The 55,632-nt window shown below is 41.9% G+C and carries 54 protein-coding genes; 42 read left to right on the top strand and 12 right to left on the bottom strand.

Annotated features, from left to right (window positions below; genetic code table 11):
* Positions 1-379 precede the first annotated feature (379 nt).
* The 3 genes from DS742_RS20710 to DS742_RS20700 form a co-directional block, all read right to left on the bottom strand.
* Positions 380-1,255: a hypothetical protein gene (locus DS742_RS20710; protein ID WP_117418859.1), complete on the bottom strand. Its 876-nt coding sequence runs from the start codon at positions 1,253-1,255 to the stop codon at positions 380-382.
* Positions 1,252-4,017, bottom strand: a complete 2,766-nt coding sequence (locus tag DS742_RS20705; RefSeq protein ID WP_117418858.1) for an RNA dependent RNA polymerase — start codon at positions 4,015-4,017, stop codon at positions 1,252-1,254. Before DS742_RS20705 ends, DS742_RS20710 begins: the two co-directional genes overlap by 4 nt.
* Before the next feature lie 67 nt (positions 4,018-4,084).
* The gene (locus tag DS742_RS20700) at positions 4,085-4,270 is read right to left on the bottom strand and encodes a hypothetical protein (RefSeq protein WP_117418857.1); all 186 of its coding nucleotides are present in this window, start codon (positions 4,268-4,270) and stop codon (positions 4,085-4,087) included.
* Between the two features lie 452 nt (positions 4,271-4,722).
* Between DS742_RS20700 and DS742_RS20695 the strand changes: the two genes are divergently transcribed.
* The 11 genes from DS742_RS20695 to brnQ all read left to right on the top strand — a co-directional run bounded on the left by DS742_RS20695 (position 4,723) and on the right by brnQ (position 16,641).
* Entirely contained in the window at positions 4,723-5,841 is a 1,119-nt protein-coding gene (locus DS742_RS20695; protein WP_117418856.1) for a C45 family autoproteolytic acyltransferase/hydrolase, read from the top strand.
* Positions 5,842-5,860: 19 nt separating this feature from the next.
* The gene (locus tag DS742_RS20690) at positions 5,861-6,736 is read left to right on the top strand and encodes an AraC family transcriptional regulator (RefSeq protein WP_117418855.1); all 876 of its coding nucleotides are present in this window, start codon (positions 5,861-5,863) and stop codon (positions 6,734-6,736) included.
* Positions 6,737-6,845: 109 nt separating this feature from the next.
* Complete coding sequence (locus DS742_RS20685) at positions 6,846-7,634, top strand: AAC(3) family N-acetyltransferase (RefSeq protein WP_117418854.1); 789 nt, start codon at positions 6,846-6,848, stop codon at positions 7,632-7,634.
* Between the two features lie 133 nt (positions 7,635-7,767).
* Positions 7,768-8,145: a hypothetical protein gene (locus DS742_RS20680; RefSeq protein ID WP_117418853.1), complete on the top strand. Its 378-nt coding sequence runs from the start codon at positions 7,768-7,770 to the stop codon at positions 8,143-8,145.
* A 340-nt stretch (positions 8,146-8,485) separates the two neighbouring features.
* Positions 8,486-8,995 carry a QueT transporter family protein gene (locus DS742_RS20675; RefSeq protein ID WP_117418852.1) on the top strand — a complete coding sequence of 170 codons (510 nt, stop codon included), beginning with the start codon at positions 8,486-8,488 and terminating at the stop codon, positions 8,993-8,995.
* A gap of 182 nt (positions 8,996-9,177) precedes the next feature.
* The gene (locus tag DS742_RS29580; protein WP_242996657.1) at positions 9,178-10,050 is read left to right on the top strand and encodes a hypothetical protein; all 873 of its coding nucleotides are present in this window, start codon (positions 9,178-9,180) and stop codon (positions 10,048-10,050) included.
* Between the two features lie 277 nt (positions 10,051-10,327).
* Positions 10,328-11,707, top strand: coding sequence for a UDP-N-acetylmuramate--L-alanine ligase (gene murC, locus DS742_RS20665; protein ID WP_117418851.1), 1,380 nt, complete (start codon positions 10,328-10,330; stop codon positions 11,705-11,707).
* 263 nt (positions 11,708-11,970) lie between these two features.
* Positions 11,971-13,038, top strand: a complete 1,068-nt coding sequence (locus DS742_RS20660; protein ID WP_117418850.1) for a DnaD domain protein — start codon at positions 11,971-11,973, stop codon at positions 13,036-13,038.
* Between the two features lie 32 nt (positions 13,039-13,070).
* Positions 13,071-14,060, top strand: a complete 990-nt coding sequence (locus tag DS742_RS20655; RefSeq protein WP_117418849.1) for an ATP-binding protein — start codon at positions 13,071-13,073, stop codon at positions 14,058-14,060.
* A 72-nt stretch (positions 14,061-14,132) separates the two neighbouring features.
* Positions 14,133-15,311 (top strand): ribose-phosphate pyrophosphokinase, encoded by a 1,179-nt coding sequence (locus DS742_RS20650; protein WP_117418848.1) that lies wholly within the window; start codon positions 14,133-14,135, stop codon positions 15,309-15,311.
* A 13-nt stretch (positions 15,312-15,324) separates the two neighbouring features.
* Positions 15,325-16,641: a branched-chain amino acid transport system II carrier protein gene (brnQ, locus tag DS742_RS20645; protein WP_117418847.1), complete on the top strand. Its 1,317-nt coding sequence runs from the start codon at positions 15,325-15,327 to the stop codon at positions 16,639-16,641.
* A gap of 44 nt (positions 16,642-16,685) precedes the next feature.
* Here the strand turns inward: brnQ and DS742_RS20640 are convergent, their stop codons facing one another.
* The 3 genes from DS742_RS20640 to asnS all read right to left on the bottom strand — a co-directional run bounded on the left by DS742_RS20640 (position 16,686) and on the right by asnS (position 21,180).
* On the bottom strand, positions 16,686-18,548 hold the full coding sequence (locus DS742_RS20640) for an ATP-binding protein (RefSeq protein ID WP_117418846.1): 1,863 nt from the start codon (positions 18,546-18,548) through the stop codon (positions 16,686-16,688).
* 3 nt (positions 18,549-18,551) lie between these two features.
* Positions 18,552-19,622, bottom strand: coding sequence for a metallophosphoesterase family protein (locus DS742_RS20635; RefSeq protein ID WP_117418864.1), 1,071 nt, complete (start codon positions 19,620-19,622; stop codon positions 18,552-18,554).
* 166 nt (positions 19,623-19,788) lie between these two features.
* Entirely contained in the window at positions 19,789-21,180 is a 1,392-nt protein-coding gene (gene asnS / locus DS742_RS20630) for an asparagine--tRNA ligase (protein ID WP_117418845.1), read from the bottom strand.
* A gap of 244 nt (positions 21,181-21,424) precedes the next feature.
* Here asnS and DS742_RS20625 point away from each other — a divergent pair, with 244 nt between their 5' ends.
* The 7 genes from DS742_RS20625 (at position 21,425) to DS742_RS20595 (ending at position 29,163) form a co-directional block, all read left to right on the top strand.
* Positions 21,425-22,699, top strand: coding sequence for a glucose-1-phosphate adenylyltransferase (locus tag DS742_RS20625; protein ID WP_117418844.1), 1,275 nt, complete (start codon positions 21,425-21,427; stop codon positions 22,697-22,699).
* Positions 22,696-23,817 (top strand): glucose-1-phosphate adenylyltransferase subunit GlgD, encoded by a 1,122-nt coding sequence (glgD, locus tag DS742_RS20620; protein ID WP_117418843.1) that lies wholly within the window; start codon positions 22,696-22,698, stop codon positions 23,815-23,817. The genes DS742_RS20625 and glgD overlap by 4 nt, the downstream gene beginning before the upstream one ends.
* Before the next feature lie 26 nt (positions 23,818-23,843).
* The gene (gene spoVG, locus DS742_RS20615; protein ID WP_104439707.1) at positions 23,844-24,131 is read left to right on the top strand and encodes a septation regulator SpoVG; all 288 of its coding nucleotides are present in this window, start codon (positions 23,844-23,846) and stop codon (positions 24,129-24,131) included.
* A gap of 132 nt (positions 24,132-24,263) precedes the next feature.
* The gene (locus DS742_RS20610) at positions 24,264-25,250 is read left to right on the top strand and encodes a diaminopimelate dehydrogenase (RefSeq protein ID WP_117418842.1); all 987 of its coding nucleotides are present in this window, start codon (positions 24,264-24,266) and stop codon (positions 25,248-25,250) included.
* 18 nt (positions 25,251-25,268) lie between these two features.
* A complete protein-coding gene (locus DS742_RS20605; RefSeq protein ID WP_117418841.1) occupies positions 25,269-25,679 on the top strand; it encodes a DUF3783 domain-containing protein in 411 nt (136 codons plus the stop codon).
* On the top strand, positions 25,676-27,409 hold the full coding sequence (locus DS742_RS20600; RefSeq protein WP_117418840.1) for an ABC transporter ATP-binding protein: 1,734 nt from the start codon (positions 25,676-25,678) through the stop codon (positions 27,407-27,409). Before DS742_RS20605 ends, DS742_RS20600 begins: the two co-directional genes overlap by 4 nt.
* Entirely contained in the window at positions 27,406-29,163 is a 1,758-nt protein-coding gene (locus tag DS742_RS20595; RefSeq protein ID WP_117418839.1) for an ABC transporter ATP-binding protein, read from the top strand. Before DS742_RS20600 ends, DS742_RS20595 begins: the two co-directional genes overlap by 4 nt.
* Positions 29,164-29,207: 44 nt before the next feature.
* Here DS742_RS20595 and DS742_RS20590 read toward each other — a convergent pair whose 3' ends face one another.
* The 4 genes from DS742_RS20590 to DS742_RS20575 form a co-directional block, all read right to left on the bottom strand.
* Positions 29,208-29,957, bottom strand: a complete 750-nt coding sequence (locus DS742_RS20590; RefSeq protein WP_117418838.1) for a phosphotransferase family protein — start codon at positions 29,955-29,957, stop codon at positions 29,208-29,210.
* Positions 29,958-30,086: 129 nt separating this feature from the next.
* Positions 30,087-31,997 (bottom strand): 1,4-alpha-glucan branching protein GlgB, encoded by a 1,911-nt coding sequence (gene glgB, locus DS742_RS20585; RefSeq protein ID WP_117418837.1) that lies wholly within the window; start codon positions 31,995-31,997, stop codon positions 30,087-30,089.
* An 87-nt stretch (positions 31,998-32,084) separates the two neighbouring features.
* Positions 32,085-32,303 (bottom strand): YaaL family protein, encoded by a 219-nt coding sequence (locus tag DS742_RS20580; RefSeq protein WP_117418863.1) that lies wholly within the window; start codon positions 32,301-32,303, stop codon positions 32,085-32,087.
* 71 nt (positions 32,304-32,374) lie between these two features.
* Positions 32,375-32,776 (bottom strand): ArsR/SmtB family transcription factor, encoded by a 402-nt coding sequence (locus DS742_RS20575; RefSeq protein ID WP_437126188.1) that lies wholly within the window; start codon positions 32,774-32,776, stop codon positions 32,375-32,377.
* 369 nt (positions 32,777-33,145) lie between these two features.
* Here DS742_RS20575 and DS742_RS20570 point away from each other — a divergent pair, with 369 nt between their 5' ends.
* From DS742_RS20570 to DS742_RS20505, 14 genes are read left to right on the top strand one after another with little or no spacing between them, the layout of a single operon-like run.
* A complete protein-coding gene (locus DS742_RS20570; protein WP_242996655.1) occupies positions 33,146-33,658 on the top strand; it encodes a prepilin peptidase in 513 nt (170 codons plus the stop codon).
* Positions 33,659-33,669: 11 nt separating this feature from the next.
* The gene (locus DS742_RS20565) at positions 33,670-34,671 is read left to right on the top strand and encodes a P-loop NTPase family protein (protein ID WP_117418835.1); all 1,002 of its coding nucleotides are present in this window, start codon (positions 33,670-33,672) and stop codon (positions 34,669-34,671) included.
* A gap of 37 nt (positions 34,672-34,708) precedes the next feature.
* Positions 34,709-35,905, top strand: coding sequence for a TadA family conjugal transfer-associated ATPase (locus DS742_RS20560; protein WP_117418861.1), 1,197 nt, complete (start codon positions 34,709-34,711; stop codon positions 35,903-35,905).
* On the top strand, positions 35,895-36,632 hold the full coding sequence (locus DS742_RS20555) for a type II secretion system F family protein (protein WP_170313536.1): 738 nt from the start codon (positions 35,895-35,897) through the stop codon (positions 36,630-36,632). The genes DS742_RS20560 and DS742_RS20555 overlap by 11 nt, the downstream gene beginning before the upstream one ends.
* 12 nt (positions 36,633-36,644) lie before the next feature.
* A complete protein-coding gene (locus DS742_RS20550) occupies positions 36,645-37,907 on the top strand; it encodes a type II secretion system F family protein (protein WP_117418833.1) in 1,263 nt (420 codons plus the stop codon).
* A 27-nt stretch (positions 37,908-37,934) separates the two neighbouring features.
* A complete protein-coding gene (locus tag DS742_RS20545; protein ID WP_117418860.1) occupies positions 37,935-38,108 on the top strand; it encodes a Flp1 family type IVb pilin in 174 nt (57 codons plus the stop codon).
* On the top strand, positions 38,108-40,000 hold the full coding sequence (locus tag DS742_RS20540) for a DUF5702 domain-containing protein (protein ID WP_117418832.1): 1,893 nt from the start codon (positions 38,108-38,110) through the stop codon (positions 39,998-40,000). The genes DS742_RS20545 and DS742_RS20540 overlap by 1 nt, the downstream gene beginning before the upstream one ends.
* A gap of 14 nt (positions 40,001-40,014) precedes the next feature.
* Positions 40,015-40,938 (top strand): hypothetical protein, encoded by a 924-nt coding sequence (locus DS742_RS20535; protein ID WP_117418831.1) that lies wholly within the window; start codon positions 40,015-40,017, stop codon positions 40,936-40,938.
* A gap of 10 nt (positions 40,939-40,948) precedes the next feature.
* Positions 40,949-41,383: a pilus assembly protein CpaA gene (locus tag DS742_RS20530; protein WP_117418830.1), complete on the top strand. Its 435-nt coding sequence runs from the start codon at positions 40,949-40,951 to the stop codon at positions 41,381-41,383.
* Positions 41,380-41,769 carry a hypothetical protein gene (locus DS742_RS20525; RefSeq protein ID WP_117418829.1) on the top strand — a complete coding sequence of 130 codons (390 nt, stop codon included), beginning with the start codon at positions 41,380-41,382 and terminating at the stop codon, positions 41,767-41,769. The genes DS742_RS20530 and DS742_RS20525 overlap by 4 nt, the downstream gene beginning before the upstream one ends.
* 1 nt (position 41,770) lies before the next feature.
* Entirely contained in the window at positions 41,771-43,099 is a 1,329-nt protein-coding gene (locus DS742_RS20520; RefSeq protein ID WP_117418828.1) for a DUF6382 domain-containing protein, read from the top strand.
* Between the two features lie 52 nt (positions 43,100-43,151).
* Entirely contained in the window at positions 43,152-43,757 is a 606-nt protein-coding gene (locus DS742_RS20515) for a rhomboid family intramembrane serine protease (protein WP_117418827.1), read from the top strand.
* Between the two features lie 37 nt (positions 43,758-43,794).
* Positions 43,795-44,211, top strand: coding sequence for an HIT family protein (locus DS742_RS20510; protein WP_117418826.1), 417 nt, complete (start codon positions 43,795-43,797; stop codon positions 44,209-44,211).
* Positions 44,212-44,228: 17 nt separating this feature from the next.
* The gene (locus DS742_RS20505; RefSeq protein ID WP_117418825.1) at positions 44,229-44,774 is read left to right on the top strand and encodes an RNA polymerase sigma factor; all 546 of its coding nucleotides are present in this window, start codon (positions 44,229-44,231) and stop codon (positions 44,772-44,774) included.
* On the opposite strand, the gene murG is transcribed toward DS742_RS20505, so the two are convergent.
* Positions 44,771-45,841, bottom strand: coding sequence for an undecaprenyldiphospho-muramoylpentapeptide beta-N-acetylglucosaminyltransferase (murG, locus tag DS742_RS20500; protein WP_117418824.1), 1,071 nt, complete (start codon positions 45,839-45,841; stop codon positions 44,771-44,773). The two genes, DS742_RS20505 and murG, sit on opposite strands and share 4 nt — an antisense overlap.
* A 112-nt stretch (positions 45,842-45,953) precedes the next feature.
* On the opposite strand from murG, the gene DS742_RS29255 reads away from it, so the two are divergent.
* The 4 genes from DS742_RS29255 to DS742_RS20480 all read left to right on the top strand — a co-directional run bounded on the left by DS742_RS29255 (position 45,954) and on the right by DS742_RS20480 (position 47,966).
* Positions 45,954-46,286: a hypothetical protein gene (locus DS742_RS29255; protein ID WP_205692780.1), complete on the top strand. Its 333-nt coding sequence runs from the start codon at positions 45,954-45,956 to the stop codon at positions 46,284-46,286.
* A gap of 32 nt (positions 46,287-46,318) precedes the next feature.
* Positions 46,319-46,846, top strand: a complete 528-nt coding sequence (locus DS742_RS20490) for a nucleoside recognition domain-containing protein (RefSeq protein WP_117418823.1) — start codon at positions 46,319-46,321, stop codon at positions 46,844-46,846.
* Between the two features lie 106 nt (positions 46,847-46,952).
* The gene (locus tag DS742_RS20485; protein WP_117418822.1) at positions 46,953-47,402 is read left to right on the top strand and encodes a MarR family winged helix-turn-helix transcriptional regulator; all 450 of its coding nucleotides are present in this window, start codon (positions 46,953-46,955) and stop codon (positions 47,400-47,402) included.
* 27 nt (positions 47,403-47,429) lie between these two features.
* Positions 47,430-47,966, top strand: a complete 537-nt coding sequence (locus DS742_RS20480) for a GerMN domain-containing protein (protein WP_117418821.1) — start codon at positions 47,430-47,432, stop codon at positions 47,964-47,966.
* Between the two features lie 54 nt (positions 47,967-48,020).
* On the opposite strand, the gene DS742_RS20475 is transcribed toward DS742_RS20480, so the two are convergent.
* Positions 48,021-49,838, bottom strand: coding sequence for a DUF885 domain-containing protein (locus DS742_RS20475; RefSeq protein ID WP_117418820.1), 1,818 nt, complete (start codon positions 49,836-49,838; stop codon positions 48,021-48,023).
* Between the two features lie 518 nt (positions 49,839-50,356).
* On the opposite strand from DS742_RS20475, the gene metG reads away from it, so the two are divergent.
* The 6 genes from metG to DS742_RS20445 all read left to right on the top strand — a co-directional run bounded on the left by metG (position 50,357) and on the right by DS742_RS20445 (position 55,528).
* The gene (metG, locus tag DS742_RS20470; protein WP_117418819.1) at positions 50,357-52,333 is read left to right on the top strand and encodes a methionine--tRNA ligase; all 1,977 of its coding nucleotides are present in this window, start codon (positions 50,357-50,359) and stop codon (positions 52,331-52,333) included.
* Positions 52,334-52,415: 82 nt separating this feature from the next.
* On the top strand, positions 52,416-53,171 hold the full coding sequence (locus DS742_RS20465; protein WP_117418818.1) for a TraX family protein: 756 nt from the start codon (positions 52,416-52,418) through the stop codon (positions 53,169-53,171).
* Positions 53,172-53,193: 22 nt separating this feature from the next.
* Positions 53,194-53,961 carry a TatD family hydrolase gene (locus tag DS742_RS20460; RefSeq protein ID WP_117418817.1) on the top strand — a complete coding sequence of 256 codons (768 nt, stop codon included), beginning with the start codon at positions 53,194-53,196 and terminating at the stop codon, positions 53,959-53,961.
* Positions 53,962-54,026: 65 nt separating this feature from the next.
* Positions 54,027-54,374, top strand: a complete 348-nt coding sequence (locus DS742_RS20455) for a hypothetical protein (RefSeq protein WP_117418816.1) — start codon at positions 54,027-54,029, stop codon at positions 54,372-54,374.
* A gap of 115 nt (positions 54,375-54,489) precedes the next feature.
* A complete protein-coding gene (rsmA, locus tag DS742_RS20450) occupies positions 54,490-55,362 on the top strand; it encodes a 16S rRNA (adenine(1518)-N(6)/adenine(1519)-N(6))-dimethyltransferase RsmA (RefSeq protein ID WP_117418815.1) in 873 nt (290 codons plus the stop codon).
* Between the two features lie 16 nt (positions 55,363-55,378).
* On the top strand, positions 55,379-55,528 hold the full coding sequence (locus DS742_RS20445; protein WP_341457675.1) for a TetR/AcrR family transcriptional regulator: 150 nt from the start codon (positions 55,379-55,381) through the stop codon (positions 55,526-55,528).
* The last annotated feature ends 104 nt before the right edge of the window (positions 55,529-55,632 follow it).

Raw genomic sequence — 55,632 nt, 5'->3', positions numbered from 1 at the left:
CCTCTACTTTCTTTCACACTAGAATTCTCCTTTTTATTGTTAATAAGCATTTATATAAAGACACCATAACTCCTCTTGGGTTTATGGTAAATTTGAATTGTGGAGAAACAATCAATCCTCCACCTGTTAAGATATTTTCTGTACAAAGTACGAAATAAACAGGTTTCATTCGTAGATTTATAACTGTATAAGTGAACGGTAGTCTGACAGCAAGAATGCGATCAGACCACCGGTGACAAGGAGTTTTATGAGAAAGGAATTTTAATCGTTACCTTTCCATATTAGAAAAATTACAATCGAACACATGTTCTTGTTTTGCTCTTATAATACAAGGGATTTTAAGCACTTTCTGACAATTGCGAATTAAAATGAACCGGGTCTACACTGTAGTTTTGTTACGGTAACGCCTCATTTTCATCTTCTGAAGTTCTTTGCGGTGTGAGGTTTTACATGATTCACATCTGCATTCCCTGCTTGCCGCATCTGCGTTAAAAATTTTCCCGCAGTCCATACAGGTAATGGTTTTTATTCCTACCGGAGTGTAGTAGGGATTCTTACCTGCACAATCTTTGCAGTATTTCTTATTAATAGAAGTTCTTCTGACTAAAATACCGCAGCCGGTACATCTTATATAGTCCTCCCCCTTGTAGCGTCTCCACTCATAACCCAGTTTACGGAAATCTGTAATGAAGAGACGTTTCTCAGAATCATCATCAATAAATAATACCTTAATGCTTAGATTATCGATTTTTTTGGCAAAATCAATCAGACCTGACTCCTTTAGCTTATGAAAGCGAATATCTTTATCATAAGAAGTGGTGGTAATACAGGCAAGCCTGTAAATCTCGCTGTCCGGATTATTTACCCAGTTCTGATTATTTTTATTTTTGAAATTGTGATACTTAGCCAGGCATAAGAGGGTAAATGCCAGACGCTCCAAAACCTTGTCCTTCATCTGATTGATAACATCCAGCTCATTTACAGTAATCCAGATGCCGTCGCATTGGCAGAGAGGATATTTTGATGCCCGCTCCGCGCAGGTTTCGATGCTGTTTGTCCAGTCCATAGGATTATATCTGGGGTAATGATGTTCCATAAAGTCCTGAAGCAGTTTTATCAGTTCTTCTCCATTGCAGCCGCAGATATGGCAGTAATAGCGGGCCAGAATGCTGAGAATCTGATACGGTTTTGAAAAATCGATCTGATCTGACATAAGTAATTGTTCCACATAATCTTTTTCATTTAAAATTATCAAAGTAATTCATCCTCTCTTAATCTCTTTTCTTTCATAATGAATGACTCTCCTCCAAATTCAAAATCCCCCTTAGTTTCTGTCAGTTCGGGATAATGGATGATATAATTATTTTTTTTGAGAAGAGTCTGTATTATGGTATCCCCGCAGACATCCCATACAAATTGTTTGGATTTATTGGTGGTATAGCACATATCTAAAAGAATTTCACATAATTCCAATGCATTGGGACAAATGGATTCGCATGCTGAGCGGAATTTCATCAGCATTATAGTCCGGTTTGCAGCCATCTCTTCTTTATCCAGACGCATGGCTTTGGCTGTCTGATGATAGAGCTTCATGGAATCGTCATATTCTTTTTTTATATTCTCGATTTTTCGATAATCACTTTTCTGGTAATTCATTCCGCATTTTAAGACAGAGTAATCAAAGCAGGCTTCATTTTTACGGTCGGTAAGAAATTGACCAAATGTTTCTTCAAACAGGAGGCAGATCCGGTTGATGGTACAGAGATTATTTCCGGTTGGCATAAATTTCTTATGGTATTCCAGAAATTCCCCCTGTTCAGGAGTATAATCCTGAATTTGTTCCAGCTCTTTAAGCGGCATTTGAAAGCGCCGGATGCATTTCTTATTGCTGTCAGTGGTGTATTTCTTATATTCATTCATAAGATCTGGGTATATGTATCTCATGAAATAAGGCTTTTTTTCAGCTGCTATGTTAAAACAAAGATTCTTGAATTCCTTTTCTTCTTCCGTTGTTTCAGGAAGCTGGCGGCAGGCTGATTTATCATACCAGTATCTGGGCATTGGCTTTGATAAAATCCCCTTTGCCTTATCAATGGAATTTTGCTGGTAGTGCTGTCCGCACATGATTCTGTATTCAAGAGCCATGTATTCCGGACTTCCCTTTTTAAAACTGGACTGAAGTTCAATCATAGAGGTGATTTTGTTGGTTGTAGATCCGATTTCATCACCAAAAGCCAGTAGATTGGCTTTGACAAGAGCCGGCTCGTCTGGAATAATCTTTTCTGCCTGCCTCTGAACACATTCAATGGCAGGAACGTCTCTGGTATTTTTTAAAATGATTTTGTTATCAGTAGTAAAAAAGCTGTCACTGTCTTTATCTGCTCCATTTAAAGCATCGCAGGTAGAATCCCATGAATTAAGAATCATTCCGGTCTGATTATACTGATACCAGTAATCCATTTCTTCGCTGTGAACCACGGAACGTTTCCGAATGTTGTTGTGGCAGGTCATGGGAGCGCGAAAGCAGGCAATTTCTTTTACCCCTTTCTGACGCCAGTATCTGTGATAGACTTCTCCCTGTTTTAAAAGGCCGGTAACCGGCAGCCCAAAGATTGACTGAGCCAGGGAATAAAGGTCGCCGGATACGATGGCGTAATTGCCGGAAAGCTGAATGGAGCCTTTGGCGGCCATCTGGATTCTTTTTTTAATCATTCCATAAACCTTATTAAGTATAAAGGGATCATCCATCATTTTGGGATCAATCATGAGGGCTTTAACAAAATCATTGTTTAGGCCCTCCATTTGATCATCCTCCAAATACATTCCCTTTAAGAAAACCAGGGTTTTTCCCCAGTCCATGCAAAGGGCGCCTTTCAGCTCCTCTATGGTAGGTTTACAGAGCAGACTGATTTCTTCATCTGTAAATTCATAGGTCTGAAGAAACTGATAATTAGCATTTCTTACATGTTCCAGCCTGAGAGGTGTTGTTTTTGATACGGAAAACTGATAGTGGTTTTCCATGGAGCAGCGGAGAAAATGTTCCAGACTCTCATAGGAATCCCAGAGTTTCACCATTGAGGTAGTAAGTATTACATCATAGTCCCGGACATCCCGAAGCGTCCCCCAGGCATCAGAAATCATATAGTTTCCATGATTGATCTTCCGGGCAAACTCTACAAAATCAAATGTAAATAGCATCCCTTTGGTCCATGCAAAGCGTGTATTAATACCGGTAATGGTCTTTACTTCTGCATAATCTCCGTTCAGCTCTTTGTTTACGAGCTTAGAATATTCCGGAGACATAAGACCGTAGCCGTCGGAATCACAATAGTTAATTTCGTAATTTTTTTCATATGACATGTGTGGTTCTTCTAAAGCCTCATCCCGTATAAGAATTACGTCTTCTTTCCATGACACATAACAATCCTTTACAACCACCATGCGGGGCATGGATACGGGAATAGAGCCGCTGCAGATCAGAGCCTGGTAGGCTTCCAGTTTGGCAGGAATCAGCTTTTTATTTAAATCTCTCCCATTATCCATCCGTTTTTTTATTTCTTCGTAAATCCGATCACTTACATAGGTTATTGTAGACTTTTTGACACCACCGTTGGTGCCGAGAAGTCTGTGGTAACTGGTTCCATTAATAGAAAATCCTTTGTTTGCTCTATGATAATCCTTACTGGAATTCATGATTAAATAAAGGCAGTCTTTCTGATATTGAAGGTCATATAATTTCTTGTATAAGTCTTTTATCTTTTTTTTAGAATCATCGCTTTTTTTCGCTTTTTTCAGTTCTTTTAAATGCAGCTTAACAGAATTAACCTCGCTGTCTAAATCCTCACTACCGTTCAATTCCAGGATCCAACGCAGCAGCTGGCTGTCTCCTGTAGCTACCACATCACTTTTATTATTAAGTGCGGTAGAAAGAGGCAGTGTCAAATTCCAGCCTGCCTTGGCTAATCGCCTGCTTTGCAGTTTATATATAAATTTGTGACAGGATTGTTCTCTGGCCAATTTATTTTCCCCCTTTAATCATGCTGATTTAAATATTAAAAGTAGTATCTCTTATAGTATTCTTGTTCTAAGTGGTATGTTTGTCCGTCATCTGGGCCCTGTCTGACTGAACTTTGCGTTCTTCTGGTGTATATGGGGGGATCCGGCGCTGATTTGTACGTTCGGTACAGAAATCACGGACATTAATTTCACCCGCATAGAATCTGTGAAATTCTTCTCTTGTTGGTATGGTTGGTTTCTGAAATGATTTCATATTGAATGGTTCTCCTTTTCGTTTTTCATCTGCCGGCAGTTAACAGGTCAGATTATCATGAAACAGGAGAGAAGAATGATAGATAATAAAATGGGGAGTATTTAGAAGATTGTATTTTTATTAAAGTTGTTGGTGGTGTGTGTACAAATAATAACACTGTGTAGGCATAATGTCAACAATGTTTTTGATTATTTTAGATTTTAGATTTACTATTGACTTCATAAGGTGTTGGTGTTATGATTATATTAGAACATATGTTCGAAACAGAGGGAAGATTATAAATTATTAATTACGGGGGAATAGTATAATAAAATCAAAGGTGGTATATTGTATATGTTAAGGTGCGGGAAGCTAATTTGTGTTGTAACTGAGTTATATAAAAAGAGCAGAAAATATCATGTAAAATTCCGCCTGTCTGATTAAACTAAATTCAGAACAGGAGGATTAAGAATATGAATAATGTATCAGCTTATACCATGAATTTAAAAGGCACAAATTACGAAACGGGTTACCAGATGGGCAGGATTATGGGAGAGATTCCCCAACTAAAAGCACTCCATACCCAATCGGTGGAAGGTTTTGGAACAGATGATTTCAAGGAGGCACAGAAACTGTTTGATCAATGGTGCCCCGGACTAACTGAGGAAATTCAAGGATTTGCAGACGCATTGCAGGTGAATGCAGATCAAATTTTCTTCTATGGAATGACTTATCTGCTGCCCCGCTGCAGCCATATGGCACTGCTGCCATCCATAACAGCAGAGCATAAGCCGCTCCTTGCCCGGAACTATGAGTTTCATCATGAAGCCGAAGATTTCTGTCTTGTGAAAACTAAAATAAAAGGAAAGTTTGCACATATTGGCACGAGTGTACTATTCTTTGGCAGAGATGATGGTATTAATGAACATGGGCTGGCGGTGACTATGAGTTCCTGTGGATTTCCCGTTGGTGCAATGGCGTATATGAGGGAACCCAGAATTAAAGGCCTTCAGTTCTGGGCAGTTATTCGTGCCTTATTGGAGAATTGTAAAGATGTAAGTGATGGTCTTCAGTATATCAGGAATATGCCCATCGCCTATAACTTAAATTTAATACTTCTTGATCAGGCTGGTAATACCGCCTTGGTAGAGACGGTGGATGGAAGATTAGCATTTAAAAAGCTGGATGCTGACTCATCTCAACAGTTTTTACACGCTACCAATCACCCGGTATTACCTGAATTAGTACCTTATGAGCCCAAAGCATTTGTCCACTCGGCAAAGCGTTATGATTATATTACAAGAAAACTGACTGGAGCCTCTGAAATAACAAGGGACCAGTTAAAAAATATGCTTTTGTCAAAATATCCTGAGGGATTATGCACCCATTATTATGAAGAATATTTTGGAACCACTAAGAGCATGATCTTGTCTCCGGCAGACAGATCCATCGATATCTGCTGGGGCGGAAGAGAAGAAAATGGCTGGGAACGATTTCTTGTAAGTGATGATATGAAAGAAACGGTCAGGGAAATCGGATTAAATTTTGAAAAAGCAGATCCGGTTATTTATACTTATCAGCCGTTAGATTGAAAAAGGAGAGAAATTTGACATGGACTACCGAAAGTCGCTGGAACGGGCAGTGATTTATATAGAAGCCAATTTAAGAGAAGACATTCGTGTAGAAGATGTGGCCAGGGCTGCCGGTTATTCTTACTATCATCTCAACCGGCAGTTCTTTTCTCTTCTGGGTGAAACAATAGGAAGTTACATTAAAAAACGCCGCCTGGCCGATGGGGCAAAGCGTCTGTTATATACAGATGAGAGAATCATTGATATTGCTGTAGACAGTGGTTTTGAATCATCAGAAGCATTCAGCCGGGCTTTTAAAGCAATATATCGGGTAAGCCCGCAGACATATCGCATTAATCGGCTGGATGCGTATGTGGGAGCAAAAGAACGATTGGATCAGGGACTTTTACAACATCTGATTTCTAACGTAACCGTTCACCCCAAAATTGTAACCATACCTGAGATTAAAGTAGCAGGAATTCGGGGAGAGACTACACTGTCCGATATAAAACTAAGAGATCTTTGGAATAATGCAAACCGAATGTATCATGAAATTCCGAATCTGGTGGAGGGAGGCAGAGGTTTTGGCATCTGCGAAGCCTGCAATGAAAACACACTTTATACTATGAATGACTGGGTTTTATTTACGGAGGTTGCAGGCTATGAAGTACATTCTTTTGAAGGCTTGCCATCGAAATTTGTCAGAAAGGTTCTGCCAGCAGGAAAGTATGCCGTGTTCACTCACAGGGGAAGCTTAAGTATGCTGCCTCAGACGTTTGAATATATCTGGGGAACATGGTTTTTATCAACCGAAGAGGAATTGGACTGGAGGGAGGACTTTGAACTCTATGATAACAGATTTCTGGGCTACGATCACCCAGATTCTGAAGTTGATCTTTATATTCCAGTTCGATAACAGTGGTGGTTCCGTGGTATGAATCATAGTAGCTTGCAAAATACCGGCGGTTCCCTTATGATTGTAGATATAAAACTATTAATGGATTTGGGATAAGAAAGGTATCATTATGTTTACAAAACAAAATCTGAAACAAAATCTAAAGGAAATGGGAATAGAGCCTTTTGATACATTACTGGTGCATTCATCCTTGAAGGCAATCGGAGAGGTTGAAGGTGGAGCGGATACCGTACTGGATGCCTTTATGGAATACCTGTGTGAAGGTCTTCTGATACTGCCAACTCATACATGGTTTTCCATGTCGGAATATCATAATGTATTTGATCCCAGGATTGAGCCCGCCTGTGTGGGAATTTTACCCAATCTTTTCATGAAACGGAAAGGTGTGCTTCGTTCGCTTCATCCGACCCATAGTGTAGCTGTGTACGGAAAGGATAGTGAAGCATTTATTGAAGGAGAAGAAAATCGAACAACGCCCTGCCCTCCAGGAGGGTGCTATGATCGCTTAAAAGGAAGAAACGGTAAAATTCTGCTTCTTGGAGTGGGGCATGAGAGAAATACCTTTATTCACTGTGTGGAAGAACATTTAGATGTGCCGGATCGACTGACTAAGGAGCCCACATATTTTAAGATCATTATGCCTGACGGTCGGATAAAGCCTTCCTTTATGCACCGCCATTATAATTCTGTCACGGATCATATCTCAGAAAATTACACAAAACTGGAACAGGCTTTCTATGAAAGAGGTGCAGCAGTTAAGTCTTCTTTTGGGGATGCAGCCTGCATTTTATGTAATTCGAAAGCTATTTTTGATGTGACAAAAGATGTGCTGTCTCACCAGATCAATTGTATTATTGAATTGGACACAATTCCTAAGGAGTGGTGGATGAAAAATTAAGCCAGGGGGTTGATATGGCTTATACAGAGTTGTGTCAGAGCGTGTCACGGAAATTTCATAAATAGTGATTGTGAACCCAGAAAAGATTGGTTATAATTTATATAGAAAGACAGAGTGGAGGATGAAAATTATTATGGAAATAGCTGGGTTGAATAAATACTGTCATACCGACGTATCATCAAAAAAATCGGGAACAGAAGCATTTAGAAATGAAGTATTGAATTGGAAATTAAAAATAATGGAAAAAATTAATGCGGACTTAGAAAATGACCGTAAAGGTAGTATTAATATGTCTGAAAAAAATTGGAATGCTTTCATGAATAGAGTGGATAGTACAGTGAATACATTTAGCCAAAATGTAAAAACAGATGTTAAAGCTGATTATTCCAGACCAGTTGAGGAAGATAAACGACTTTGTGAAGATTATTTTATGGGAAATTTAAATGAGAAGGAAAAATTACAATTAAATGTACTTCAATCTTTTCAAAGGTATTATAGAAAGGATTTATAAACTACTGGCAGTCAGGGAAACCATGTATCTCAGTAGTATCATATGACGCCAAAGTGATATACCAAACACTAAGTGGAATGTCTATAAGAAATACCGAATAGAGCCACTTGATAAATCCACAGGGTAATGGTATACTGTAGCAGTCTGAGGAATTTGAAAATAAGGTGGTTAAAGCATATCTGAGGCATAATTGTTGAAAGTTATGTCAACTCCCTGCTTTTAGTACCCGAAAGACAATAATAAGGCCGTGAAATTCCTTGTAAAATAGAGGGCTTTCACAACAAAGACCGGTGTGTTCGAGACCTTCCACACCTAAAACAAAACTAGAGGAGAAAAAAATATGAATCACAAATCATCAGTGAAAACCCATTTCATTGTTTTTTCTGCAGTGATTGCTGCAATCTACACGGTGCTGACCATGGCATTTGCCCCCATCAGCTTCGGACCAGTCCAGTTTCGTGTTTCGGAAATGCTTTGTATCCTTCCCTACTTTACCCCAGCTGCAATTCCCGGATTATTTATCGGTTGTTTTCTGTCTAATCTCCTGTGCGGAGCAGCTGCACTTGATGTGATTTTTGGCAGTCTGGCCACGCTGATTGGTGCGGTTGGAGCCTATAAACTCCGGGGGAATAAATGGCTGGTATGTATACCGCCTATTTTGTCCAATGTTGTTATTATTCCATGGGTTCTTCGTTATGCTTACGGCTCACCGGATATGATATGGTATGCGATGGTCACGGTTGGTATTGGGGAGATTCTTGCAATTGGAGTATTGGGGAATATATTGCTGGGTGTTCTTAACAGGTATAAATATCTTATATTTGATCGTTTCTTTTCAGAAACAGTCTGATAGAAGATCACAAATTTAGGAACTCCTGACCCAGTTAAAGTCGGGAGTTTTTTGTTTATATTTTCTATTTCATTCATCAGTTACATGTGATAAAATATAATTATCTAAAACAATGTTATGTAACCGAAATGTAACCGTTTTTTTATATAATAAATTTACAAATGAAAGACTATGGTGAAGGGATGACAGTTGGAAGAATGAGTGTGGTTCGTAATTCAGACAGGTATTTTACAATAGCGGTAGATGAATTTGAAGATAATAGTATAAAAGGGATTTTATTTCATGAAAGCGGCTCTGGCGGAATATTATTTGAAAGCCTCCTGGAGATGTTTTTTAATATGGATCGGATATTTGATCAGCTGGGCTGTCCGAAGCAGACGGTTCAACGGCGGCAGTTTTCTGGAATAGACGATCTTACTCCCGAAATTAAAAAAAGCAGTGAAAAAGAAAGACCTGGAAAATTGGCGACCTTTTGTGTTTTTGTACAGTATCGGTATTATGCAAGCTGGCAGGGGAATATAAAGTGGGTCGAAGGAGATGTGAAGATATCTTTTGAAAGTGAACTTGAACTGATTCTAGCCATGTACCTTCTTTTGACCGGTAATGACAGAAAAGAGCAGGTTAATAACATTATGACGACCTGCCATATAGCAATTGATACCTACCATTCCGGAAAGTTTACAGGAAATTACCAGAATATACCGTCTGAGACATTAGAGCAGCAGGTGGAGCCCGTGGATCTGGCAAAGTCTCTTGGTACATTTATGGAATATGAACTGAAAAATGACGATATACCCAAGTACGGGCTGAATTATGGACAGCTGATATCCAGTGATGCATGTACGCTCTGCAGAAGAGGAGGGAAGATTGCGTCTTTCTCTGTTAAAGTGCTATTTCATGAACACGCAACCTGGCAGGGAATTATTTACTGGAGAGAGGGCAGACAGCAGCAGCTGTTTAGAAGTTATAAGGAAATGATTTATTTGATTGCATCGGTAGCAGAGGCTTCGGCTGGAAACGATGATTATAGAGGATTTATGCCTGTACGGGCATAACTTGCATTATCCGGATCATAATTTCCATGTCATAAAGTGCACTTTACAGGTCATAGAATCTGTAAGGTGCATTTTTATGTTATTTGAAAAATGCCGCAGCTGCAAACAGAGCATCTCACCATGCCGCATAATTCCAGTTTGGATTCACAGGTAGATTTTCTTCCATTTTTCTTATATAATAAAGAAGAAAGCGGTTGACTTTATAAGAAAAAAGCAGTAAAAGTAAGTGGAAGTAACCGTTACATAAATAAAACAATAAATTAAGGATGGATAAAGCATGTATCAGATTGATTTTCATAAACCGCAGGCAGTTCATTTTATTGGTATTGGAGGAATCAGCATGAGCGGTCTGGCTGAGATTCTCATGGATGAGGGATTTACAGTAACCGGATCAGATTCACATGAATCGGAACTGACGCATCACCTGGAAGCAAAAGGCGCAAAGATTGCGTATGGACAGTGTGCGGAGAATATTACAGAAGGAATCGATGTGGTGGTTTATACGGCTGCAGTACACTCTGATAATCCTGAGCTGAAAGCTGCAAAAGAAAAGGGACTGCCCATTTTAAGCAGGGCTGAGCTGCTTGGTCAGATGATGAAGAATTATGAGAATGCGATTGCGATTTCAGGAACCCACGGAAAAACTACGACAACCTCTATGATTACTGAGGTTCTTCTCTGTGCAGATGCGGATCCCACTATTTCCGTAGGAGGAATTTTAAACTCCATAGGGGGAAATATCCGTGTGGGAGGTCCGGAACTTTTTGTGACCGAAGCCTGTGAATATACCAACAGTTTTCTGTCCTTTTATCCGACTGTTGAGATAATTTTAAATATAGAGGCAGATCATCTGGATTTCTTTAAAGATATCAAGGATATTCGTAACTCTTTCCGGCTGTTTGCCCAGAAGCTGCCTGAGGATGGACTGCTGGTGATTAATAACGACATTGAAAATATCGAGGAGATCGTTCGTGATCTTCCCTGTAGGGTGATTACGTTTGGAAAGAAAGCCGGAAGCAGATACCAGGCGGAGACCATTCAGTTCGATGATCTGGCAAGAGCCACCTATGATTTAAAGATTGATGACACTGTCGTAGATTCGGTTACCCTTGGAGTACCCGGAGAACACAATGTGTATAATTCCCTGGCAGCTGCCGCCGTTTGCGCGGAGCTTGGAATATCACTGGATCAGGTAAAAAAGGGGCTAAAACATTTTACAGGTACCAACAGGCGTTTTGAAAAGAAGGGGGAGCTGGGAGGCGTCACCATCATTGATGATTATGCCCATCATCCCCAGGAGATCCGCGCAACCCTGAATACAGCGCAGCACTATCCCCATAAAAAACTGTGGGTTGTTTTCCAACCCCATACATATACACGTACAAAGGCATTTCTTGACGAATTTGCAGATGCACTGTCTCTGGCAGATGAGGTAGTTCTGGCAGAAATTTATGCAGCAAGAGAAACCGATAATCTGGGGATCAGTTCTGCAGATATCGTGGATAGAATAGAGAAAAAAGGTGTAAAAGCGCATTATATTACCTCGTTTGATGAGATTGAAACATTTATTTTAGAAAATTGTATACACGGTGATTTGTTGATAACTATGGGTGCCGGAGACATTGTAAAAGTGGGAGAAAAGCTGTTGGGCTTATAGTTATCCACATTATCCACATAGTTTTCAACATTTTATGTTAAGAAACTATGTGGATTTTTTAATTTACATAAATTATCGTCTCACAATTTAAAAAATCTCGGTTTTATCAGCAATTCAACAGGATCATAGTGGATAAACCAAGATTATGTATACTTGGTTTCCACATTATCCACAATATCCACAATTGATTTAGTGGATAACTGCCCCTATTTTCTTTTGGAAAGACCTGTGGTATGATAGGAACATGATAAAAAGGTGAGGTTATGGCGGTGAATTTTAAGAGCAGTTTTAAGATCAATGGTACGATAATATCCAATCAATTTATAGATGATTTTATGGCCTCGGCGAATGGTGAATACATAAAAGAATACCTGTTTCTGATTCGTCATGAAGGGGAAGAGGTAACCGTATCCGGGATCGCCGATGCTTTAAACCATACAGAGGCCGATGTAATGCGCGCCTTATCTTACTGGAAAAAAGCCGGGGTATTAGATGAGGAGGCCGTTACAAAGCCGCAGGTTTCTTCTGCAGTATCGGAGACTGCATGTTCCGGACGCTCGGCAGCGGAAGAGAAAAAGGAGAAACCTGTGGAATCCGCAGGCCGTAAATCCTACACTCCGGATCAGATCAGCGGGCTGGCAGGAGACGAGGATTTTTCCCAGCTGCTTTATATTGCCCAGAAATATATGAACAAAGTTTTCACTCAGAGAGAATGTGAGGTATTTGCTTATCTTTATGATGGGCTTCATATGCCAACGGAGCTTTTAGAATATGTGGTCGAGTATTGTGTACAGGGTGGACATACCAGCATCCGGTATATTGAGACGGTAGCCATCAACTGGCACGAAAAGGGTATTAAGACGGTAGATGATGCGAAGAATAATGCACTTACTTTTTCTAAGGATACCTTTGCAGTCATGAGGGCGTTTGGACTGAGTGACCGAAATCCGGGTGACTCAGAGCGGGAGTATATGGATAAATGGTTCCGTACTTACGGATTTACAAAAGAGCTGGTTATGGAAGCATGCAGCCGCACTTTGACAGCGACACATTCCCCAAGCTTTCCTTATACGGACAAGATTATAGAAGGCTGGAAGAAAGCCGGAGCCCGTACAATGGAAGATATCCGCAGGCTGGACGAGCAGCATGCGGACCGGAAAAAGGCTGGAGGCGATAAAGGCCAAAAGACGGCAGCGGGCACAGGAGGCGGAGAATATAAGCAGGCAGCAGGCACAAAGGGAAGAAGCGGGCAGAACCAGTTTCAGAATTTCCCTCAACGGGAGATCGATTATGATGCCCTTATTCTTGGACAGCTGACGGAGCTTAAGTAACGGTAGATAACACAACAGGAACGGAGGTAGTTATGGCACTTAGCAATTCACAATATGATGCCATCATGCGGGCTTATGGGCAGCAGCAGTTAAAGAACCGGCATGAACAGGAAAAGCGGATTGCGCAAGTATATAATAAGATACCTGTGATAAAGGAACTTGATGATTCCATCAGCACGAGAGCGGTCGTCTGCGCCAGAAGGCTTTTGGACGGAGATAAGGAAGCCTTAAAAGAGCTGAGAGATGAAATTGCAGATCTGAGGGAGCAGAAGACGGTTCTTTTAAAGTCCTACGGGTATCCGGCGGATTTTATGGAGATGCAGTACTTATGTAAGGACTGTAAAGATACCGGGTATGCAGAGGGTGTTAAATGCCACTGCTTCCGTCAGTCAGAGATGAAGTATTTATACGCACAGTCTAATATTGAACAGATTATTGCAGTTGAGAATTTCGATACATTTTCCTATGAGTATTTTGATGATACCAGAGTAATTCCGGTTTTAAACAGGACAGTGAAACAGTATATGATGCAGGTTACGGATACCTGTAAAAATTTCATTAAAAATCTATCCAAAGATCATGGTAATCTGTTGTTTACAGGACCGACTGGAGTTGGGAAGACGTTTTTAACAAACTGTATTGCCAAAGAACTGATCGATAAATATTACTCCGTGATCTATTTATCTGCAAACGACCTCTTTGAAGTGTTTTCAAAAAACCGGTTTGATTATCAGGATGAAGATGATATGAAAGGAATGTATCAGTACATTCTGGACTGCGATCTTTTAATCATTGATGATCTGGGAACAGAGTTGAATAACAGCTTTACCTCTTCCGAACTTTTTTACTGCATTAATGAACGGCTTAATTCTTTAAAGTCCACGATTATTTCCACCAATCATCCGATTAACGAACTGAGAGACCGTTATACAGAGCGTGTAACCTCCAGGCTAATCAGCCGCTATACCGTGATTCCTCTCTACGGTGATGATATCAGGATCAGGAAAAAACTATCCGATTAACTTGACTATTTTCGCGCATAATGATATAAAAGAACCGTTGCATTGCATAAGGACACGTTGGAGGAGAAACAAATGCTTTACGAAGAGAAAACGATAGAAACCATTCCGGTTGGACCATTAGGCTTAATTCCTTTAAAAAGCTGCAAGGAACTGGGAGAAAAAGTGAATGATTACCTGGTAGCATGGAGACAGGATCGGGAAAGTGAACATAAATCTACCATCGCTTTTTCCGGTTATCAGAGAGATACTTACATCATTGGAGCCAGCACCCCCAGATTTGGAACCGGTGAGGCGAAAGGAACCCTGCAGCAGTCAGTGCGAGGCGACGACCTTTATATCATGGTTGACGTGTGCAACTATAGTCTGACCTGTTCTCTGTGCGGGATGACCAACCACATGTCCCCTGATGATCATTTTCAGGATTTAAAGCGTGTGATTGCAGCATCTGCAGGCAAACCAAGACGTATTAATGTGATCATGCCTTTCTTATATGAGAGCCGTCAGCATAAGCGTTCCAGAAGAGAATCACTTGACTGTGCTTTGGCACTTCGCGAGCTTGTGAATATGGGAGTGGAAAACATTATTACCTTTGATGCCCATGATCCCAGAGTGCAGAATGCCATTCCTTTAAAAGGCTTTGAGACTGTTCAGCCAATTTACCAGTTTATCAAATACTTATTAAAAGAAGAAAAGGAACTGGATATTGACAGCGAGCATATGATGGTAATCAGCCCGGACGAAGGCGGGATGGGACGTGCAGTATTCTTCGCCAATGTGCTGGGACTTGATATGGGTATGTTCTATAAGCGGCGTGATTATACCCAGATTATAAATGGACGCAATCCAATCGTTGCTCATGAATTCCTGGGAAGCAGTGTGGAGGGCAAAGATGTAATCATCGTTGATGACATGATCTCCTCTGGCGAAAGTATGCTTGATGTTGCAAAAGAGCTGAAGAGGAGAAAGGCCAGAAAAGTATTTGTATGCGCTACGTTCGGACTCTTTACCAATGGTCTTGCAAAGTTTGATGAATATTATGAAAATGGCCTTATCGACAGGATTTTAACCACCAATCTGGTATACCAGACACCGGATCTTCTGTCCAGACCTTATTATATCAATGTTGATATGAGCAAATACATTGCTCTTATAATTGACAATTTAAACCATGATGCTTCCCTGAGCGGCCTGCTCAATCCAACTACCAGAATCAACCGTCTGCTGGAGCGTTACCGCGCCGGAGACCGTTAATGGAGGGGGATCTATGGAGCGGTTAACAAAAGAAAAATTAGTTATAGCGGGGCTGACCGTATTCTCCATGTTTTTTGGGGCGGGAAATCTGATATTTCCACCCTTTTTAGGTGCCTCAGCAGGAACAGCTTCCTGGGTTGCAGTGGCAGGATTTGCTGTAACCGCAATTGGCTTTCCTGTGTTAGGAGTCGTCGCAGTAGCCCAGTCCGGCGGACTGGATAAGCTGGCGGGGCGGGTTCACCCGATGTTTGCATTTGTTTTTACCTTATTAATTTATTTATCCATCGGGCCATGCCTTGCCATTCCCAGAACTGCAAGTACGTCCTTTGAAATGGCAGTCGTTCCTTTTCTAAAGGAGGGGAGCTCAAGCGGGCTGATGCAGTTTTTGTACTCTGTGGTGTTTTTTTCCATTGCATTTGTGGTCGCTTTAAAACCTGATAAGCTGACAGACCGTCTGGGTAAGATTCTGACTCCTATACTTTTGGTTCTGATAGCAGTGATCTTTGCAGGTTGTATTATTCACCCGGCAGGGACCTATGGACAGCCTTCAGAAACATACCAGAAGACACCATTTATTAAAGGCTTTCTGGAAGGCTATATGACCATGGATACCATTGCAGCTTTAAATTTTGGTATTATTATATCGCTTAATATTAAAGCCATGGGCATAAAGAAAGAAGCAGATGTTGTACGGGAAACCATTCGGGCCGGTTTTTTTGCAGGGGGAATTCTTTTGCTGGTCTACAGTGCTTTAACTCATGTAGGTGCAGTGACGGGTGGCGCATTCGGAGTAACGGAGAACGGTGCTCAGACCTTAAATCAGGCGGTACAGTTTTTATATGGAAAAGCCGGTCTTGTTTTGCTTGCAGCTGTTTTTTTCATTGCATGCCTGAACACCTGCATCGGTCTGATCAGCTGCTGCAGCAAGTATTTCTGCACCATTATACCAAAGGTAGGATACCGGACGTGGGCTTTTTTATTCGCCCTGGTCAGTCTGATCATTTCCAATGCAGGACTTAATAAGATATTGGAAATATCAGTTCCGGTTTTAAATGCTCTTTATCCAATATCCATTGTACTGATTATACTTTCTTTCGCATTTCGCGATGGTAAACGCTGGAGAGCGGTCTATATCTGTACCATGGGATTAACCGGAATAACAGGAGTGCTTCTGGCATTGGAACAGGCAGGAGCCAGATTTTTACATGATTTGCTTATAAAGCTTCCGTTATATTCGGCCGGGCTTGGCTGGATTTGTCCTACAGTCTTTGGCATTGTAATCGGAGCTATAATCGGAATCATAATCAGGTCAGTTAAAACCCGTGATTAATATAAAATCCCTGAGAGAGATTAAAACCTCTTTCAGGGATTTTCTTATATTTCGATTAAATGATAAGGCATTAAGTTGGCAGTCATCATCTGCGCCTCCCTCTGGTGGCAGGTGAAAATAATAATCTGATTGGTATAAGTAGCTGACAGCCATTTTAAACCGGTCTTAAGTCTGTCGTCATCATAAAGGACAAAGCTGTCATCGAAAATAAACGGCATCTTCTCATCACCTGTCTGAATTAAGGTAGCAGCAGCCAGACGAAGAGCCAGGTAAACCTGGTCCATGGTTCCGCTGCTGACCTGCTCTAAAGGCACCAGCTTTGTTTTGGTATTTAAGAAGATATTAAGGTTCTCATCTACGCTCATGCTGGTGTAGATCCCGCCTGTGATTCCGGCTATTAAATCAGAAGCTGACTTATTTAAGTAAAGTCCGAAAGAGTCCCGTATGGATGAAGATAAGTTGGTCATGGTCTCCAGTGCTAAGTCTACTGCAGAGATTTCCTCCCGTATACGGTCATTTTCAGCAAGAATGTGCTTCAGCCCTTCCGCCTGAGTCTTACAGCCGGAAAGATGATCCAGCTTTTTTTCCAGCTCCCACTGGCTTTTTTGCTGTATTTCAATGGTTACTCCGCAGCCTTCCAGCTTTTTATTCAGCTCTTCGATTTCAGCAGCTTTCTGACTGATGGCAGCTTCTGATTTGGAGACAGCAGAACAGAGCCGGGTAAATTCTGCCATGCGGTTCTGAAACGCCTGTATGGAATCCGGGGAAATGTCTGTATCCCCTAGGTGCCTGGACAGGATTTCCTGAAGTATCTTGCCGCTCATTTCCATATCCTTCAGGTGATGGCGAAGTCTTAGAAAAAGGATTAAGCCGATCAAATAGAAAATAAGAGCGCTGCTTACGAAAATACTTAGAAGCAGAATGAGATCAACTCCATAATACGCGGAGAAATAGTTAGATTCCCCCATATAGTAAATAATACCGGTGCTGCAAAGCAAAAGTGTTGCAATAATTAATGAAATTGCGGAAGCAATCTTTCTCGGCTTCCGGTTACAGGCTGCCTGGGCCTCCATGTAATCATCATAATGTTCCTTTGCCTTCTGGGAATAGGATTGAATGGATTCGTGGTCGGTAAACTGGTTGCTTGTGAGAACCTGACGTCCTCTTGCCACTTTTTTAATCAGCTCTTCCTTTTCTGCCTGCCGTTCTTCCAAATCAGTTTTCATATCCACGCGGAGCTTCTGATAGGTTTGAATCTGGTTTTCATACTCAGGGGCTGAAATCTCCTTTTCAATATTGCGGATTTCACTTAATAACGAGGTATAGGTGCGTGCTGCTTCCGGCACCATCTGGGCCTCCAGCTCTTTTCTCTGGGACTTTAAGCAGGCGGCGGCTTTGGTGATGTTAAGTGCGAGATTGCCCGTTGTATTTAAGTTAGCAATATAGTTTTTCAGCTCTGTTACCATGCCTTCGTCAGTAGCACTTTTTAACTGGCCGATGCTGATGGTGTTGATGTAGGAGGTTTCGCTTAAACCGCACAGGAGATCATCTAAAAACGCTTTCGTGGGCTCGATTTCCCGTCCTGCAGTTTCATCTACCACCTTAAATTCTTTTTTGTTCTTTTGAAAGGTACGCTCGATCCGGTAGATATGTTCCTTATGTTCTACCCGGATCTGGCCTTCGTAGGTTCCGCTGTTTTCCCATGGCTCAAAACGGGAGTAGAGATCATTTCTGGATGCTCTGCCTCTTTGCCGTTCGATTCCAAAGAGCATGCTGCGGATAAAAGTATGAATTGTGGATTTTCCAGCCTCATTTTTTCCATAAACAATGTTGATACCATCATGGAATGTCAAATTCCTGCCATGGAATTTCCCAAATCCATTGATGTAGATGTCCAGTATTTTCATGGGTCAGCTCCTTTCATCCGTAGTACGAAGCAAAGCATTGATTCCGTAATAAAGCGCTTTTTTTTCTACCCCGCTCATCTCAGGCTTCTGAAGTGCCTGAATGAAGAAGCCGATCATGTCACTTGGGTGTTCGGCAAAGAGAGCGGAGAAATTATACTGTGGTTCCGACTCGTCTATAATTTCCAGAATTTTAAAGCGGGCAGAAAGCATATCCAAATCAAACGTAATATCAGGATCTCTCATGCCCCGTATGCGGAACCGGTAAATATTCTCACCGCCCCGGTTCTGAATTTCCTGGGTAATTTTCATGGCAAGTTCTGTATTGGTAGTGGCAGGGGTAACATTGACTGCAAGAGAGATGTACTGAAGCCTTGCGAGAGGAATGAATTTTAATGAAGTTACCATACGGGTCACCTCATTGATCTCTCCTACCATCATACCGTGAGGACCAGATTCTGTTTTGTCCAGAGGCTCCAGAGAACCGGCAAATGCCATACGGTTTTCAATAAGTATCTCAGGGCGGTGAATGTGTCCCATGGCGATGTAGGAAAAGTCCAGACTTGACATGGCGCCTTTATCAAAGGGGATATGATTGGCATCTCCTCCGTGACCTAAAAGGACGTGAATTCTTCCGTTGTTAGGAACCTTCAAATGGTCAAGGCGGTTTTCCGGTATCTCAACGGAGTGATAGCTGAAGCCATAGACCTCGGTATTGATCTCCTTAAAATAAACGCTTTCCAGTTCTTCTCCCATGATATAAGTTACGTTTGGGGCCCAGGTAAAGCTTAATAGGGCGGAGTTATTACGGATCCGGTCATGATTTCCCGCAATAATGACCACACGCACTCCCGGAATGGTTGAAAATAAATAATTAACCTCTTTTAAATCTCTGGCAAGGGGCTGGCGGTGAAAAAGATCACCGGAAATAAAAAGACAGTCAGCTTCCAGAGTCTTAGCCTGGTTTACGGCCTTTGAAAAGGTGTCCTTTATATCCTGGAAACGTTCCCGGCTCCAGGGTTTATCGCTGTCAGGGCTCATGCCCCAGTGAACATCTGCAATATGTATGAATTTCATCGTCAATACCTCGCTGGTACAGCACTGCATGTAGGAATCTGATGCCTGCTGTACGTATTCCTCTTTCATAGACTTGGAACCACATATAAAAGAAATTTGTAACTCCCTTCATACATGGTTCCCGTATAAAGAGGCTGTCTGATTTATTGGCAGCAGCCTCAGCGGCTTATAATTCGCAGTTGTTAACGGTTCTTGGGAATGGAACGACGTCGCGGATATTGGCCATGCCGGTTAAATACATGACGCATCGTTCAAATCCAAGTCCGAATCCCGCATGACGGGTAGAACCGTATTTTCTTAAGTCAAGGTAGAAATCATAATCTTCTTTCTTAAGTCCCAGCTCATCCATACGCGCGGTAAGCTTGTCTAAGTTATCTTCTCTCTGGCTTCCGCCTATAATCTCACCGATTCCTGGAACCAGGCAGTCAACAGCGGCAACGGTTTTGTTATCCGGGTTCATCTTCATGTAAAATGCCTTGATTTCCTTTGGATAATCAGTGACAAATACCGGTTTTTTAAAGAGCTGTTCTGTTAAATAACGTTCATGCTCTGTCTGTAAGTCACAGCCCCAGAATACTTTATAATCAAATTCTTCATTGTGCTTCTCTAAAAGCTCAACCGCTTCCGTATAAGTCACATGTGCGAATTCAGAATTCAGTACATGGTTCAGTCTGTCTAACAGTTCCTTATCCACAAACTGGTTAAAGAAGTTCATCTCTTCCGGAGCATGCTCAAGAACGTAACGGATCACATATTTCAGCATGGATTCTGCAAGTTCCATATCATCCTGCAGGTCAGCAAATGCCATCTCAGGCTCAATCATCCAGAATTCAGCAGCGTGCCTGGTAGTATTGGAGTTTTCGGCACGGAATGTAGGACCAAAGGTATATACATTTCTGAAAGCCATTGCATAGGTCTCGGCATTCAGCTGTCCGCTTACGGTTAAGTTGGTAGGTTTTCCGAAGAAATCCTGGGTAAAGTCCACAGCGCCCCCCTGAGTCATCGGAATATTTTTTAAATCCATGGTTGTAACCTGGAACATCTCTCCCGCGCCTTCACAGTCACTTCCTGTGATGAGCGGGGTGTGCACATAGACAAAATCCCGCTCCTGGAAGAACTGATGGATGGCATAGGCAATCAGAGAACGCACCCGGAAAACTGCCTGAAACGTATTCGTTCTGGGACGCAGATGAGAGATGGTTCTTAAATATTCAAAGGAATGACGCTTTTTCTGAAGAGGATAGTCTGGAGCAGAGGCACCTTCAATGTCGATTTTTGCGGCCTGTATCTCAAAAGGCTGTTTGGCTTCCGGTGTCGGAACCAGGGTACCTGTGACGATAATTGCAGCACCTACGTTTAGCTTTGATATATCTGAAAAGTTCACCATTGTGTCGTGATATACAATCTGAAGAGTATCAAAATAGCTTCCGTCATTTAACACAATGAAACCGAAGGTTTTGGAATCCCTTAAGCTTCTCACCCAGCCTCCGATTGTAACTTCCTTATTAAGAAATGAATCTTTATCTCTATATATTTGTCTTACTGTGGTTAAATCCATAATAGCTTCTCCTTTTACATGTTCGCATACTTAATAAGATTATACTGTATTTTCAGCCTCGATTCAAGGGGGAGAGGAGCAAAAACGCCGGATAAATGCTAAAATGTAAAAGAAATGACAAAAGCATGAAAAATGTCGGAAAATGCACAAAAAATTATCACAATAATTCAAAAATTTGTTCACTATTTTACGAATGTGTGGTATAATGCTAGTACAATAAATATCAACAGCAAGAGGTGATAACGTGATTAAAAAAGAGATGATTGCCATGCTTCTTGCGGGCGGTCAGGGCAGCCGTTTGGGTGTTCTGACGCAGAAGGTGGCAAAACCCGCAGTATCATTTGGCGGAAAATACCGTATCATCGATTTTCCGCTCAGCAATTGCATCAATTCAGGAGTCGATACAGTAGGGGTCCTGACTCAGTATCAGCCATTGCGTTTAAACACTCATATCGGGATAGGTATCCCGTGGGATTTAGACCGTAACGTTGGCGGTGTCACGATTCTGCCTCCCTATGAAAGAAGCAAAGGGAGTGACTGGTATACCGGTACAGCCAATGCCATCTATCAGAACCTGGAGTATATGGAAACGTATAATCCGGATTACGTTCTTATCCTTTCAGGGGATCATATTTATAAGATGGATTATGAAGTTATGCTGGAGTATCACAAAGCAAATAATGCTGATATCACTATTGCTGCCATGCCGGTCCCTATTGAAGAGGCCAGCCGGTTTGGAATTCTGATAACCGATGAGAATAACCGGATTACAGAATTCGAGGAAAAACCCGCAAATCCCAGAAGCAATCTTGCTTCCATGGGTATCTACATATTCAGCTGGAAGGTCTTAAAGGAAGCTTTAATCCGCATGTCGGATGTTCCTGGCTGTGACTTTGGCAAACATATTATTCCTTATTGCTTCGAATCAGGAAACAGGGTGTTTGCTTACGAGTATAACGGCTACTGGAAGGATGTAGGTACCTTAAGTTCTTACTGGGAAGCAAATATGGAGCTGATTGATATCATTCCTGAGTTTAATCTTTACGAAGAGTACTGGAAGATTTATACGAAGAGTGATATTATACCGCCCCAGTATGTAGCAGAAGAGGCTGTCATTGACCGTAGCATCATCGGAGAGGGAACTGAGATCTGGGGAGAAGTTCATAACTCTGTCATCGGTGCCGGTGTAGTAATCAAATCAGGAGCTGTAATCGAAGATTCCATTATCATGAGAGAATGTGTGATAGGGGAAAACACCAGGATCAATAAAGCAATCATCGCTGAGAATGTTATTATCGGAGCGGATTGTGAGCTGGGAGCAGGTGATTTTGCGCCAAGCAAGTATGATCCAAAAGTCTATCAGTTTGATCTGGTGACTATCGGAGAAAATTCCGTCATACCAGATAAAGTAAAGGTGGGAAAGAACACAGCAATTGTTGGAGAGACCAGGCCGGAAGATTATCCTGATGGGGAGTTGACAGGCGGTGACTACATCATAAAGGCAGGTGGTATGAGATGAGGGCCATAGGAATTGTATTAGCAGGCGGAAACAGCAAAAGAATGAGGGAATTATCCAATAAAAGGGCCATTGCCGCTATGCCCATTGCAGGGAACTACCGCAGCATTGATTTTGCACTAAGCAACATGACAAACTCCCATATACAGAATGTGGCGGTGCTTACCCAGTATAATTCCAGATCTCTTCATCTGCATTTAAGTTCGTCAAAGTGGTGGGATTTCGGAAGAAAGCAGGGAGGCTTGTATGTATTTACTCCCACCATTACAGCAGAAAGCAGCGACTGGTACAGGGGAACTGCCGATGCCCTTTATCAGAATCTGATATTCTTAAAAAACAGCCATGAGCCATATGTGGTTATCGCTGCAGGGGATGGAATCTATAAGCTGGATTATGGAAAAGTTCTGGAATATCATATTGAAAAGAAGGCTGATATTACCGTTGTCTGTACGGAACTTCCGGCAGGGGAAGATACGACCCGTTTCGGAATTGTGAAAACCAATGACGATGGGAGAATTACAGATTTTGAGGAGAAACCTATGATTGCCTCCTCCAATACGGTTTCCTGTGGTATCTATGTGATCCGCAGACGCCAGCTTATTGAGTTAATTGAGCGGTGTGCCATGGAAGACCGGTATGATTTCGTTAGTGACATTCTCGTCCGCTATCGGAATCTGAAAAGAATCTATGCTTACCGTATGAATACATACTGGAGAAACATTGCTTCTGTGGAGTCCTATTATAAAACCAATATGGACTTTTTAAAACCAGAGGTCAGGGATTATTTCTTCCGGCAGTATCCGGATGTTTATTCTAAAATTGACGACCTGCCACCAGCTAAGTACAACCCTGGAGCATCTGTGAAAAACAGTCTGATATCCAGCGGAAGTATTGTCAATGGAGTAGTAGAAAACTCCGTATTATTTAAAAAAGCATACATCGGTAACAACTGTGTCATCAGGAATTCCATCATTTTAAATGATGTTTATATAGGAGACAATACGGTAATAGAAAACTGTATCGTGGAAAGCCGGGATACAATCCGGGCCAATACTACCTATATAGGAACGCCAGACAATGTAAAAATTGTCATAGAAAAAAACGAAAGATACACATTATAGGAAATGTGACGGGAAGGGGCTTTAACATGCAGATTACAGACGTAAGAGTTAGACGCATCGAAAAAGAGGGTAAGATGAAAGCAATTGTATCCATAACACTGGACAATGAATTTGTGATTCATGATATTAAGGTAATTGAAGGAGAGAAAGGCCTGTTTATTGCCATGCCAAGCCGCAAGGCTGCAGACGGGGAATACCGGGATATTGCACATCCTATTAATTCCGGAACCCGGGATATGATCCAGAGAGTAATTTTGGATAAGTATGAGACAACCGCGCTTGAGATGCCGGAGGTTGCAGCAGCATTTGCTTAAGTAACTTAGAATTTTTAAACCGCAGACCGTTTATCCGGCTGCGGTTTTTTCTATAAATGCGATACAGGATTTACACCGGACTTCCTGTAAACTATAATAGAAAGTAAGAATTTTTGGAAAGGCAGATTAATTATGACTATAAAAATAGGAATTTTAGGCTACGGAAATCTTGGGAAAGGAGTGGAAAGCGCCATCCTTCATAATCCGGATATGGAGCTTTGTGCAGTGTTTACCAGGAGAGATCCGGAATCAATCAGTCTTCTTACACCGGAGGTAAGGGTTTATCCGGTTGAAGAGGCCGTTTCAATGAAAGATGCTGTTGACGTGCTGATTCTCTGCGGAGGAAGTGCACTGGATCTTCCGAAGCAGACGCCCCGGTTTGCCAGATATTTTAATGTGGTAGACAGCTTTGACACTCATGCAAAGATTCAGGAACATTATGAAAAGGCAGACGCAGAAGCCAGAAAGGGAAATAAAGTAAGTATCATATCCGTGGGCTGGGATCCCGGTATGTTTTCTTTAAACCGCCTGTATGCGGGTGCCATATTACCAGGCGGACATGATTATACATTCTGGGGTAAAGGAGTAAGCCAGGGACATTCAGATGCCATAAGAAAGATTGAAGGAGTAAAAGATGCCAGACAGTATACCATTCCTGTAAAAGAGGCTTTGGAGGCAGTCCGGAGTGGGGTTAATCCAAAGTTTACCACCAGGCAAAAGCATACCCGGGAGTGCTTTGTGATATTAGAAGAAGGCGCAGATCAGGAAAAAATAAGGGAAGAGATTGTGACCATGCCCAATTATTTTGCAGATTACGATACAGAGGTTCACTTTATCAGTGAAGAAGAGCTTATGCGGGACCACAAGGGGATTCCACATGGTGGATCTGTTATAAGAACCGGAACAACAGGGTGGAACGATGAGAACAGTCATGTGATTGAATACAGCCTCAAGCTGGATTCTAACCCTGAATTTACCGCATCTGTGCTTATTGCCTATGCGAGGGCTGCGTATCGTTTAAATAATGAGGGGATAAGCGGCTGTAAAACCGTATTTGATATCGCGCCATCCTATTTAAGCATGTTAGACGGCGAAGAACTTCGCAGACAATTGTTATAGACAGCAGGAGGAATTGATATGTCAGTAAAGAAGGAAATGGTATTATACTTTTGCCCGGAAAAGGACAGTCAGAAAGGGAATGATACCAGGACTGCCAGGTTAAAGGCAGTTCTCGTTCGAATGGGAATCCGTATTAAGAATATTTCTCCGGATCAGACGGACCAGACGATAGGATATCTGGCAGGACTGGACGGATTCGGGGAACAAACCGCGGGTGAATGTCCGGTTGTGGAAGAAGAGGTTCTGATTATGAAGAATTTCTCCAGCAGGAGGATTGATGAACTTCTGATGAACCTAAAGCGGTCAGGGGTATCAAAAATAGCCTTAAAGGCCGTGATAACAGATACCAACTCAAAATGGAGTTTTTATGAATTGTATCAGGAATTAAAAAAAGAGCATGAGACCATGTCTGGTAAAGAAGAGTCATGAAACGAATTATTACGTACTATTTAAAGCCCTATTATCTACGGATGACAGTGGGCTTTTTCATTAAATTTTCTGGAACACTAATGGATCTCTTTCTTCCCTGGACCCTGGCCCGCATGATTGATGTGGTAATTCCGTCAGGAAAGAAAGAAGAGATCTTTTTATGGGGAATATTCATGTTTGTATGTTCTGTGCTGGCTGTTACATTAAGTATTATTGCAAACCGCATGGCAGCGAGAGTGGCAAGTGACTCGATATTTACCATCCGTGAAGATTTATTCCGGAAAGTGATGGTTCTTTCAAACCGGCAGGCAGATGAGATAACCAGACCTTCCCTGATCTCCAGGCTTACCAGTGATACTTATCATGTTCATCAGATGATTGGGAGAATTCAGAGGCTTGGAGTCCGGGCGCCTATTTTACTGGTGGGCGGGATTATTATGACGCTTTTACTGGATCCGGCTCTGGCCTGCATTCTTTTAGCTGTTCTTCCCCTTCTTACAGTTGTGGTTATTACTGTTTCAGGAAAAAGTATACCGCTTTTTACCCAGCTGCAGGAAAACATGGATGGATTTGTAAGGCTTATTCGGGAAGATATAGCCGGAATACGTGTGATTAAAGCACTTTCGAAAGAGGACTATGAACGAAACCGGTTTGATAAAAGTAATCGTGATGTGGTGGACTGGGAAAAACGTGCAACCATCACAACAGCCATAACCAACCCCGCCATGAACTTATTTCTTAATATGGGTCTGGTGTGCGTGGTGGTTGCAGGGGCATACCGGGTTAATGAGGGGCTGTCCAAAGTGGGTACCATACTGGCATTTATGACTTACTTTACAATTATTTTAAACGCATTGATGTCTATTTCCAGGATGTTCGTTATTGTATCAAAGGCAGCAGCGTCTGCGGATCGGATCGACAGGGTCCTGGAAAGTGAGGATGAGACGTCTTTTCAGTTCGTTCCTGTTTTAGAAGAGGAGAAAAAAGAAGACTCATTACTGGAATTTGACCATATTTCCTTCTCCTATGACGGTACCGGGAATCATTTAAGAGACATCACTTTCCAACTGGGAAAAGGAGAAACGCTTGGTATTATAGGAGCAACCGGTTCTGGGAAATCTACAGTGGTTAATCTGCTTATGAGGTATTATGATCCGGATGAGGGCGTTATTCGCATGAATGGACGGGATATCCGAACCATGAATCTTAAGGAATTAAGGTCCAGGTTTGGAACGGTTTTTCAAAATGATGTGATATTTGAAGAATCCATATTGGAAAATATCCGAATGGGAAGAAACATTTCTGAGCAGGAGGCAGTTGTGGCAGCAGGATTTGCAAGGGCACTTGATTTTATCGGTGAAAAAGGAGGGATTTTAGAATCGTTAAATATCCGCGGTGCAAATTTAAGCGGAGGCCAGAAGCAGAGAATCCTGATAGCCAGGGCTCTTGCCGCCCATCCTGAAATTCTGATACTTGATGATTCTTCCAGTGCTCTGGACTATAAAACGGATTCTCTGTTAAGAAAAGAATTAAGGGAGAATTTTTCCCATACTACCTGCATACTCATCGCCCAGAGAGTGAGTTCTGTTATGAACTTAAATCAGATTATGGTGCTGGAGGAAGGTGCTGCTATTGGTATGGGAACTCATGAGGAATTGATGAAAACCTGTGAAGGCTACCGGGAGATTGTTATTTCCCAGATGGGAGCGGAAAGGGGAGAAAACGGATGAAGGACTTACGGAAAAGCATAATAAAACGCCTGATGCCTTATCTTATGAAGTACTGGTTTCTGCTCCTTCTTGCTTTTGCCATGACAATCGGCAGCAACCTGCTTGCACTGCTGGGACCGCTGCTTTCCGGCTACGCTGTTGATGCCATAGAACCTGGAAAAGGGCTGGTAAATTTCCAGCGCGTGTTTCAATATGCAGGCCTTATGGCAGTGTTCTATCTGGCCTCCTCCGTTCTGTCTTATCTTCTGTCGGTATTGATGATCACCATCAGCCGGAAGGTTGTATATGAGATGCGTAAGGATGTGTTTGACCGGATGCTCAGCCTGCCTGCCGGATATTATGACACCCACCAGACCGGAGATATTATAAGCCGGATATCTTATGATATCGATATGGTGAATGAATCGCTTTCCAGTGATTTAATCCAGATTCTTACCACTTTGGTGACGGTTGTGGGAGCTCTTTATATGATGGTCATTATCTCCCCCAGACTGGTGCTGGTATTCGTAATAACGGTGCCCTTATCAGGTCTGATGACCAGATTTATCACAAGCCGCACAAGACCTTTGTTCCGGGCGCGGTCGAAAAGCCTTGGAGCCCTCAATGGCTTCGTGGAAGAGAAGGTGACTGGGCAGAAGACCATTAAAGCCTATTGTGAGGAAGAGGAAGTAATCAGTAAATTCTCCATCCGCAACAGAGAGGCAGTGGAAAGCTACTACAAATCAGAATATTACGGAAGCATGACAGGTCCAATGGTAAATTTCATCAACAACTTATCCCTGACCTTAATCAGCATATTCGGGGCGTTCTTTTATCTGACCGGGTCCATGACAGTGGGACAGATTTCATCATTTGTTCTTTATTCAAGAAAGTTTTCCGGTCCCATCAATGAAGCGGCAAATATCATGAATGACCTTCAGTCTGCTCTTGCTGCAGCAGAGAGGGTGTTTAAGCTTATGGATGAAATTCCGGAGAAGGAAGACAGTACAGATGCGGTAGTGCTTTCTGACTTAAATCACCCGGTCGTAGGCTGTGTGGAGTTTTCTCATGTGAATTTCGGATATGAACCTGGGAAACCCATACTGCAGGATTTATCCTTAAAGGCGGATCCTGGAAAGTTGATTGCAATTGTGGGTCCAACAGGAGCAGGTAAAACAACAATCATAAATCTTCTGATGCGTTTCTATGACGTGAATAAAGGCAGGATTCTGATTGATGGGCTGGATATAAGAGCTGTGACAAGGGAGAGTCTTAGAAAGGCCTTTTCCATGGTATTACAGGAAACCTGGCTTTTTCAGGGAACAATCTATGAAAATCTGGCTTATGGGAAAGAAGGCGCAACTTTGGAGGAAGTGATGGAAGCGGCAAAGGCTGCGCGGATACATTCTTTTATTGAACAGCTGCCAAATGGTTATGATACTGTCTTAAAAGAAGATGGAACTAATATTTCTAAGGGACAAAAGCAGCTTTTAACTATTGCAAGAGCCATGCTCCTGGACTCCAAAATACTGATTCTGGACGAAGCAACCTCCAATGTGGATACAAGAACGGAAATTCGTATCCAGCAGGCCATGCGCCGCCTGATGGCAGGGAAAACCTGTTTTGTGATTGCACACCGTCTTTCTACCATTCAGAATGCGGATTTAATAGCGGTTATATATCAGGGTGAAGTTGCGGAACAGGGAACTCATCAGAGTCTGATGGAAAAACGGGGCAGATATTATGAAATGGTTATGGCACAATATGATTCATAAAAAGGGAACGGACGGATTAAGGTCTGTTCCCTTTGAAGATCTCATTACTGATAATCACAGACTCCAGCCCATTTATTCAGAAGCTCCGCTTCTTCCGGCCGTTTTTTGGAAAGCTGGGCAGCTGCAACAATGGGAAGCCATGACTGAACATACTTTTTCGCAGTTCCTGTCTTCTTACAGAACAGGTTCATATACATATCCGCCTTATTCTGATCCTGCAGACAGAACAGCAGATAGGTTCTGGCAACATCTGCACTGGCATTGCCCTGAGTGGCATGAACCCAGTCCAGAACATACATTGTACCATCGTTTTTTACAATAATGTTTGAGGGGTTAAAATCGCCGTGACAGAGTTTTGTGTGCTTTGGCATGCTGTCCAGCTGAGTGCGCATGTCATATCTTGTTACGTCACCAAGCTCTTCAATATCCTGAATCTGTTTGGATATTTTATCCTTCAGCTTATTTAAATGAGGACAATGCTTAGACATGACATTGAGATGAAGATTGACCATCTGTTCCATATATTCTGGCAGTTTTTCAGGATTCTCATCCATAAGCTGCTGGAGGGTTTTTCCTTCAATATAATCAAAGGTAATGGACCACTGGTTATCAAAAACACCGACTTCCAGTACTCTGGGAACGTTAATGCCGCCGACCTCTTCTACTCTGGCGCTGATCAGTGCTTCGTTTAAAACTTCAGCCTTAGGAAATTCAGCGTTGAAAACCTTGATTGCCTTTTCACCATCGTGAAAGACCTTTTTTGTTGCTGTTGTAGCGATTAATTCTGCTGCCATATGAACCTCTCCTTCCATCTTTGAGTCTAGCATATTATGTAATTTCTTACTTATATTTTACTACTAAATAGCGAAAAAGTATAGCTAATTATAGAAAATTATATGAAATATGACTAAATAATTAGCTAATCAAAAACAAAATATGGCTGCTCCATAGGCCGGGAGCGGATAAGCAATGGAATTATCCTGGCCATCCCATGGAGTCTTTTCAGATTTATAAACCAGAGCTGTTTTGTCTTTTTCATACAGTCCGTGAGATGTATCAAGAACAAGGGTGTATTTTCCCTGTTTGGGAACGCCCACCCGGTACTCGGGCCGCTTGACAGGAGTAAAGTTCAGAACAAACAGCAGGCTGTTCTGGCTGCCCTTACCATGCCGGATAAAACTGAAAATACTATGTTCATTGTCATTGGCATTTATCCAGGAGAATCCCTCCCAAACGTAATCATTATCATAGAGTGCAGGGTATTTCCGGTATAGATGAAGAAGGTCTCTGACATAATCTAGCAGATTTTCCCCAAGAGGTTCTCTGGCCAGATACCAGTCTAAGGAGTCCTTTTCATCCCATTCATGGAACTGACCGAAATCCTGTCCCATAAAAAGCAGTTTCTTTCCGGGATGTCCAAGCATGAAAGTATAACCGAGCTTTAAATTAGAAAACTTATCCTCAAGAAGTCCGGGCATTTTATTGATCATGGAACCTTTTAGATGAACGACTTCATCATGGGACAATACAAGTATATATTTTTCACTGGTAAAATATGTAAGTCCGAAAGTCATTTTATGGTGATTATATTTTCTGAAATAGGGATCTAGCTTCATGTATTCCAGAAAATCATGCATCCAGCCCATATTCCACTTAAAAGTAAAACCAAGACCGGAATTCTCAGGCTGGTCCGTAACCTTTGGCCAGGCAGTGGATTCTTCTGCAATAACAACGGCTCCTTTTCCACGTTTCTTTACCATACTGTTTAAATGTTTAAAGAATTCGATGGCTTCAAGGTTTTCGTTTCCGCCGCAGCAGTTTTTAACCCAATCGCCCTGGTCTCTTCCGTAGTCCAGATACAGCATGGAGGCAACGGCATCCACTCTTAACCCGTCTACATGATACTTTTCCACCCAGTAGAGAGCGTTGGCAATAAGAAAATTACACACCTCATATTTGCTGTAATCAAAGACCTTTGTCCCCCAGTCCGGATGCTCCCCTTTGCGCGGATCTGCGTATTCGTAACAGGCTTCCCCATCAAATTCGGAAAGTCCGTGAGCATCTTTTGGAAAATGTGCAGGAACCCAGTCCAGTATGACCCCAATTCCATTCTGGTGCATGGTATCAACAAAATACATGAACTCGTCCGGAGTTCCATACCGGGAAGTGGGAGCATAATAACCGGTTACCTGATATCCCCAGGATCCATCGTATGGATGCTCTGCAATCCCCAGAAGCTCTATGTGGGTATAACCCATATCCTTTATGTATTCCGCCAGTTCATGGGCGGCTTCTTTGTATGTATAAAAACCTTCTTTATCTTCCCGGTTTTTTCTTTTCCACGATCCTAAGTGGACCTCATAAATGCTGACAGGCCCTGATAAAGGATCCTGCTTTTCTCTTTCTTTCACCCAAGCCTGGTCTTTCCATGGGTATGCGGATAAATCGTAAGTAATAGAAGCAGTCTGGGGGCGGAATTCCGCATAAAAAGCATAGGGATCCGCTTTAAAGAGAATCTTTCCGCTGCTTGTGGTAACAGAATATTTGTAAAGCTGACCCGGACCGACCTCCGGTACAAATACTTCCCAGATCCCCGAGTCGGCCAGGGGAACCATGGGATTTAGGTCGGGGTTCCAGCCGTTGAAATCACCGACTACGCCAACCTGGCTGGCATGAGGAGCCCAGACTGCAAAATACATCCCCTGTTTTCCGTTGTATGTTTTCGGATGAGCGCCCAGTTTTTCATAAATCTCATAATGCCGGCCGTTGTTGTACAAATACCGGTCAAGTTCCGTAATAAAACCTGTTTCCAAATCTTTTGTTAAATCTTCCATTTGCTCACCCCTCCATTATGGTACACGATTCCACTGGCTGAAGCAGCGTTTGTAACAGGTCCGTATCAAATCGGATTTTGTGGCTGATTATACCTCACGGCTTTTAAAACGGCGTAATAGAAACTGGTAACGAAGCTGTGCGGCATTAAGCTCGTAGATATAACAGTCAATTAATGTCGGATCAACGACCTGCTCAAAATGATTCCTTGCTGCATCAATGGCGGTTTTGGAACGTTCAATCTCCTTGCGTAAATTCCGTTCCTCTTCCGTAAGGGAAAAGTGTTTTCCTAACAATAAATTTTTCATATGATCATCTCCAGATAACGTATTAACGAGGTCCCTATAAATCTCAGTATATCTGGAAACTGGAACTTTATTCATCTATTGCCTGATTCTCCATAAATTATTTGGACTGGATCCATATAATTCTGGAGATACTGACCAAGAGTGCACAGTTTTTTTGTGCTTTCTCCAAAGGTAAGAAAGTAATAATTAGCAGTTCCTTCCTGCCTGGCGGATACCAGTCCTGCTTCTTTCAGAATCTTTAAATGATGAGATATAGCCGGGCGGGATAAACTTGTTCTGTCCGTGATTTCATTTACATTCATCCCCCGGACTGCGGTTTGATTCCCCATGTAAGCTAAGCCTTCTGTCTGGAACGAATCCGTCCTGGCAAGAACTTCGATAATTGTAAGCCGGACTTCGTCTCCTAAGGCAATAAAAAGCGGCATGCAGTTTTTAAATAGCTGGGAAAAATCTCCATTTGCCACCTGAAACATCTCCTTTGGTTTAAAATAGTGAACTAATATTATAATAACATCCGGACGGGGAAAGGTCAATGAAAATTGTATAAAATTACTTATAAACTTTAAAATAATAGTAAAAAAATGTAAAATATAACAATAAAAATATTGTCGGGTGGTGTCACTCCGTTTAAGAGCATCTGTAAAAAATTGTAAAAAACAGTTGACTTTTGTTCTCACCTTGTGCATAATAGGGTCAGAATCCCAAATACATTCTGTATATGGACTTTCTCAATTTCAATGACATGGAATTCATTGTTCCATGATCCACAGTCGATTTCCGGCATTATTTTCAGATTTTAAATTTAGAAAAGAGGAGATGGTATTGTTAAAATTATAGTATTATTGTTTATACTGGCAGCCGGTTCTTATTTTGATGTAAGAGAACACAGGATACCAAATTGGCTGGTGCTAACCGGTATAGCAGCCGGACTTTTTTTATCCGGGCTGGGTACGGGCGGGATGGGAGGCAGTCAGGCTGTACTGCAGGAGATGACATCTTTTGCATGCCGGTTCCTGGTAGTTACAGCGGGGTTTTTTATCTTGTTTATATGCCGTATGATCGGTGCGGGTGATATTAAGATTATCGCCCTGATATGCGGTTATCTGGGATTTAGCGTCGGTTTTGCAGCGGTCGCATGTGGATTTTTAATAGGGGCATTCTGGTCCCTGGTTCTAATGACTGTGAAAGGCTGTGCCTTTCAGCGGTTTTCTTATTTTCTGACCTATTTCAGGTCCTTATTACAAACAAAAAAAATTACAGCTTATTATAGTTCCGTCCTGGATGGGTACGATGCGGTAATTCCATTGGGATTGTGCATGTTTTTAGGAGCGGTTCTTGCAGTTGTTTTCTTTTAACAGGAGGTTCCATGAATAAACGCATTACGGCAATATACGATGCAGACTCAGCATTTGGAGAACAGTTTGCAGAATTTGTGAATGATAAGGAACGGGTTCCCATATCCATTGTGTCCTTTACTTCCCTTAAAGAACTGAACAATTACAGCAGTGATCATGGTATAGAGCTTCTTCTTATCAGCTCCGGCGTATCAAATGAGGAGATTGAACAGATAGGAGCGGACAGGGTGGTTCTTCTTTCAGAAGAGAAGATGATTCCTTTTGGTGAGCCATATCCCTGTGTTTATAAGTATCAGGCTGCCGATCACCTTCTTCGGGAAATTATGGAGGAATATTGTGTAGCTTCAGAAGACAAGGGGTATACCGTAGTGTCTGAAAGAAGCAGGGTGGTAGGCGTTTATTCGCCGGTAAACCGCTGCTTAAAGACGTCTTTTTCTCTGGCCATGGCACAGCTTCTCTCCCGGGATTTAAAAGTTCTTTATTTAAATCTGGAAGACTGCTCCGGCCTGGCAGGGTTAACAGGGGAAGCGTACGAGAGGGGAATGTCAGATCTGTTTTATTATTACAGGCAGGGAACCTTTTCCTTTAGCAGACTTGGTGCTGCCATTTATACATGGGGTGATTTGGATTATGTGCCTCCGGTTCAGTATCCGGAAGATCTTGCTTTCGTTTCATCACAGGAGATAGCAGGATTAATCAGGCAGATCTCGGAACAAAGCACATATGGCACCATCATACTTGATCTGGGACAGATGGGGAAAAGAGCGGCGGATGTTCTTGAAGTATGTGATGGAATCTATATGCCGGTAAAAGAAGACTGTGTATCAGCCGCCAAGGTAGAGGAGTTTGAGACATATCTGGCGGCCTCCGGTCATGATGCCATGTTGAAACGAATCCAGAAAATCAAACTTCCCTATCATTGTACCTTTGGCAGGAGGGACAATTATCTGGATCAGCTCTTATGGAGCGAATTAGGAGATTTTACCCGGCAGCTCTTAAGAAAGCAGCCATAGGGAGGGAACGGATTTGAAAGAGGAACAGCGCAGAGCAATGCGGGAAGACATCATGGTGGAATTAAATCAGCATCAGCAGATATCAGATGATGAACTGTATACCATGATAGATGAGAAGATAATAAAGCTGGGAATGACAGAGTATCTGCCATTGAGAGAAAAGCTGCTGCTTCGGGGGTGGTTGTTTGATTCCTTCAGGCGCTTAGGTGTACTTCAGGAACTGATAGATGATAAAACAGTGACGGAAATTATGGTAAATGGTGCAAATCAGATTTTTGTTGAAAGAAACGGACATATGGAACGTTGGGAGAAGGTATTTGAGAATCAGGAACAACTGGAAGATATGATTCAGCAGATTGTCAGCCGTGTAAACAGGACTGCGAATGTTTCAAGACCCATAGCAGATGCCAGGCTTGCTGACGGATCCAGAGTTCATGTTGTGCTTCCGCCTGTTTCCATTGACGGTCCGGCTGTTACAATCAGAAAGTTTCCGGAGCCTATAACCATAGACAGGCTTTTAAAGCTTGGTTCAATAACCAGAGATGCAGCAGATTTTTTAAAAATTATTGTAGAAGCCGGATATAATATTTTTATCAGCGGCGGTACAAATTCTGGAAAGAGTACTTTTTTAAATGCTCTTTCTGCTTATATACCAAATAATGAGCGCATTGTAACCATAGAGGACTCAGCAGAGCTTCAAATCAAACACATCCCCAATCTGGTCCGGTTGGAGACAAGAGGTGCCAATGGAGAAGGGGAGGGAAAGGTGACGATTGGTGATTTAATCAGGGCAGCTCTTCGTATGAATCCATCCAGGATCATTGTGGGTGAAGTAAGAGGAAAAGAAGCGCTTGATATGATTTCTGCCATGAATACAGGACATGACGGAAGCTTAAGCACAGGACATGGCAACAGCCCTAAGGACATGCTGTCCAGACTGGAAACCATGGTGCTCATGGGAGCAGACATCCCCCTTTTGGCTGTACGCAGCCAGGTTGCAGCTGCGATTGATGTCTTAATTCATTTAGGCAGACTGAGAGATAAAAGCAGACGGGTCCTGTCAATTGTGGAGGTAGCAGGCTATGAAGATGGTGAAATCAGACTTAATCCCCTTTATAGATTTGAGGAAGAAAAGACGGAGCAGGGTAATGCCAGGACAGTTCGTGGAAGCCTTAAAAAAGTGGGGAGTCTTAAAAATACAGAAAAACTCAAAGCAGCAGGCATTGAATTATGATACATATATCCTGTCTCTGAGGGAATGGATTGTTTATAGTGGACAGGGATTATTAATCGCAGCATTATTTTCATATATTTTCTATCGCAGTCTGATGGTATTTCTGATTTTTATTCCGTTCGGAATCATTGTTCCATTTATAAAAAGAAAAGAATTAAAAGAAAAGCGGCTCAGGCAGCTGAATCTGGAATTTAAAGAAGGGATTTTACTTCTATCCTCTTTTTTGAGTGCCGGGTATTCCGTTGAAAACGCATTGCTATCCTCTTCAAGAGAGCTGTCTGCTCTTTATGGAAAGGAAGGACTTATAACGAAGGAATTTCAGCTGATTGAAAGCCAGATTCGTATTAACCGGCCGGTAGAGCAGGCATTTCTGGAATTTGCCTTAAGAAGCGGGCTGGATGATGTAAAGAATTTTGCAGAGGTGTTTTCCGCCGCAAAACGAAGTGGAGGAGAGTTGGTTTCTATTATCAGCCATACCGCAGATGTGATTAGGGATAAAGTACAGGTAAGACAGGAAATACTTACCATGACGGCTTCCAAACAGTTCGAACTAAAGATTATGAATCTCATTCCTTTTTTTATAGTTATTTATATTGACGTTACCTCTCCTGGCTTTTTTCAGATCATGTATACCACAGGGGCAGGAAGAATTCTAATGACCATCTGCATGGCGATTTATATGGTTGCTTTTTGGACAGCAAAGCGGATTATGGATATTGAAATATAGCCAGGAGGTTTGATGAAAGATCAGTTAAAAATCAGATGGAAACTGCCTGTAACAAAGATTCAGGCTGCATGCATGGCGGGCGGAGTACTTTTGTATGCAATTATGGAGTTTTTCTCCCTATGGGGCAGGCAGAATGAGATCGAAGGAAATGGGTTAAAAAGAGCAGGACCCGGGCAGGGAGAGAGCATTTATGAAGTTTTAGTAAAAGGATTGGATAAAGTACAGGATGATAAGAAGTTATTGATCGAAATTCCAGTGCGGGAGCGTCATTATACAGAAAAAGAAGCAGAAGATCTCTTTAACAGACTGGAAAAGGAACTGGAAACTCAGATGCTTTCAGAGAATGATTCCCTTAATACCATAAAACGTAATCTGAATTTCAAAACGAGACTGGACAGCTTCGGTCTGTCGGTCCGCTGGGAGACCAGTGATCCTGACCTGATTGATTCCTTTGGAACGGTTTATAACGAGGATATTGCTGATGGAGGAAAAGAAATTATGATCATTGCAGAAGTATCGGACGGGATCCATGAGCGAGAATATCAATTTAAAGGTAAGGTATTTCCACCTGCCCTGACAATGGAAGAGAAGCAGAAAGCAGCTTTTCGAAAATGGGCTGATGAGATTGATGCAATGCAGCAGACAAAGGATGCACTGGTTTTACCTCAGGAGTTTGAAGGTCAGAAACTAAAGTATTTGAAACCCAGGGATGGAGGCTATGGGATATTGCCTGTGCTTGGTTTATCACTGGCAGTCCTTTTACAGGTCAGGACCCAGGTTGAAAAACAGAAAGCAGGCAGGTTGAGAGAACAGCAGCTTTTACTGGATTATTCGGAAGTGATATCAAAACTTGTAGTCTATATTGGAGCAGGTTATACAGTCAGGGGAGCATGGGAACGGATTGCTGCCGGTTATGGGGAGTCACTTAAAAACGGAAAGCAGACTATTCGTCCTGCCTACGAAGAGATGGTTAAGGCGGCATCGCAGATAAAAAGCGGTCTGTCCGAAGGCCGTGCTTACAGTGAATTTGGAAGGCGGTGCGGCCTTCAGCCATACATAAAGCTTGCAGCCTTGCTGGAGCAAAATCAGAAAAACGGAGGCAGACAGCTAAGAAATGCGCTTGATATTGAGATGGCTTCTGCATTTGAGCAGAGAAAGAATGCAGCGAGGAAATTGGGAGAAGAGGCCGGAACCAGACTTTTGCTTCCGCTCCTTCTAATGCTTTTTGTGGTCATGATTATGATAGTAGTTCCTGCATTTCTTGCATTTTACTAGAGAGGAGGTGATACCATGGCTGTATTAATGAGAGAACAGATCAAAGACTTTATAAGAGAGGAGGACGGAGTAGGGGTTATCGAAATTGTATTGATACTGGTGGTTTTAATTGGTCTTGTGATTATTTTCAAAACCAACATCAAAAAACTGCTTGATAGTATATTTGAAGAGATTAACAAGCAGTCGAAAGAGGTGTATTAATGCATAACAATGGCCATATAACGGTCTTTCTCAGTTTGACTTTTTTATGCATCCTCAGTCTGATGTGCGGACTATTAGAGTCCGCACGGACTGCCGGGACAAGATGGTATTTGAAGATTGCAGCGGACTCTGCCATGGATTCGGTATTCAGCAAATATCACAGAGAGGCATGGGATAAGTACCGGATCTTTCTTCTGGAGGAAAAAAGAGGCAATCAATTGGAACAGGACTGGCTGGATTATATAAAACCTTATATGGAATACTCCGGCTGGTATTCTATGGATATAGAGAGTGCAAATCTGCTGCAGCGTGTTCAGATTACCGATGACAAAGGGAAGTACATGAAGCAGGAAATACTGGATTATATGAAGTACGGTATTTTCGATCATATTCCAGATGAGACAGGAGCCGTTACAATGCTCGCAGATCTTAAGGAAGCCGCAGCAGTAAAAGAGCTATCCAAATCCTATGGGGAACACACAAAGGAAGCAGTACGTCTGGAGCATGTGATTGAGGACATAAATAGATCTTTAGAAAACCAAAAGCACATATGGCAGGAGGCGGATTCTTGTTTAAACAATTATGATGGGCATGGATTCATAGAGAAAGCGGACGATCTAAAAAAAGAAATAGACCGGATTCCAATCCTTATAAAAACTTACGGAGACATAGCTGATCAATTAAATATTCAATTACAAAAGACAAAGAGTAAAAAAGCAGAAACCATATATCAGTTAAGCGATTCGGTTCAAAGCACATTAAACAGTGACACTGACTGGTATGATTCCTACGTCAGGCAGGATGGAGACAGGAGAAAGGAAGTTGAAGCTCTTGCAGGAGAGGTCATTATCATGAAGGGCAAGATAGAACGTTCGAAAGACCGGGCTATGGAGGTAGAACAAATAATAGATGAATGGGATAGCAGTTCAGACGATGATGATGATGATGAACCTGATTTATCCGGACTATGGGGCTCTGTTATGGATATATGGTATGAGATACATATTTCTTCCCTTTCCTATACCAACGGTGTAAAAAATCCTGAAAAAGAAAAAATTTTAGAAAAAGTGCAGGATCTTGTAAAAAACGGTCTGATGGCTCTGGTTCTTCCGGAAGGGAAGGAGTTATCAAAAGGGGTTTTAAATAATAATTCATTCCCATCCCTGCTTTATACAGGAGAACAGGGAGAGATTGACGGATTAATAGACCGAATCTTATTTGAGGAGTACTGTGGACGCTTTCTGACTAACTTTTTATCAGAAGAAGATAAGGACGTCAAGTATGAGATGGAATACTTAATTGGAGGTGAGAATACCGATGAGAACAATTTTTTACAAGCCATAACCGATATTCTGGCCATAAGGGAGGGCCTGAATCTGGTACATATTCTGACAGACCAGGAAAAAAGAGAAGAAGCAAATGCTTTGGCAGGAGTAATTACCGGCGTTACGGGACTCACGCCCCTTACGGGACTTGTAGCCTTTTTCGTAATGAGCATCTGGGCAATGGGGGAAGCCATTGTTGATATAAGGCGCATTCTTCAGGGAGAAAAGGTCTCCCTTATCAAATCAAAAGCAAACTGGAGACTCTCACTTGGGAGTTTGCTGGACGCAGGAAGCCAGGGGAAGTTTGAGGGAGGGGGAAGCGACAATAACGGTATTGATTATACCGGATATTTAAAACTGATTCTTTTTATCTCCCATAGCAGCCTGCAGTATTACCGTCTTATGGATATCATTCAGATGAATCTTTGTACAGCAGATGAAAAGTTTCGCATGTCCCATTGTATATATCGGGCGGAAATGAAAGGAACAGTTGTTTCGCGGCATATTTTTTTCGGAGGGCTGGAACCTGTTTTTCGGATGGACGTACGGACAGAAAAAGCATATTAAGGAGGTGAATGATCATGCCCTTTTTCAGAGAGTTTATTAAAATCATCCGTAAAGCAAAGGTTACTCTCCAGGTACAAATCCCCTTGATAAGAAGAAAGATCTCTGCAAAAAGGGTATTGTCATCCGCCTCCTTAAAAGAGGGCTCCGCAAGTCTGACCATAGAAGCAGCACTGGCACTTCCTCTTTTCCTGTTCGCAGTAATAATCCTGATGATGCCCATGAAACTATTAAATGATGGGAGAAAGGTGCAGACTGCCCTTGAGATTACAGGGGAAGAGTTAAGCCAGTATGTTTCTGTTTTAAAAGAGCTGGAGAAAAGAGAAGATCTTAGTGCTGCAGGGGTAAATGAACTGCCCGACGGCTTCCTGAATGGAATGACAGAACAGGGAATTCTTCTTTATGCAAGAATGAAAATGAGTAGGCATGATGTCTTTGAATACCTCGATTCTGTATCTTTTTCCCATTCTTCCATTTTAAAAGATAACGAAACCATTGATTTAATTATGGATTACCGGATACGTCTGCCATTTGCCGTATTAGGACTAAAAAGTATTAAAATGACAGCCAGATGCTGCCGAAGAGCATGGATTGGAAATACACTGCTTTATAATGAGGAATCTGATCACTCACAGGAACTGGTTTACGTGGGAAGAGACAGTACAAGGTATCATAAAAAAAGGACCTGCCACTATTTATATAATCATATTAAGGCGGTTAATAAAAAGGATCTTGAGAGTATGCGCAATATAAACGGAGGAAAATATAAGCCCTGCAGCAGATGCACCGGTCTTACAGAAGAAGGAAGTGTGGTCTATATAATGCCGTCAGGTGAGAAATATCATAGTAATAAAGACTGTACGGCGATCACCGCGTATGTAAGGCTGGTTCCATTATCGGAAGTGGTTCACTTAGGAGCTTGTTCCTATTGTTCTCAGTAAGGGGGAAAAGATGGCAGAACAACTGAATCGTATATTTTTTGGAATATTTCTTTTGGCAGCAGCCTGGGAGGATGGCCGCAGTAAAAGTATCAGTATAAAACTCTTTATAAGCGCCGGAGCGGCAGGAATTATTATGTGTTTATTACAGAGAGACGATCTGATCAGCCGATTAACTGGCTGTCTGGTTGGCCTTGCTTTACTGGCGGTGAGCAGATTGACTAATGAATCTGTGGGCACTGGGGATGGGTGTTTCTTTATCATAAGCGGTCTGTTTTTTCCTGCTTTATTTAACTTAAAGCTGTTGGTTTATGGATTAAGCTTATGCGGTATTTTCTGCAGCCTGTTTTTTCTGATAAACCGTGTTAATGGAGTTGATGTTGGAAAAGAAAAGATTCCATTTATCCCGTTTCTGATTCCGGTATGGCTTATAATGGTGATAAGATGAACAGGCGATTAAATGGAAGTTATACGGTAGAGGCCGCTTTTGTTATGGCTGTCATTTTATTCGCTCTCATGATATCAATTCAGTCCGCTTATCGCTTAAGAGACGAGGTAGCGGGGGCTATGGCACTTGCAGAATCAGTGCAAAGGCTGAGGCACAATGAGACGGAATCTCCTGAAGATGCCTCAAACTGGGCAATTCACAGAGCCGGCGTTCCATTCTCATGGAAGGAATACCGATTTGAATTAAATGTATCTGGAAATTTACTTACCGGAAGACGGATTAAAGGAACAGGAATGGGCGGAAAATGGAGGCTTCAGCTGGAACAGCGGGTTTTTGATCCCGAGAACTTTCTAAGAAAGCTTACGCTGATTAGTCAGGAGGAATGAGATGAATGTTACATACAGGCGGGAAATGAAGCATAATTATTTGATTATAGAGCAGGATAAATCCTGGACAGAGGGATATGAGATTAACATGCTTAAAGAAAATCAGATTAATGGTCTACTGAAATTTCATTTAAAACAGATTGATTCACGTAGCTATTTTTATTATGAAATCACCTCAAAGCAGCCCTTAAACCGGATTTTAGAATTCCACAGCTTAAACAAAGAAGAACTTAAAGGCCTTATTGCCGGGATTGCCCAGGTTCTTAACCGCCTTCCTGTCTATCTGCTAAAAGAGGATCAGATACTTCTTCAGCCGGAATTTATCTATCTGGAACCAGATCATTTTTTGGTTTCTCTCTGTCTGGTACCAGGAAGAGACAGGAAATTTTCGGAAGAAATGACCGAACTGTTGCGTTATCTTCTGGGAAAAGTAAACCACCAGGATAAAGAATGCGTGGTAATGGCTTACGCTCTGTATCAGGAAAGCTTAAAGGATAATTATAGTATTGACACTCTGACAGAGCTGGTCGGCAGTCATAATACCAGCCCGGCGGCAGGACAGGAGAGGGAAGAAAGAAACCGCCAGGATCTTACGGAAGCTGGTGAGTCCCAATCAGGGTTTACGGATTCAGAAAAAGACAATATACAGGTTATTCAGGATTTTACCCAGACTGCGCAAATAAAAGCTTCCAGATTTGTTTCTTGGAGGCCATTAATAATACCACCTGCTGTCATGACCGTGGCTGCGATTCTGTTTTGGAGTATATTTGGTTACATAGGAATAAAAAAATACTGGTATATAGTGCTGGCAGCAGGAATATTGTCCCTTTTGTATGGAATAATCAAATCAGGCAGCAAAAATGAATTAAAGTATCTTGTGGAAGACAGTGCAAAGAGTTACTCCGATTATGGAGAGGAGCAGGAGGAATGGCAGACTGCGTTTTATGAGAGTAAGGAGGAACCACGGGCTCCGTTAAAATCTGCAGGAGGAGAAGAACTTATACAGACGGTACTTCTAACCAATAATCAAAAAGACATAGAAGTTCATATTCTAAAGTCGGCTGGTCCGGGTAATCAGGATATAGCAATTACATATACGCCATTTCTTATTGGAAAACAGGAGGGACTGGTGGATTATGTACTTGACGGGGAGGCAATCAGCAGGATTCATGTGAAAATAGAAAAGGCTGGGAGTGATTACTGTATCAGTGATTTGAACTCCACAAATGGCACATATGTCAATGGACGGCTTCTGGAAACAAATGAAACTGTTTTATTAAACCTGGGAGATGAAATTTTTATCGCAAATTTTGCGTTTATATTTACATAATCTGTCAGTTTATGATAAAATAAGCATATTATAGTTCAGAAGGAGCGCTTCCATGGATGAATTTAGCAGACGTAAGAAGGCCTATGTAAATATTTGTCTCATTGCGTTAAATGTCATTTATTTTCTATTCCTGGAGATGATTGGATCTACCGAGGATACCCGGTTTATGGTTTCCCATGGAGCCATGTTTGCGTCGCTGGTAATTGAAAGAAGAGAATATTACAGACTGTTTACTTCTGTATTTATGCATTTTGGTATCAATCATATTATGAACAACATGCTTATTTTATTTATTCTGGGAGATAATCTGGAACGCGCACTTGGTCATATTAAATATCTGGTCTTTTATTTAATCTGCGGTGTAGGAGCGAATGTTGTATCCATGATTGTGAACCTGTCCCGATACAGAAGCGTGGTATCTGCTGGGGCATCCGGTGCGATTTTCGGAGTGATCGGCGGCCTTTTATATGCCGTGGCAGTTAACCGCGGTCAGCTGGAAGACTTAAGTACCCGCCAGCTGGTGGTGGTAATTCTATGTTCCCTGTATTTTGGTTTTACCAGCACAGGTGTTGATAATGCTGCTCATGTAGCAGGTTTGATTACAGGTGTTATCATGGGAGTTATTTTATACCGAAGACCCAGAAGCCGTAGTATATAATAAATATAGGGATACAACACTGGAAGGAGGTGAGCGTGTGAGAGAAGATGACTGCATTTTCTGCAAAATTGCAAATGGAGGGATTCCCTCGGAGACAATTTATGAGGATGATACGTTTCGTATAATTTTGGATTTAGGACCGGCTTCCAAAGGGCATGCCCTGATTCTTCCGAAGCAGCATTACAGAGATATCTGTGATCTGGATGAAGAAACGGCAGCAAAGGTCCTTCCATTAGCAGCAAAAATAGGAGTCGCCATGAAAAAGGCGCTGGGATGCTCCGGGTTCAATGTAGTGCAGAATAATGGAAAAGAGGCAGGCCAGACGGTTTTTCATTTTCACGTGCATTTGATTCCCCGATATGAGGAAGGTCCTGTTATGGTTTCATGGATGCCGGGTAAAGCAAGTCCGGAAGAACTAGCACAGACAGGAGCCGCCATCAGGAGCGCCCTGTAATCAGAGGGGCATATGATATGAGCATACATGAAGATGAAAATCAGCTGCTGCAGTCCATATATGGTAAATATCAGGGACTGTTGCGCCGAATTGCAAAAACACTCAATGTACCGGATCTGGAACTTGATGATGTGGTACAGGAGACATTTATCTCTTACTTTGAAAATTATTCATTAACCTGGACAGATACGCGGAAAAAAAGCATGCTGATTAAGATATTAAAACGCAAATGCATAGACTCTCTTCGGAAAAATGGTCATTACGAAAAAGTGAGCCTTGATGAAGAGGATGCATCCAATGAGATGGCATTACTTGACAGGTATGTGGTTACCGATCCGTTGGATGTTGTTCTTGGGGAAGAGTCTGTTTTAAAAATTACCAGTGAAATTTCCAATATGAGAGATGAGTGGAAAGAGATGGCCGTACTGTATTTCCTGGAACAGCTGACGATTCCGGAAATCTGTGAAAGGCTTGAAATTCCGGGAACGGTCTGCCGTTCCCGGATCTATCGGACAAGAGTCTGTTTAAAGAATATACTCGGTCCCAATTATAATTTGGATTAATTTTTGGAAATCAGGTTCTCAATCATTTCAATGATGGTATTTACTGCATCATGGAGTTCGCTGCTTTCCATTTTTAAAAGATAGTACTGACGGTTTGCGAAGGTATCTGTGATGGCCTGAAGTAAGGTGCTGCCATTTAAGTTTTCTTCTTCCAGAAGATAACTGAATCCCTGTTTTGAGAAGGATCGGGCATTTAAAATCTGATCACCTCTGCTGGCGGCGGCTGAAAGCGGGATCAGAATATTAAGCTTTCTAAGAGCCAGTATTTCACAGATAGAGTTGGCACCAGCTCTGGAAATCATTAAATCGGCAGCAGCAAAAAGATGTTTCAACGGGGCATCTACATATTCATATTGTACATATCCACGGACACCCGCAAGGCTTTCATCCAGATTGCCCTTTCCGCAGATATGTATTACCTGGTAATTATTTAAGAGTTTTGGCAGGATGCCCCTTATGGCATTGTTAACCGTAACAGAACCCAGGCTGCCGCCGATGATCAGGATGACAGGCTTATTTTCGCTGAGCTTTGCATAATTTAATCCAGTCATACGGTCTCCTTCTAACAGTTCTTTCCGAATAGGAGAGCCGGTCAGTACAGCCTTGGATTTCGGGAGATAGCTGAGAGTTTCCGGAAAATTACAACAAACACGGGTTGCTGCAGGTATGCAGATGCGGTTGGCGAGGCCGGGAGTCATATCTGATTCGTGTATGATCACCGGAATTTTTAAGTGCTTCGCTGCCAATACGACAGGAACCGCCACAAATCCTCCTTTGGAAAATACCATATCAGGTTTGTAGCGTTTCATGAGTTTCAACGCCTCTCCAAATCCCTTTATTACACGAAAAGGATCAATAAAGTTTTTAACGTCAAAATATCTTCGGAATTTACCTGTTGAGATTCCGCTGTATGGGATCTGAGCATTCTCAATCAACTTTCGTTCAATCCCCTGATACGAACCGATGTAACGAATCTCATAATTTTTTTCTTTTAAAGAAGGAATCAAAGCAAGGTTCGGGGTAACATGACCAGCAGTACCGCCGCCAGTTAAAATTATTTTTTTCATAAAAAAGCTGCCTCCCAAATTCGATATACTATTATAGTAAACGTTAGTGGTAAAAAGTCAACCCCAAAGCGTATGGGAACCAAAGGATAACCAGCAATAAAGAGGTATAGATGTGGAACTGAAGAAAGATTCCATAAATAAGCACTCCATCTTTCATTTGTTAAATGCAAATCATAATTCAAAAGAAAAACTGGAAGCCCGTTTGCTTGATTATATGCAGAAACACCCGGAATTAACACCGGCTGCGCCTGCTCCTCCGCCGGATGAATTCCAGAAGATTATGACTGAATTTCATAAAAGGGGATCTAAAACCATTGTAAGAAAGCAGCTGAGAATACTGCATTACTGGAATTCCGTCATTTGCTGCTTACAAAGATCTGTCTTAACTCTTCGAAGAAGGATTTTGAAATTATTCCATAGTATGAAAAGGAAACAGCCGGAATAGATTATAATAATTAACGGATAGTGAGTAAAACTATGGGATTTTTATTATTTCTCTCTGAAGCTGCAGTTCCGCTGATCATTTTTTATATTGTCGGATTTGGTATTTTATCAAAGCGTCCGGTATTTGATGATTTTTTAAACGGTGCGAAAGATGGTATGAAAACCGTTGCGGGCATTATGCCTACACTGATTGGTCTTATGACGGCGGTTGGAGTACTCAGGGCCTCCGGCTTTTTGGATTTTCTGGCGAAACTTCTTACAAAACCGGCTTCTTATTTATATCTTCCGGCACCGGTCGTGCCGGTTATTTTAGTCCGGCTGGTTTCGAATTCAGCGGCCATTGGATTGGTTTTGGATATTTTTAAAAAATATGGTACAGACACTTATATTGGATTTATGACTTCTGTTCTTATGAGCTGCACAGAGACGCTGTTTTACTGTCTCAGTGTTTATTTTGGTACTGTGAAAATAAGAAAAACAAGGTACACTCTTGCGGGGGCATTGACAGCTACTGCAGCCGGAATTGCAGCCAGCGTATTTTTGAGCCGGATTTTGGTATAAAAGGAAATTAATCATTTTGATTTAAGAATTTCATAAGAATTCAGGTGGTTGTCTTCAAATACATAATCATGTATAATTACGAAGAAGCTTTTATTGTCATATAGATTTGAAGGGGATAAACGTGGATACTTACGGAACTCTTAACGAAGTACTGGTAAGGCTGTTTCGGGATATAATGGATATCGAACAGCAGGCTATCATTACACAGGAATTTAATAATATCACCAATAATGATATGCATGTAATTGAGGCGATCGGAGTCGGAGAACCTAAGAATATGTCCGCGATAGCAAGGGAATTGTCCGTCACGGTGGGGACATTGACTATAGCCATGAACAGTCTTGTTAAAAAAGGTTATGTCACCCGCCAAAGAGGAGAAGAGGACCGGCGTGTTGTTTATATTTCTCTTTCAGATAAAGGAAAACAAGCCTATGACCATCATGCCACATTTCATCGGGAGATGATAGCCGGAGTGATAGAAGGGTTAAGTGAGGATGAGGTAGAAGTTTTAATCAAAGCTCTGACCAAACTGAATAAATGGTTTCGGAGCCTTTAACAGAATTAAAGGAGGCAATACGCATTTATGAAAAAAATCATCTTGTATTTAATGAGCGCAATGCTGATGGTATCCCTGGCGGCCTGTACACCAACTCAGCCGAAGATGGAAACAACACCGCCTGATCCTCAGGTTATGGCATCAACAGGAGGCGCCAGCGATAAAGTTCCTGACCCAAATGCAGAGCCTATGGAGATTATATCCGTATACAGTAAGAATGATAATAAAACCGGTTTAAATCAGGCTATGGATGCAGTGGATAAGCTGACTGCCGAAGCAATGGTGAGCAAACTCATTGAATATGGCGTATTAGAGGAAGGTACCAAGGTTTTGAAATATGAATCTGCTGATGGAATTGGCACCTTGGATTTGTCCGCAGTGCCTCAGAGCGGTTCGGGCGATGACAAGCTTACGATTGCTGCTATAGGCAACACCTTTATCGAAAACTTTGAACTGGATAAATTAAAACTTTTGGTAAACGGCAAGAATTATTCCAGCGGTTCGATCAAACAGGGCGACAACGATTATCTGGAATATGTAAAGAATTATAAAGAAATCAAATAAAAAAAGAGGCAAAAGCCATGAATTTATGGCTTCTGCCTCTTTTTTTATTCTAGTTTAACTTCTCAGCTGTTTAGCCAGCCAGTTGCGGAAAGCCGGCTGGATTACAGAAAAGGGTGCAGGCCCCACATCAAGCAGAAAGGTATGAAAATCCTTTAAGTTGAAGTCATCCTTTAAGATTCTCTCTGCAGTGCTTCGCATTTCCATAATTTCCAGATATCCTACATAATATTCCATATAATTGGTTGGATTTTCAACCAGGCTGTTAAAAATGGAATCTGTGATATCTGTATTTTCCACGTTATAGAAGGTTCCCAGATATTTTGCGGTTGCTTCCTTATCCCATCCTTCATAATTGATGCAGATATCAAGGTAGGCGTAGATTCCCAGTGTCACTGCTGTATTATGTGCCAGCAGCTTTCCCAGCTCCGGATCCAGTCCGTTGTCTAATGTATAGGAATAATACTCCACATAGGTAGCCCATCCTTCGGAATAACTGGAAAAAGATAGTATGCTCCTTAAATCATTTGGCTTTTTGCTTAGGAAATATACATTCTGATATAAATGTCCCGGGTAGCCTTCATGAGCCAGGGTTGTAAAAAGGTCTTCGTTTTTAAAACGCGGATTATTGTTGATGTAAATAACATTATCCTGGTACCGGTCCAAAGGGGGAACCAGGTAAAATGCCGGGCTTAAGGAAGATTCCAAAGCACCTGGCACATATTTGACTGTGTAGCTGCAGGGCGGAAGTTCCGGAAAATCTGTGGTAATCTGAGACTTCAGGGATTCCAGGATTTCTTCTGGTTTTGTATACTTGAAAGAGTAATGGTCCAGTGAATCAAGCACTTCAGGATGATCTTTTGTGATCTGTCCTAATGCCTTAATATCAGAATTCATCTGCCTTTCAATTGCTTTTTTTAAGCTTTTGACTGAGTCATAGGAGGTTCCGGTATTAGAGTGAACCAGATATTCAAAGTATTTTTTTCCTTCAGGAAACCAGGAAAGGCCTTTTTCATTGGTTCCGGTCCCCATAAGAGCCGTAATTCCGCTTATTAAGTTTTTATAGGCAGGAATGAAATGTTCTTCCAGTATTTTTAAATTTTGTTTTTTATATTCGGCTTTTTCCTCGTCAGTCAGATCCGTCAGTGCATCAATCCTTGTATTGAAGGTTTCAGCAAGAAAGCTATGATCCGGTTGTATTAAATAAGCCTCACAGGATTTAAGAACATGATCTGCAGCAGTATCTGACATAAACAGTCCTGCAGCAGATTTCTGCTTCTCAAATTCCAGAATCTGCCCGTAATACTCATCAATGGTGGACAGCAGTGAGAGATAGTGGTCTACCTCCGCTTTGTTATAGAACGAATACTCTGCAAAGAGAACAGGAAGCTGGGCCTGAATTCCAATTGTAGTGGTCAGCGGCTGGGCGTAGAGTTCCATTCCGTCAGAAGTTAATTCGGTATCAATGTAGGAATACAGAATCTGGTATGTAAGCCTCTGATCAGAAGTCAGCTTGCGGGGGTTAAATCCTTCCAGCTTTTTCTTTACCTCCTGAAGATCACTTGTACCCTGCTTCATCTTATCCAGAGAGTAATCACCAAGAGTTAAAGGAACCGTATCAATTCCTCTGGAAGCGGGATCAGCGATACTGAAATGAAAGCTGATGCCGGAATCGCTGATTTCATCCCGGAATAAATCGGCAGTAAACTGATCAAATGATTTCTGCATGGATAAATCTTCTGCGTGGTATTTTTCATATAGAGCGTCTGAAGGAGTTCCTGTCTGTCTTGGAGGCGGTGTACAGGCACAAAACAGAGAAGTCGCCAAGACAATGGAAAGGATACGGCGTCCCTGCCTGATAATCATGTTATTCATATTAAGATCCTCCGCAATTCACTAATAATATTTATATGTTTATAAGAAAAAAGTAATGACAAAAGGTCAGATCCTGAAACTTACCTGCTTGACAAACGGGAATGAAACTATTACACTAGGGTTACTAACAATTGATTCATTTGAGAATGCTGAGAAAAGAAGAGTAAGAAACCCGCCTCATGTACAGAGAATTCCGGTAGCTGAAAAGGAAGCCTGAGCGTATTTCCCAACATGGCCTTGGAGCAGCGAAGTTGAATTGGCTTTCTGAGCCTTTAAATTTCGACGGTCACACCCGTTATCGTGTCAGACTGTTATTATATACCATAAGCTCTATTCTGAAAAGCTTTTGATTAGAACGCAGCCGGTGAGGTCTGTGCTGTAAGGCATGGATAAATTAAAGTGGTATCACGGGATAGTGCCCCGTCTTTAAATTTCCTATGAGGATTTTTTAAGACGGGTTTTTCTTTGTTGGGAAATGATTCATCCTGCATCTCATTATATTTCTGGAGGAAAAGATTATGTGTAAAGATTCGAACAAAAAGCCATATTACATTACCACAGCCATTGCATATGCATCCGGTAAACCTCATATCGGCAACACCTATGAGGCAGTCCTGGCTGATGCCATAGCGCGGTTTAAAAGAGAAGAAGGATATGATGTGTTCTTTCAGACAGGAACTGATGAGCACGGACAGAAGATTGAGGAGAAAGCGGCAGCTGCAGGCATTACCCCTAAGGAGTTCGTGGATCAGGCAGCAGGTCAGATCAAAACAATCTGGGATCTGATGAATACCTCTTATGACAAATTTATCCGTACGACTGATCCGGAGCATGAAAAGCAGGTTCAAAAAATATTTAAAAAGCTCTATGACCAGGGAGATATCTATAAAGGATATTATGAAGGCTTATACTGTACCCCTTGTGAGTCTTTCTTTACAGAGTCCCAGCTGGTAGACGGAAAATGTCCGGATTGCGGCCGGGAAGTAAAACCGGCAAAAGAAGAAGCTTATTTCTTCCGTATGAGCAAGTATGCCGACCGACTGATCCGGCATATTAATGAAAACCCTGATTTTATACAGCCGGTATCAAGAAAGAATGAGATGATGAACAACTTCCTTCTTCCAGGGCTTCAGGATTTATGCGTGTCAAGAACTACTTTTACATGGGGAATCCCGGTGACATTTGATCCAAGGCATGTTACTTATGTATGGCTGGATGCACTGACAAATTATATTACAGGAATCGGTTATGACTGCGATGGAAAAAACAGTGACCAGTTTACAAAACTCTGGCCTGCAGACCTTCATCTGATTGGTAAGGATATTATCCGCTTCCATACCATTTACTGGCCTATTTTCTTAATGGCACTTAATGTACCCCTTCCGAAACAGGTATTTGGTCATCCGTGGCTGCTGCAGGGTGATGGAAAGATGAGTAAATCCAAGGGTAACGTTCTTTACGCTGATACACTGGTAGATTTCTTCGGAGTGGATGCAGTCCGCTATTTTGTGCTTCACGAGATGCCTTTTGACAATGATGGAATCATTTCCTGGGAGCTTATGGTTGAGCGCATGAATTCTGATCTTGCCAATATTCTGGGCAATCTTGTAAACCGTACTGTTTCCATGTCCAATAAGTATTTTGAAGGTGTGGTAAGAGACGGTGGAACGACAGATGCATTTGATGAGGATTTAAAAGCAGTTGTGCTTGACGAAGTGAAGAAAGTCAGCGAGAAGATGGAAAAACTCCGTGTCGCAGATGCAATTACTTCAATTTTTAATATATTCAGAAGAAGCAATAAATATATTGATGAGACAGCACCGTGGACTCTTGCAAAGGATGAGGCTTCAAAAGCCCGTCTGGAAACGGTTCTTTATAACCTGACAGAAGCCATTACCATTGGAGCTTCCCTTCTGGCCTCTTTTATGCCCAAAACCTCTGAAAAGATCCTTGCCCAGCTTAACACAACAAAAAGAGAGCTGTCACAGATGAATGAATTTGGTTTATACCCATCTGGAAACAAGGTGACGGATAAGCCGGAGATATTATTCGCCCGCATGGATATAAAAGAAGTGATGGAGAAGGTGGAGGCTATGCATACAGCAGCAGAAAGCGGCAAAGAGGAGAAGGAAGAACAGGCGGATGACGGAATCGATATAGAAGCAAAACCGGAAATTGAGTATGAGGATTTTGCAAAGCTGCAGTTTCAGGTGGGTGAAATAATTGCCTGTGAAGCGGTAGCCAAGTCAAAAAAGCTTTTATGTTCGAAAGTAAAAATAGGCAGTCAGGTAAAACAGATTGTGAGCGGAATTAAGGCCCATTACTCACCGGAAGAAATGGTTGGAAAAAAGGTTATGGTTGTGGTAAACTTAAAACCAGCGAAGCTGGCCGGAGTTTTATCTGAAGGCATGCTTTTATGCGCGGAAGATGCACAGGGCAATTTATCTCTTATGGTTCCGGAAAAGGCAATGCCATCCGGAGCAGAGATCTGCTGATAAAAAACTGTCGTAAGGATAGAAAAAGATATAAAAGGCCGGATTTTAATAATCCGGTCTTGTCATTTAAAAGGAGGACTTCATGACAGAATCTGCCGCTTCCCATAGAAAAGGAATTTCCGGGAATACCTTAAAGATGATTGCGGTCATAACCATGCTGATTGACCATATTGGTGCGGTTGTGATTGAAAACGGGATATTAAAATATCAGAATCCTTTATTGATGCAGACAATACTGGCTACGCCGGCAGGGGCGAGGTGGAGTGCCATTGATTTTGTTCTTCGAACCATAGGGAGAATTGCTTTTCCTATTTTCTGCTATTTACTGGTAGAAGGGTTTCTTCATACCAGAGATATTAAAAAGTATGGAATCAGGCTGTTTGCTTTCGCTTTAATCTCAGAGATTCCTTTTGATCTGGCAGTTTTTAACAGCTGGTTTCACCCCGGATATCAGAATGTGTTCTTTACGCTTTTTATTGGTCTGTGGGTGCTGGTATGGTACCAGAAGGCCATGGGTGATCCACTCAGGCAGTTTCTGGCAATAGGAGTGGGATGCGGGGTATCCATACTGCTAAAATCGGATTATAACATATATGGAATTGTACTGATTCTGACCATATACGTATTTCGGAATAATAAAAAGCTTCAGACTGTATTTTCAGGAATTACGGCAGCATTAATAAGCGTAAGCTGCCTCGGAGCGGGAGCGCTTGCTCTCCTGCCCATACACATGTATAACGGGAAAAAAGGGGAGAGGAATTTAAAATATCTTTTTTACTGGTTTTACCCGTTTCATCTAATCCTGCTTTACATTCTGAGGCTGATGATAACAGCATGACAAACGCTTAAAGGAGATATTTATGATTTTTGATACGCACGCCCATTACGATGATGAGGCATTTGATGAGGACAGAGAAGATCTGCTTGGCAGCCTTAAGTCTCATGGTATAGAAGCGGTTACTAATGTGGGAGCCAGTATAAAAACATCGAAAAACACTTTGGAACTGACGGAAAAATATCCGTATGTTTATGGGGCTATCGGTGTCCACCCTAATGAGACTGCAGAGCTTGATGAGGATAAATTAAACTGGCTCAAAGAAAACTCAATGAGAAAAAAGATTGTAGCTATTGGAGAGATCGGACTCGATTATTACTGGGAGGAACCAGATCATGATACACAAAAGACCTGGTTTATTAAGCAGCTGAATCTGGCGAGGGAGGTAAAACTTCCGGTTATTATTCACAGTCGAGACGCAGCAAAGGATACTCTGGATATCATGAAGGCAGAGAAGGCTGAGGATATTGGTGGTGTAATTCATTGTTTCTCCTATGGGAAAGAGATGGCAAGAGAATATTTGAACATGGGCTTCTATCTGGGAATTGGAGGTGTGCTTACCTTTAAGAATGCAAGAAAACTCAAAGAAGTGGTGGAGTACATGCCTTTGGAACAGCTGGTTCTGGAAACCGACTGTCCTTATCTGGCTCCAGTACCCAACCGTGGAAAACGCAATACTTCTTTAAACCTGTCTTTTGTGGTGCGGGAAATCAGCATGATCAAGGGAATTCCGGAAGAAACGATAATGGAGATTACAAGCAGAAATGCTAAAAGGCTTTATGCGCTGGTATAATTTTTCAGACTAAACCAGAAGTGCAGTCAAAAGCAGAGATATCAGTTGCCCACAGATCTCATGACATGAACAAAATACTTAAGGCGAATGAAACACTGATCAATAAATATGAGCTGGAGATGTATACTGGTATCAGTGCTGACAGCGAAGCTTTTTTTGACTTCTTCTGCACTTATTATAAAGAAATGAAGAAAGAGATACTTGCAGCACATCGCCGGATTGGCCGGGCAACCATCGGCGAAATCGTAAAGGAATTACTCAAATCGGATAACAAGTACATAAAATTCAAGGCTTCCTTGAAATGGCCGGAGCTTCCATCACGGTTGGATGCCGCTGTTGCAGTTGTTCTGAGAGATGCTGGCGCCGTTCCGATTGAAGCAGACGGAAAAATCGTGATTGCCCCTGTTGGCTGATCAGAATATTGCCATAACAGCGAGTATGCGTAACCCCGATCCAATTTTTAAATTATTGACTTTTTACATATAATAAGATACCATAAATTTAAAAATATGCGGAAAAAGAGGTTATATGCAGAATAAATTAGGAAATCCCCAGAAAACCATTGAAATCATACAGAAATATGAATTTGCCTTTCAGAAAAAGTTCGGGCAGAACTTTCTAATAGATACTCATGTACTGGATAAAATTATTGCAGCTGCAGGAGTGACAAAAGATGACTGCGTTCTGGAAATCGGACCTGGAATCGGGACCATGACTCAGTATCTTGCAGAAAATGCCGGGCAGGTAGTTGCAGTAGAGATTGATTCAAAGCTGATCCCCATTCTGAATGAGACTCTTGAGGATTATGATAATGTTACCGTAATTCATGATGATATCCTGAAGGTTGATATCAATCAGATTGCGGAACAGTATAACGGAGGCCGTCCCATTAAGGTAGTAGCAAATCTTCCTTATTACATTACGACTCCTATCATCATGGGGCTTTTTGAGGGGAATGTACCCATTGACAACATTACGGTCATGGTACAAAAGGAGGTGGCAGACCGCATGCAGGTAGGCCCTGGATCCAAGGATTACGGAGCCCTGTCTCTGGCTGTTCAGTATTATGCTAAACCTTATATTGTGGCCAATGTTCCCCCTAACTGCTTCATGCCCCGGCCTAATGTTGGATCTGCGGTTATCCGCCTGACCCGGCATAAAAATCCCCCCGTCTATGCGAAAGATCCGGGGTTGATGTTCCGGCTGATCCGGGCCTCGTTTAACCAGAGAAGAAAGACACTACAAAACGGTTTAAATAATTCTCCTGAGGTACTTTATACCAAAGAACAGATCGCAGATGCCATAGAAAGCCTGGGTCTTTCCCCGTCAGTGAGAGGAGAGGCACTGAATTTAGAGCAGTTTGCGGCAATTGCTAATTTTTTTACAGACATGAAAGAGTAGTATAACAGGAGGGCTTATGTCGGATTCGCTTATTACTAAACGTGCGATTGCAGAAGCGTTGAAGCAGATATGCAAAGAGAAACCATTTGATAAGATATCCATATCAGATATTACTGCAGTATGTGGTCTGAACCGGCAGACCTTTTATTGTATCTCGGTACAATAAAACCACCGGCTATGCCGGTGTGTCCCCAACTAGCTTTAGCTTCAAGCAAAAAACCTCCTATGTTATAATAGTTGTGGGTTTGCCAACCACAAAAATCACATAGG

It is taken from the genome of Lacrimispora amygdalina (assembly GCF_003432035.1).
GTDB classification, from domain to species: Bacteria; Bacillota; Clostridia; order Lachnospirales; family Lachnospiraceae; genus Lacrimispora; species Lacrimispora amygdalina.
This window is presented reverse-complemented; position numbering and strand designations above follow the sequence as displayed.

Coding starts and splice junctions, on each gene's coding strand:
- DS742_RS20445 (WP_341457675.1), top strand. CDS start 55,379: ATGTCGGATTCGCTTATTACTAAACGTGCGATTGCAGAAGCGTTGAAG.
- DS742_RS20650 (WP_117418848.1), top strand. CDS start 14,133: ATGCTTTACGAAGAGAAAACGATAGAAACCATTCCGGTTGGACCATTA.
- metG (WP_117418819.1), top strand. CDS start 50,357: ATGTGTAAAGATTCGAACAAAAAGCCATATTACATTACCACAGCCATT.
- DS742_RS20560 (WP_117418861.1), top strand. CDS start 34,709: ATGCGGGAAGACATCATGGTGGAATTAAATCAGCATCAGCAGATATCA.
- DS742_RS20580 (WP_117418863.1), bottom strand. CDS start 32,303: ATGAAAAATTTATTGTTAGGAAAACACTTTTCCCTTACGGAAGAGGAA.
- DS742_RS20700 (WP_117418857.1), bottom strand. CDS start 4,270: ATGAAATCATTTCAGAAACCAACCATACCAACAAGAGAAGAATTTCAC.
- asnS (WP_117418845.1), bottom strand. CDS start 21,180: ATGGATTTAACCACAGTAAGACAAATATATAGAGATAAAGATTCATTT.
- DS742_RS20525 (WP_117418829.1), top strand. CDS start 41,380: ATGAACAGGCGATTAAATGGAAGTTATACGGTAGAGGCCGCTTTTGTT.
- DS742_RS20605 (WP_117418841.1), top strand. CDS start 25,269: ATGTCAGTAAAGAAGGAAATGGTATTATACTTTTGCCCGGAAAAGGAC.
- DS742_RS20590 (WP_117418838.1), bottom strand. CDS start 29,957: ATGGCAGCAGAATTAATCGCTACAACAGCAACAAAAAAGGTCTTTCAC.
- DS742_RS20595 (WP_117418839.1), top strand. CDS start 27,406: ATGAAGGACTTACGGAAAAGCATAATAAAACGCCTGATGCCTTATCTT.
- DS742_RS20475 (WP_117418820.1), bottom strand. CDS start 49,838: ATGAATAACATGATTATCAGGCAGGGACGCCGTATCCTTTCCATTGTC.
- DS742_RS20565 (WP_117418835.1), top strand. CDS start 33,670: ATGAATAAACGCATTACGGCAATATACGATGCAGACTCAGCATTTGGA.
- DS742_RS20695 (WP_117418856.1), top strand. CDS start 4,723: ATGAATAATGTATCAGCTTATACCATGAATTTAAAAGGCACAAATTAC.
- DS742_RS20455 (WP_117418816.1), top strand. CDS start 54,027: ATGAACAAAATACTTAAGGCGAATGAAACACTGATCAATAAATATGAG.
- DS742_RS20505 (WP_117418825.1), top strand. CDS start 44,229: ATGAGCATACATGAAGATGAAAATCAGCTGCTGCAGTCCATATATGGT.
- rsmA (WP_117418815.1), top strand. CDS start 54,490: ATGCAGAATAAATTAGGAAATCCCCAGAAAACCATTGAAATCATACAG.
- DS742_RS20530 (WP_117418830.1), top strand. CDS start 40,949: ATGGCAGAACAACTGAATCGTATATTTTTTGGAATATTTCTTTTGGCA.
- DS742_RS20465 (WP_117418818.1), top strand. CDS start 52,416: ATGACAGAATCTGCCGCTTCCCATAGAAAAGGAATTTCCGGGAATACC.
- glgD (WP_117418843.1), top strand. CDS start 22,696: ATGAGGGCCATAGGAATTGTATTAGCAGGCGGAAACAGCAAAAGAATG.
- brnQ (WP_117418847.1), top strand. CDS start 15,325: ATGGAGCGGTTAACAAAAGAAAAATTAGTTATAGCGGGGCTGACCGTA.
- DS742_RS20610 (WP_117418842.1), top strand. CDS start 24,264: ATGACTATAAAAATAGGAATTTTAGGCTACGGAAATCTTGGGAAAGGA.
- DS742_RS20655 (WP_117418849.1), top strand. CDS start 13,071: ATGGCACTTAGCAATTCACAATATGATGCCATCATGCGGGCTTATGGG.
- DS742_RS20520 (WP_117418828.1), top strand. CDS start 41,771: ATGAATGTTACATACAGGCGGGAAATGAAGCATAATTATTTGATTATA.
- DS742_RS20640 (WP_117418846.1), bottom strand. CDS start 18,548: ATGAAAATACTGGACATCTACATCAATGGATTTGGGAAATTCCATGGC.
- DS742_RS20635 (WP_117418864.1), bottom strand. CDS start 19,622: ATGAAATTCATACATATTGCAGATGTTCACTGGGGCATGAGCCCTGAC.
- DS742_RS20515 (WP_117418827.1), top strand. CDS start 43,152: ATGGATGAATTTAGCAGACGTAAGAAGGCCTATGTAAATATTTGTCTC.
- DS742_RS20460 (WP_117418817.1), top strand. CDS start 53,194: ATGATTTTTGATACGCACGCCCATTACGATGATGAGGCATTTGATGAG.
- DS742_RS29580 (WP_242996657.1), top strand. CDS start 9,178: ATGACAGTTGGAAGAATGAGTGTGGTTCGTAATTCAGACAGGTATTTT.
- murC (WP_117418851.1), top strand. CDS start 10,328: ATGTATCAGATTGATTTTCATAAACCGCAGGCAGTTCATTTTATTGGT.
- DS742_RS20490 (WP_117418823.1), top strand. CDS start 46,319: ATGGGATTTTTATTATTTCTCTCTGAAGCTGCAGTTCCGCTGATCATT.
- DS742_RS20545 (WP_117418860.1), top strand. CDS start 37,935: ATGAGAGAACAGATCAAAGACTTTATAAGAGAGGAGGACGGAGTAGGG.
- glgB (WP_117418837.1), bottom strand. CDS start 31,997: ATGGAAGATTTAACAAAAGATTTGGAAACAGGTTTTATTACGGAACTT.
- DS742_RS20685 (WP_117418854.1), top strand. CDS start 6,846: ATGTTTACAAAACAAAATCTGAAACAAAATCTAAAGGAAATGGGAATA.
- DS742_RS20540 (WP_117418832.1), top strand. CDS start 38,108: ATGCATAACAATGGCCATATAACGGTCTTTCTCAGTTTGACTTTTTTA.
- DS742_RS20660 (WP_117418850.1), top strand. CDS start 11,971: ATGGCGGTGAATTTTAAGAGCAGTTTTAAGATCAATGGTACGATAATA.
- DS742_RS20600 (WP_117418840.1), top strand. CDS start 25,676: ATGAAACGAATTATTACGTACTATTTAAAGCCCTATTATCTACGGATG.
- murG (WP_117418824.1), bottom strand. CDS start 45,841: ATGAAAAAAATAATTTTAACTGGCGGCGGTACTGCTGGTCATGTTACC.
- DS742_RS20690 (WP_117418855.1), top strand. CDS start 5,861: ATGGACTACCGAAAGTCGCTGGAACGGGCAGTGATTTATATAGAAGCC.
- DS742_RS20480 (WP_117418821.1), top strand. CDS start 47,430: ATGAAAAAAATCATCTTGTATTTAATGAGCGCAATGCTGATGGTATCC.
- DS742_RS20550 (WP_117418833.1), top strand. CDS start 36,645: ATGAAAGATCAGTTAAAAATCAGATGGAAACTGCCTGTAACAAAGATT.
- DS742_RS20675 (WP_117418852.1), top strand. CDS start 8,486: ATGAATCACAAATCATCAGTGAAAACCCATTTCATTGTTTTTTCTGCA.
- DS742_RS20535 (WP_117418831.1), top strand. CDS start 40,015: ATGCCCTTTTTCAGAGAGTTTATTAAAATCATCCGTAAAGCAAAGGTT.
- DS742_RS20575 (WP_437126188.1), bottom strand. CDS start 32,776: ATGTTTCAGGTGGCAAATGGAGATTTTTCCCAGCTATTTAAAAACTGC.
- spoVG (WP_104439707.1), top strand. CDS start 23,844: ATGCAGATTACAGACGTAAGAGTTAGACGCATCGAAAAAGAGGGTAAG.
- DS742_RS20680 (WP_117418853.1), top strand. CDS start 7,768: ATGGAAATAGCTGGGTTGAATAAATACTGTCATACCGACGTATCATCA.